The organism is Limnohabitans curvus, from assembly GCF_003063475.1.
In the GTDB taxonomy this organism is placed as follows: domain Bacteria; phylum Pseudomonadota; class Gammaproteobacteria; order Burkholderiales; family Burkholderiaceae_C; genus Limnohabitans; species Limnohabitans curvus.
Genome location: NZ_NESP01000001.1, coordinates 113,129 through 169,739, shown reverse-complemented (window position 1 = coordinate 169,739; position 56,611 = coordinate 113,129). Strand labels below are relative to the sequence as shown.

Sequence of the window (56,611 nt, the reverse complement as noted above, 5' to 3'; positions counted from 1 at the left end):
CGGCGCATCTCAGGTAACGGGTTTGCATGTGGCGGGCGTAGGCTCTGTGGTCGTGTCTGCTGAACCCGCATTGACCATGACCAGTTTCAGTCAAGACGATGAGCCAGAGTCTGCGGCTGTGGGCGTCGAGACCTCGTATGCACGCCAAGCCGCGTTAGACGTGGAAGAACAGCCGCAAAGCGTGTTGATCCTCACTGTGTTTGTCATGGCTGCGCTCATTCAGCGCGTCGTGTCTTTCTTGCTCACGCCAGACACGCAACGTGCTGGCCGTCCTTCTTTTCTTGCCGGCTTTCCGCCGTTGCCGCACGCGCCTCCCACGTCTCGCTTCTGATATTTAACGCGTGTGCACGGCTATGTGCATCGTCTATCGGTCAGTGATGTGTGGAGTTGGTGATGTTCACTTTTTTCAAGTTTTTTGTTCGTGGTGCTTTTGTGTGGGCGCTGTCTGCATGGGTGTTGGGTGCGTTGGCGCAGGTTGCACCGGCTCAATCTACGGCCAGTTCGCCTTTGTTGTTGTCTCTGAACGCCAAGCAACAAGCCAGCCTCGGTGTGCAAGTGGCAACGGTGCAGGCGTCTACAGGCGGGCAGTTGCTGGCCAGCGCCACGGTGGTCATGCCGCCAGGCAAAGAATTCACGGTGTCTGCGCCGTATGCCGGTCAAGTGTCTCGTTTGTTGGTGGGTGTGGGTGACACGGTCAAAGCCGGTGCTGCCTTGGCGCATTTCACCAGCCCCATGTTGGGGGACGCACGTCGCTTGTTGAATGAAGCCTCGTTGGATTACAAAAATGCCTCAGCTGCTGCGCAGCGCGACCAAGCCATGTTTGACGAAGGCATCATCCCTGCCGTGCGTTTGCAGTTGAGCCGCTCCAAACAAGAAGCGGCGCAAGCGCAGTTGCATGCGCGTGAGGCCGAGTTGACAGCCGCAGGCATGCGCTTTGATGCCAACACCGGTTACGCCACGGGCACGCTCAAAGCGCCGTTGTCGGGCACGGTATCCGAGGCCTTTGTCGCCGTGGGCCAACGTGTGGAGGCGGGCGCAATGTTGTTCAAACTCGCGGATAGCTCGCAGTTGCAGCTCGACGTGCAGCTCTCGTCCGACAAAGCCGCGCAGCTGCAAGTGGGCGACGAGGTGAGCATTGCTTCGCGCAATGCCAAAGCCAAAATTATTGGTGTGAGCCGCGCGGTGGATGCCAGTCAGTTGGCCCGCGCACGCGCCACAGTGACGAGTCGTGGCAGCTTGCAAGCGGGTGAGTTGGTGTCGGTCACCGTGCATGCCAAAGGCAAAGCCGGCTTCGCCAAGCCCGATACGCAATGGCTGGTGCCTGCACGTGCCGTCACGCAATGGCGTGGCAAGCCTTGGTTGTTTGTGGCGAATGACAAAGGCTTTGAAGCGCAAACGGTGAACGTGATTTCTTCCACCGATGACTTGTCGTTGGTGGAGGCCGCCTTGCCTGCGGGCAGCAAAGTGGCGGTCACAGGCATTGCCTCTCTGCGTGCCTTGTTGCAAAAGGACGAGTGATGTTTGAACACCTCATCCGTCTGAGTCTGCGTTTTCGCAGCCTCACGCTGGCGTGTGCTGGCGTGCTGTTCATCGCAGGCACATACGCCTGGCTCAATTTGCCGATTGACGCCTTTCCCGATATCTCGCCCACGCAGGCCAAGGTCATTCTCAAAATTCCGGGCATGACGCCCGAAGAGGTCGAGCAGCGCGTGGTCAAGCCCATCGAGCAAGAGCTGCTGAGCATTCCCAACAAACGCATCGTGCGTTCCATTTCCAAGTACGGCATTGCCGACATCACCATCGACTTTGACGAAGGTGTGGATTTGTATTGGGCGCGCCAACAAGTTTCTGAGCGTTTGGGCTCGGTCATGCGCGATTTGCCCGCCAGCGTGAGCGGTGGCTTGGCCCCCATCACCACGCCGCTGAGCGAGGTGTACATGTTCACACTTGAAGGTGACTTCGGCTTGGCTGAAAAACGCCGCGTGCTCGACTGGGTGATTCGCCCCGAGCTGCGCACCATCCCCGGTGTGGCCGAAGTCAACTCGCTCGGTGGTGAAGTGCAAACCTTTGAGGTCATTCCCAACACCGCCAAGATGGCGGCCATGGGTGTGAGCATGACCGACTTGCGACAAGCCTTGCTCGCCAACAACAGCAACGATGGCGCAGGCCGCTTGACGGCTGGCGAAGAGGCCTTGGTGGTGCGCGTAGAAGGCGCGGTCAAAACGCTGGACGATTTACGTGCTGTGCGTTTGGCCACCACGCGCAACACGAAGGTGCAGCTTGACGATGTGGCCACCGTCACGCACGGTGCACTCACACGCTACGGCGCAGTCACGCACGATGGCCAAGGCGAAGCGGTCGAAGGCTTGGTGTTGGGCATGCGCGGTGTGAATGCCCGCCAGTTGGTGAATGCGGTCGATGCCAAGTTGGCCGAGATGGCGCCGCGCTTGCCCAAAGGCATGACGGTGAAAACTTTTTACAACCGAGGTGAGTTGGTCACGCGAGCCGCAGACACGGTGATTCGCGCTTTGATTGAAGCGGCTGTCTTGGTGTGCATCACCTTGTATGTGTTCTTGGGCGGCATGCGTGCTGCGGTGGTGGTGGCTGTGGCATTGCCCTTGTCATTGCTGAGCACCTTCATGCTCATGCGCATGTTTGGTTTGACCGCCAACTTGATGAGCTTGGGCGGCTTGGCCATTGCGCTGGGCATGTTGGTGGACGCAGCGGTGGTGGTGGTGGAAAACATCGAAACCGCGTTTGCCTCGCACCCAAAGGGTCACGCCCTGTCGAAGACCGAAATTTTGCTGAGCGCGGTGCGTCAGGTGGTCAAACCCGTGGCGTCTGGCGTGCTGATTATTTGCGTGGTGTTCTTGCCATTGCTCAGCCTTGAAGGCTTGGAGGGCAAGCTGTTTGCGCCTGTGGCGGTGACCATCATCATGGCCTTGGCGTCTTCGCTGCTGTTGGCCTTCAGTGTGATTCCGGCCTTGGCCTCGATGGTGCTGAAAGAAGAGGGCGCGCACGAGCCGGTGGTGATGCAAAAAATCCATGCTGCGTATTTGCGTTTGCGTGAACGTGTGTGGGCCAAGCCGCAGTGGTTGTATGGCGTGTCTCTTGCCTCGTTGGTCGTGGCCGCCGTGCTGTACAGCTTCATTGGCAAAACCTTCATGCCTACTTTGGACGAAGGCGACATCTTGGTGCAGTTGCAAAAGCTGCCTTCGATTTCTCTGGAGGCTTCGCTAGAGATTGACACCCGCGTGCAGCAAGCCATTTTGGAAAATGTGCCCGAGGTCAAATCCATCGTCGCCCGTGCTGGCTCAGATGAATTAGGTCTGGACCCGATGGGCCTGAACGAGACCGACACCTTCTTGGTGCTCAAACCCAAAAGCGAATGGCGCGGCAACAAAGACGACATCGTCGATGCGCTGCGTGTGGTGCTGGATGGTTTTCCGGGCTTGGTCTACGGCTTCACGCAACCCATTGAAATGCGCGTGTCTGAAATGCTCACCGGCACACGCGGCGATGTGGCCATCAAAATTTTTGGCACAGACCTCGGCAGCTTGAACGACGCTGCCCATCAAATTGCCGATGCCGTGCGCACCATCCCTGGCGCAGCCGAGGTGATTGCGCCCAAGGCCGAAGGCTTGCAATACGTATCGGTCAATTTGAACCGCACGACCATGGGCCAAGCCGGGTTCAGTGTGGAGGCCTTGCAGCAAGCGTTCAAAAACCAAGTGGAAGGCGAGTCGCTTGGCTACGTGCTGCAAGACGGTGTGCGCATGCCGCTCACCTTGCGCGGCAACGAGGCCACGCGCCAAAGCCCCGAAGCGTTTAAAAACTTGCAGCTCGCCGCACCCGATGGTCGCGTGTGGGCCGCGAGTGCCTTGGCTGACATCCGCTTGGTCGATGGCCCCATTCGTGTGGACCACGAGCAAAGCGCGCGCTTCACCAGTATTCAGGTGTCGGTGGATGGTCGCGATTTGACGGGCTTTGTGGGCGATGCCCAAAAGGCAGTGGCCGCTTTGAAGCTACCCAGCGATGTGCGCATTGTGTGGGGCGGCCAGTTTGAAAATCAGCAACGTGCGGCGGCGCGTTTGGGTTTGGTCATTCCTGCGGCCATGGTGCTCATCTTCACCATCTTGGTGTTCACCTTTGGTTCGGCCATTCAAGCCGGCATCATCTTTTTGAATATCCCGTTTGCGTTGGTGGGCGGTGTGGTCGCACTCGCGGTCTCGGGCGAGTATTTGTCCGTGCCTGCATCGGTGGGCTTCATCGCGTTGTTGGGCATTGCCGTGCTCAATGGTGTGGTGATGGTCACGCACTTCAACGAACGTTTGCTCGATGGCGAGGCGATTGATGTGGTGGTACGCCTAGGCACCGAGCGCCGTTTGCGCCCTGTGTTGATGACAGCGGTCATTACTGCGTTGGGCATGATTCCGCTGTTGTTTGCCACTGGGCCTGGGTCAGAAATTCAACGGCCCTTGGCCATTGTGGTGACGGGCGGTTTGCTCAGCTCCACCTTGCTGACCTTGCTGTTGTTGCCCAAATTATTTGAACGCTTTGGTGGGCTAGAGAGCGTGCCGTGGCATGCGCTCACGCGCTTCTTGCCTTGGAGAAAATCATGAAACGTTTTGTGACATCTGATGTCGTGGCCTTTGCTGTGGCTTGCACTTGTGTTTTGACGCTTGGGGCAGCGCAGGCGCAGCAGCCTGCTGTTTCTGCAACAACAGCAGCATCTTCTGCTGCTTCATCAGCTTCAGCCTCGACGGTGACATCACCGCTCTTGCCTTATCTCCCCGCTGAAGCTGCGGTGAAAGACGCCTTGCTCAGCAGCCCCTTGATGCAAGCCGCTCGCTCTAAAAAAGAAGCAGGCACAGCACGCGCCAAAGGCATTGACTCAGGCACCGCCGAGTTCACCTTGCGCAGCACTTCGCAACGCCGCCGTGATGTGGCTGCAGGGACACAGCTGCACGAGTCAATGGTGAGCATCGAGCGCCCCGTGCGCTTTTGGGGCAAGCGCGGCATGGACGCCGACCTCGCCACACAAACCCAAGCCTTTGCCGACATCGAATACGCCGATGCCATGCACGAAGGCGCGCGCGAGTTGATGCGTTTTTGGTTTGCTTATTTGCGCGCATTGGCCGATCAAAAAAATGCAATGACCACCTTTGACTTGGCCGCCAAGATGCAGCGCCTCACGCAAAGCCAACTCAAGCAAGGTGAAATTTCCCAGCTCGACGCCGAGCTGGCCAATGCCGAGTTGGAGCGCATCACCGCCGCACGTTCGGTGGCCGATGCGCAGTTGGCCTCTAGTGCTTCGGCTTTCACGCGTCGCTATGCGGGCATGGTGTTGCCCACACACATGCCTGCTTCTTTGCGATTAGACGCATCGACCAGCTTGCCTGCCCTGACTGAAACCATGGCCGCCATGCGTCAAGAGTTTTTAGACAAAAACCACGAGCTCAACATGATGCGTGTGGACGCGCAACGCTTGCGCCTCGCCGCTGACCGTGCCTCGCGTGACCGATTGCCTGACCCCACATTGGGTGTGTTCAGCGGGCGCGAGCGGGCAGGGGCTGAAACCATTTCGGGGGTGATGTTCTCGATGCCATTCCCCAGTGCCTCTCGCTTTCATCATGCGACGGCGCTGGTGGCCGATGCGCAAACGGCCAGCGACAACGTGCGTCTGGCCGAGCAACAACTGGGCGCCATGTTTGACAGCATGTGGATTCAGTTTCAGCACAAACGCACAGCTGCTGACAACTTGAAATCTGCCGCCCAACGCCAAGCCTTGGCCGCAGAAAAATCGGTCAAGGCCTACACCTTGGGTGAGGGCAGTTTGTCGGATGTGTTACTGATTGCACGAATGGCCAGCGACAACCTCAATGCCGCTGAACGCATGCAGCTAGAGGTGGTGGAGTTGCTGGCGTTGATTCGTCTAGATCTGCATCAAATCTGGGACTTTGACGAGTAACGCCGTTCCTAAATCTTCCGCTTAGGCGAGCTCAGCAATCAACTCAATTTCCACGCAAGCACCCAAAGGCAATTGCGCCACGCCAAATGCGCTGCGTGCGTGCGCGCCCTTGTCGCCAAACACTTGGCCAATGAGTTCGCTGCAACCGTTGGTGACCAAGTGGTGCTCGGTGTAGTCGGGGCTGGAGTTGACCAAGCTCATCACTTTGACGATGCGCTTGACTTTGTTCAGGTCACCCACCGCGGCGTGGAGCGTGCCCAACAAATCCACTGCCACTGCGCGTGCGGCTTGTGCGCCTTCAGCGGTTTGCATGGTCTTGCCCAGTTGGCCGGTCCACACTTTGCCGTCTTGTTTGGCGATGTGGCCGCTCAAAAACACCAAGTTGCCTGTTTGCACAAATGGCACATAGGCCGCAGCGGGCACAGCCACGGGGGGCAGGGTGATGTTCAGGGCTTGGAGTTTGTCGTAAACGCTCATGTTGGATTCCTTGTTTGAATCCAGTGATTTTAAGAGCGCTCACAGCGCGTGACTGAGGTCAGCGTGCTTCGCTTTGGCTTTGTGATTGGCCTTGCGATGCCCCTTGGGACTGCGTCTGCGTTTGCCCTTGTGATTGCAACTGAGATTGCGATTGCGTTTGTCCAGATGTCACCATCAACTCAGAAGCCGGCTGCACAGTCACGGCCACTTCCAGGGTGTGGCTAGCCCCACCATGAATCACGCCGCGCACAGGCGATACATCCGCGTAGTCGCGGCCAATGGCCAAGGTCACGTAGTCGATACCGGGTGAGCTTAAGCCCCAGCGGTTGTTGGTGGGGTCAAGGTCAAACCATTGGCCGTGGGTGGCAAGTGCACCGGTCTTGGCGGTTTCAGCGGCATCGTCCAATACGTCTGGCACATAGACCGATACCCAGGCGTGTGAGGCGTCGCTGCCAATCAAACGCGTTTGGCCTTCTGGCACTTCGGTCACCAAATAGCCGCTCACATAACGTGCCGCCAAACCTTGTGTGCGCAAGCAACCGATGAGGATGTGCGCAAAGTCTTGGCACACACCTTTGCGGCTTTTGAGGGCTTCGAGGGCAGGCGTGTTGATGTCGGTGCTGGCCGTCTCGTAGGTGAACTCTTGGTGAATGCGCGTCATCAAATCGCACGCTGCCTCCAGCACGGGGCGGGCTGGGATGAAGCTGGCACGTGCGTATTCGGCAAAGTCGGGGTGTGGCTGCACATAGGGCGAGGCAAACACGTATTCGGTAGCCGCGTCCCACGCAGCACCTGAGTGATACACAAAGTGTTCGCGCACGTTTTCCCAAGCTGGCGTGGTCAGCGCTTGCTCGGGTGGGTAGGGGATGAAGTGGGTGTCGACCGTGCTCTTGGCCGTGATGCTGAGTGTGTCGTGCACCACGGGCAGCGAGAAGAAGGTGCGGTTGTTGCCAAACACATCCACATGCGTGCTGGTGGCTGCTGGTGTGGGTGTGATGTGCAGCTCGGCGTGTTGCACCGTTTGTGCAGCATCGCTGCGCGGCAACAAATGCGCCATGTGCTGCGCGGTGTTGACCTGCGGCACATAGTGGTAGGTGGTGGTGTGGGTGATGTACAGCAGCATGGCTCAGGCCCCCACGCTGTCGGCGTCGTCGGTGTGGCTGAAATAGTGCGCCGTGATGGCGTCAGATACTTGCCATGCGGCTTGCATGCAGTCGGTCAAGCAAGTGCGCAGGTTGGGGTGGTGGCCCACGTCGTTCGGCGTGCAGAGTTGTTCTAAATCGGTTTGCTTCAAGTCGGGCACCAAGCGCGCCAAGGCATCGGGCTCGCCCATGGGGGTGTCGGCCAGTTTGGACAAACGTCCACGCAGCGTGCGTGCCACCCATGCGAGTGAGCGCGGGTTGTCGTTGTCTTGCACCAGTAGCTCAATCAGCGGGGCCAGTTCGCGGCTTTGTTGGTACTGCGCTTGGAAGGTGATGGTGCTGTCAAACAGCGACAACAACGCGGCATAGTGCGAGCTGTTTTCATCTGCACTGTCAGCGTCATCGGCGGTGTGTTCAAACGCACCTACTTCGACAGCCAAGTCGAGTGCGGATGACAAAAATCCCAAACGTTCGACGTGGCGGCCAATGCTCAGCAGTTGCCAGCCGTCGTCACGCGTCATCCGATCAGTTTGCGCGCCGGTGATGGCGGCCAGTGCAGAGCTGGCCGCATCGAGGGCCTGCATGGCTTGCACGGCAGAGAACGCACGCGGTGAGCCCGCTTGTGCGCAATCGGCGCTGAACTGGTCCACGCAATGCACGATGGCGTTCCAGTGCTCGGGTGACAAGCGCTCGCGCAGCGATGACGCGGCTTGGTGCAAAGCGCGCAAGTTGTAGCCCACGCTGGTGCTGTGGTCGTCTTGGTCCAAGCAAGCAATGAGCGTGCGTTCAAACACGCGGCGGCGTGCGCCCATGCTGGGTGTGCTGGTGGCTTTGTCCTCGCCCGCAGCGGCGTGTGCGGATGGCACACCTGCAGGCACGAGGCCTTGGCGTTGGGTGAGCAACTGAAGCCATGCCCACAAGCTGCGTGAGGCGGGGTCTTCGCCGTTCAAGGCTTCGATGCACAGGCGTACCAAGCGCACCATGTTTTCGCTGCGCTCGGTGTAGCGGCCCAGCCAATACAAGTTTTCGGCGGCGCGGCTGGTGACCATGCGTTCGCGGTGTTTAAAGCCAGAGGTGGCGTTGTACTTGGGCAGCAAGCTGCTGCGGTCAATGTCGGCATGGGTTTGCACCCACACATCGGCGCTGCTGCCACCGCGTTGCATGGAGGCAATTTGTGCATCAGGTGCGGCAATGCGCGCCAAACCACCGGGCAAAACACGCCATGCATCTGGGCCATCGCCAGCGCCGTTGCGCAAGGCAAACACACGCAGCATGACTGAGCGTTGCACCACGCCTTCGGTGGTGTTTTTCCACGTGGGCATTTGCGACAGCGGTGAGTAGGCCTGCAAGGTGTAGCGGTCGGGCTGGCGGGTGATGCGGCCCACCCATTCGTCACGTTGTGCTTGGGTGAGTGTTCGACCTAAAACAGACTGAATGGTTGCATCAAACGTGCCGTGCGTGGCTGAGCCCGGGTAGGTGGGCTTGATGGCCATGTGTTCGAGTTGCGGCAACACCGAAGCCAAGGCCGCACGCTCGCCACACCACCAGGTGTCGAGGGCAGGCAGTTGCAGTTCTTCGCCCAACAGCTTTTCGCTCAAAGCCGGCAAGAAGCCCAACAAAGCGGGCGATTCTAAAAACGCCGAGCCCGGTGCGTTGGCCACCACCACATTGCCAGCGCGCACGGCTTGCAGCAAACCGGGAATGCCCAAGGTGGAGTCAGCGCGCAATTCAAGTGGGTCTAAGAACTCATCGTCCATGCGCTTGAGCAACACATGCACGGGCTCTAAGCCACGCAGGGTGCGCAGGTACACGCGTTCGTCGCGCACGGTTAGGTCATGGCCCTCGACCAGTGTGAGCCCTAAATAGCGGGCGAGGTAGGCGTGTTCAAAATAGGTTTCGTTGTAAGGCCCGGGCGTGAGCAAGGCCACGTGGGCATTGGCACCTTCGGGGCTGTGCGCCTTGAGAGACTCGACCCACACACGGTAGGTGGCCGCCAAGCGCTGAATGTTCATGGCCTCAAACGCTTGCGGAAATTGGCGCGAAATCAGCAAACGGTTTTCTAGCAAATAACCCAAGCCCGAAGGCGCTTGCGTGCGCTGCGACACCACGGCCCAGTGGCCATCGGGGCCGCGTGCTAAGTCAAACGCAGCGATGTGCAAATGCGTGCCACCCACAGGTGCCACGCCATGCATAGCGCGCAAGTAGCCGGGGTGGCCTTGCACCAAGGCGGGCGGAATCATGGCTTCGCGAATCAATTGCTGCGGGCCATACACATCGGCCATCATGCGCTCGAGCAAACGTGCGCGTTGTTTCACGCCCACTTCAATGTGCTGCCAGCTCTCAGGTGTGACGATGAGTGGGAACAGGTCCAAAGCCCAAGGCCGCTGTGGGCCGCCTTGGCTGGCGTACACGTTGTAGGTGATGCCGTTGTCGCGCACTTGGCGCGCGAGGGTTTGGGTGCGACGGTCTAGGTCGTCGAGGCCGGTGTTGCCGAGCTGTTCAAAAAATGTGCGCCACGGCGAAGACAAGTTTTGCGCTTGAGCAGCTTGCGCCAGGGCTTTGGCCGTGGCTGAAGCCGTCGGCGCGCACTGGCCTTGCAGCTCATCAAAGTGCCCGCTGTCGGCGGGATGTGCCAGGCCCTTCACCACGTCAACCAAACGCGGCGAGGCAACAGACGCTGAAGGGGGCGAGGATGGCTTTTGCACAGTGGCTGCATTGTCTCACCGCCTTCGGGGTTGGCCATCGGTTGAATGGGGTGTTTAGACGCGTCGCAAATCCAACGTGAAGGGGAACTCTTTGCTGGCAGGCACCCCCACGGTGGCTTGCGGTACATCCAGTTTTCCCGGTGTGTGGCCGAGCGGGAAGAAGCGTGACAAGCGTCGGCTTTCAGCCTCGTACGCGTTGACGGGAAAGCTGTCGTAGTTGCGCCCACCGGGGTGCGCCACGTGGTACTGGCAGCCCCCCACAGAGCGCTTCATCCACGTGTCCACAATGTCAAAGGTCAGCGGCACATGCACGCCAATGGTGGGGTGCAAAGCCGATGACGGCGCCCATGCGCGGTAACGCACACCGGCCACGTATTCGCCCACCGTGCCTGTCGGTTGCAACGGCAGCGGCGTGCCATTGACCGTGATGGTGTGGCGGCTGGGGTTGAGGCCAGCCACATGCACCTCGATGCGTTCCAGCGACGAATCCACATAGCGCACCGTGCCGCCACTCGACCCTTCTTCGCCCATGACGTGCCAAGGCTCCAAGGCGTTGCGCAGCGTGAGGTTGATGCCCAGTGTTTGCAAATCGCCCACGCGTGGGAAGCGGAATTCAAAGTGTGGGGCAAACCATGCGGGGTCGAACTGAAAGCCGCAGTCGCCCAACTCAGTCAGCACATCGTCAAAGTCTGCTTTGACGAAATGCGGCAACAAGAAGCGGTCGTGTAGCTCGGTGCCCCAGCGTGTCGCAGGCGCTTGGTAAGGTGTTTCCCAGAAACGTGCGACCAAGGCACGCAGCAAGAGCTGCTGCACGATGCTCATGCGTTCATGCGGCGGCATCTCAAAGGCGCGCAATTCGAGCAAGCCCAAACGTCCGGTGGATGAATCAGGCGAGTAGAGCTTGTCGATACAAAACTCGCTGCGGTGCGTGTTGCCTGTGACGTCAATCAGCAAGTTGCGCAGCGTGCGGTCCACGATCCATGGCGGCATGAATGTGTCGCCCCCACGTTCCCCCACTGCGTGTGGGTCACTGCCCCCCGAGGGGGCTTTCGCAGCTTGGCACGGCCCGGAGCTGCTCAGACCAAATTTCTCGCTGTGTCGACGGATCTCTGCCAGCGCAATTTCCAGCTCATAAATTTGGTCATTGCGCGCTTCGTCCACGCGCGGTGCTTGGCTGGTTGGGCCAATGAACATCCCGCTGAACAAATAGCTGAGCGACGGATGGTTGTGCCAATACAAGATGAGTGAAGCCAACAGCTCGGGCTTGCGCAAAAACGGACTGTCCGCAGGCGTGGCACCGCCCATGACGATGTGGTTGCCGCCGCCCGTGCCGGTGTGGCGTCCGTCGGTCATGAACTTTTCGGCAGACAGGCGCGATTCAAACGCGGCCTTGTACAAGAACTCGGTGTGGTCCACGATTTCCAGCCAGTTGTGGGCGGGGTGGATGTTGACCTCAATCACGCCGGGGTCAGGCGTGACTTGCAGCACTTTGAGGCGCACATCGCGTGGGGGCGGATAGCCTTCCAACACAAGGCGCACGCCCAACTCTTCTGCCGTGGCTTCAATCGCGCTGAGGAGTTCTAGGTAGTCTTCCAAGTCGCCCAGTGGCGGCATGAAAACGTAGATCAAACCTTGTGGGTTTTCCATCGCCTTCAACTCAACGGCGGGGCCGTTGGCACGCGATGGGTCGCGCACTTCCACGCAAATCGCGGTGCGGGTGATCCAATGTGCCGATTGGTCTTTGGCCGGCACAGGGTGCGCGGTGCTGGGCACAAAGCCGTCTTGCCCCATGCCCGTTTGCAGGCCCACCGTGCCGCCTTGGGCTATGCCGCCGCCCGCCACATGCGTGTTGATGTGGTGGTCGTAATGTGTGTGGCGTGCGTGGTGCGAGTACTGCGCACGCAAGGCCGCCGCGTGGGGCAGGGGCTTGCGCTCAGCAAAGTGGTCTTGCTCAATCGCGTAGGGGTAGTCGGCTTGGCTGACCCACGGTAGTGAGTCGAGTGGCAAGCGCAGGCCCATGGGCGAGTCGCCGGGGACGAGGTACATGCGCTCGTCGCGCAAGAACCAAGGGCCGGTGCTCCAACGCGGGCCGCCTGCCACTTCGCCAGCTTTGAGAGGCAACACATAGCCCACGGTTTTGTCTAAGCCTTGGTCAAACACGCGGCGCAGGCGCACGCGTTCCATCTCGTCGTCGAGCTTGGCATCAAATGGGTCGACGTTGACAGGCAAGCGTCGCTCGCGCCACAGGTAGTACCACGTGTCTTCATAACCGGGGGTGATGTATTGGTCGTCCAGCCCCAGTTTGTGTGCGAGGGTTTGGGTGAAGCGTTGTGCGTCTTCGGTGGTGTAGCTGCTGGGCACGCGTTCGTCGGCAAACAAATCGGGGTTGTGCCAGCAAGGGTGGCCGTCGGTGCGCCAGTAAATGCCAAGCGCCCAGCGCGGCAGCTGCTCGCCCGGGTACCACTTGCCTTGGCCGAAATGCAAGAAGCCGCCATCGCCATATTCGGCACGCAGCTTGTGCACCAATTCGGTGGCAAAGCCGCGTTTGGTCGGGCCCAGTGCATCGGTGTTCCATTCTGGTGCGTCGCGGTCGTGTACGGTGACGAAGGTGGGTTCACCGCCCATGGTCAGTCGCACATCGCCTTCTGTCAGTCGGCGGTCCACCTCGTCGCCCAAGGCCAGCACCTCCATCCATTCGCCTTCGGTGTAGGGCTTGGTCACGCGTGGTGATTCAAGCACGCGGGTGACTTTCATCTCGTGGCCAAATTCCACCTCGGCTTCGTCCACCAAGCCTTCAATCGGTGCGGCGCTCGATGGCTGCGGTGTGCACGCCAGCGGAATGTGGCCTTCGCCAGCCAACAGGCCCGACGTGGGGTCAAGACCAATCCAGCCTGCGCCGGGCAGGTACACCTCGCACCAAGCGTGCAAGTCGGTGAAGTCCACCTCCGTGCCGCTGGGGCCGTCGAGTGACTTCACATCGGGGGCGAGTTGAATCAAATAACCAGACGCAAAGCGGGCGGCCAAGCCGCAGTGGCGCAGCAAATTCACCAGCAACCATGCGGTGTCGCGGCACGAACCACTGCGCAGGGTGAGCGTTTCTTCGGGCGTTTGCACGCCGGGCTCCATGCGGATGGTGTACGCGATGTCTTCGTGCAGCTTGCGGTTGATTTCCACCAAAAAGTCGATGGTGCGAATGGGTTCACGCTTGAGCGCCTTGAAGTCGATGCTCTTGAAGTAGTGCTTGAAATTGGGCGTGAAGCGGTTGGTCACCAAGTAGGGAGCCAGCTCTTGGGCCGAGGTGACGCCATAGGCGAAGGGGAACTTTTCGGCGTGGGGCTCGAGGAAAAAGTCGAACGGGTTGTACACCGCCATCTCCACCACCAAGTCCACCGTGACTTTGAACTCGGTGGTCTTCTCGTGAAACACCAAACGCGCTTGGTAGTTCGCAAACGGGTCTTGCTGCCAGTTGATGAAGTGCTCGGGCTCGACCTTGAGTGAGTACGAAATCACGTTGCTGCGGCAGTGGGGAGCAGGGCGAAGGCGGATGACCTGCGGGCCTAACTCAACCAAGCGGTCGTAGCTGTAGTGGGTGACGTGGTGGAGTGCAGCATGGATAGACATGTCTTTTCTCTAGCAAGACACGCGCCAAGCCTTATGCGCCAAAGAAGTGCGCTTTTTTGCTCAAGTTTTTTGCAGCCCCGCCGATACCCTAGGCAAGTCAGTTTTATCTTTGAGACCCACCATGCGTTCACGCCACTTCTCTGTTGTTGCTTTTGTGTTGACCAGCCTACTGGCCTGGGCTGCGCCTGCTTCGGCTGAGTGGAGCGAGCTGGTGAAGGAAGATGAAGCCACGTATTACTTCGACAAAGAAGCGGTCATGCCCGTCCACGTGTCGCGCTACGCATGGGTGTTGACCGATTTGCCCAAAGGCGAAAAAACGCCAACTGGTGAAAACTACAAGTCGATGATGCTGCGCGTGCGCATGTACTGCAAAAACGACACGGTGGTACGCCTGTCAGTGAGCTACTTTGACAAGCAAATGGGCAAGGGCAAAGAAGTGGCCTCGGACGATGTGCACGAGTGGCGTCCACGCGAATCTGCCATTCGTCCCAATACTTACTTGGCAGCTTTGAAGAAAGAAGTGTGCGGGTCTAAGGCCGCTGCTGGCTGAACCCAACCTGTCCCTTGGATAGAAGAAGCCCCTGCCGAATGGTCGGGGCTTTTTAACTTGTGAGTGGGCATCGCCCACGTGCCGCCATGTTGCGCTGAATATGTGGCCATGTTTTCTGTCATCACACCTTTGGCTTTGGGCTGGATAGCGGGCACGGCTTTGCAGTTGCAGCAGGCGCCGTTGTGGGCGGGTGAGGTGTATTGGGGTTTGAGTGCAGCAGCTTTAGCGATGGCTTTTGCCGTCGTGCGTTTCACGCGTGGGTTGGCTGGCGTTTGGTTGCAGGCCGCAGCTTGGTTTGCGCTGGCGGCTGTATTGGCTTTTGCCCAAGCAGGCGTGCGGGCCAGCCACTATGCGCAAAGCGCTTTGAACCCAGCGCTCGAAGGCCGCACCTTGCAAGTGGTGGGCATCGTGGCCAACTTGCCGCAGCGCGTGGAAGACAGTGCGCGGTTTCGCTTCGAGGTGGCGTCTGCGCGTGAGAGTGACGGCGCACTGGTGCAGCTGCCGCCGCAGTTGCTGATCGGTTGGTACGGCAACCGTTTGAATGGCAGCGACGACAAACTACAACCGCCGCCCGTTGATTTGCGCCCCGGCGACCGCTGGCAACTAGCCGTGCGCCTCAAAGCGCCGCATGGCCACATCAACCCACACGGGTTTGATTACGAGCTGTGGCTGTGGGAGCAGGGCTTGCAAGCCACAGGCTATGTGCGCAACGGCGCCAAAGACACGCCGCCGCAATGGCTAGGCAGCACATGGACACACCCCGTGGAGCGGCTGCGTCAGCGCGTGCGCAGCGCCATTGATGCACACGTAGCCGACCGTGCCGTGGCGGGCATTGTGGCGGCCTTGTTGGTGGGCGACCAAGCGGCGATTGAGCGTGCGGACTGGGATGTGTTTCGTGCGACCGGCGTGGCACACCTCATGGCCATTTCAGGTTTGCACATCACGGGCTTGGCATGGCTAGCGGCCTTATGTGTGGGCTGGTTGTGGCGGCGCAGTGATGTGTGGTCGCCTCGCCAACCTTGGAGCTTGTGGTTGCCCGCGCCCATTGCCGCGAGCGCGTGTGCTGCAGGTGTGGCGCTGGCGTATGCGGTGTTCACCGGCTGGGGTGTGCCTGCGCAGCGCACCGTGTGGATGTTGGGCATGGTCACGCTGCTGCGTGTGTATGGTTTGCGTTGGCCTTTGATGCAGGTGTGGCTGACCGTGTGCGCGGTGGTGCTGGCGTTAGACCCGTGGGCGCTGATGCAAGCGGGGTTTTGGCTCAGCTTTGTGGCGGTGGGTGTGTTGTTTACATCGGGCTCGCATGCGCCTGCCAACACAGTGTGGGCTTCCGCCCAGCGCATGTGGCGCGAACAGTGGTTGATGAGTGTGTGCTTGGCCCCGCTGACTTTGCTGCTGTTTCACCAAGTCTCTGTCGTGGGTTTGTTTGCCAACTTGCTGGCGGTGCCGTGGGTGACTTTAGTGGTCACGCCCCTCTGTTTGTTGGGGTTGGTGTTGCCATTCGCATGGAGCATGGCGGCTGAGGCTTTGCAGTGGTTGGTGTGGCTGCTCAAGGCATGTGCGGGTGTGTCTTGGGCACAATGGTCTGCACCTGCTGCGCCTTTGTGGGTGGGAGCTGCAGCGTTGGTGGGCATGGGGGTGTGGGCCCTGCGCGTGCCCATGTGGCTGCGTTGGTTTGGCGTGGCCTTGGTGCTGCCGGTGCTCAGTTGGCAAACACCACGCCCTGCACACGGCACGTTTGAGCTGGTGGCTGCCGACATGGGGCAGGGCCATGCGGTGTTGGTGCGCACGGCCACGCACAGCTTGCTGTACGACACAGGGCCACGCTATTCGGCTGAGACCGATGCGGGCCAGCGCGTGTTGGTGCCCTTGCTGCGTGCGTGGGGTGAGCGGCTAGACCGCATCGTCATCAGCCACCAAGACAGCGACCACAGCGGCGGCGCACCTGCGGTGATGGCCATGCAGCCGCAGGCGGGTGTGTTGACGTCGATTGCGACAGAGCATCCGCTGCAACAGTTGGGCGCGATGCAGCGCTGCGAACGCGGGCAATTGTGGACGTGGGATGGTGTGCAGTTTGAGGTGTTGCACCCGAGTGCAAGTGACTATGAGCGCAAGCTCAAACCCAATGCACTGAGTTGTGTGCTGCGCGTGAGTGCGCACAACACATCCGCCTTGCTCGCGGGCGACATCGAAGCTGCGCAAGAGCAAGACCTGCTGCAAAGCGACCAAGCCCTGCAAGCCGATTGGCTGCTGGTGCCGCATCACGGCAGCGCCACATCGTCCACGCCAGCCTTTCTGGAGGCTGTACAGCCTAGCGTCGCCATCGTGCAAGCGGGCTACCGCAATCGCTTTGGTCATCCCAGGCCTGATGTGTTGCGGCGTTACAGCGATTTAGGGGTGCTTGTGGTGCAGACACCCCGTTGTGGTGCGTCGACATGGCACAGTGAGCAGCCCAAGTTGGTGCAATGTGAGCGAAATCAAAGACAACGCTATTGGCAACACGTATTCTGAGAGCTGGCATCCAACTTGCGTAAGAGGTGCTAGGAGTTCCTAAGATGCACAAGTTTGATGAAATGTACGCCCAGCTGCCGTTTATCGACAGCGCGGTGCGCCCCCACTACCGGAACTACTTGGACTGGCTCAAGCGCCAAGACCCACAGACCATGCGCGACAGGCGCGAAGAGGCCGAGATGATTTTTCGTCGCGTCGGCATCACCTTCGCGGTGTACGGCGACAAGGATGAAGACGGGGCAGGCACCGAGCGCTTGATTCCGTTTGATTTGATTCCCCGCATCATTCCCGCCCACGAGTGGACGAGCATGCAGCAAGGCTTGGTGCAGCGCGTGAATGCGTTGAACATGTTCATCCACGACGTGTACCACGAGCAGAACATTCTTAAAGCGGGCCTCATTCCGAGTGAGCAGATTTTGAACAACGCGCAGTACCGCCCCGAGATGCATGGTGTGGATGTGCCCAACCAGGTGTATTCGCAAATCAGCGGCATCGACATCGTGCGTGCGCCTGATGCCCAAGGCAAAGGTGAGTACTACGTGCTCGAAGACAACTTGCGTGTGCCCAGCGGCGTGAGCTACATGCTGGAAGACCGCAAGATGATGATGCGCCTCTTCCCCGAGTTGTTCAGCCAACACCGCGTGGCCCCGGTGGCGCATTACCCAGACTTGCTGTTAGAAACTTTGCGGGCCAGCAGCCCGTCCACCACCGATAACCCCACTGTGGTGGTGCTCACCCCCGGCATGTACAACAGCGCCTACTTTGAGCACGCCTTCTTGGCGCAACAAATGGGTGTGGAGTTGGTCGAAGGCCAAGACCTGTTTGTGAAAGACAACTTCGTCTACATGCGCACCACACGCGGCCCCAAGCGCGTGGACGTGATTTACCGCCGTGTGGACGATGACTTCTTGGACCCCAACGTGTTCCGCTCAACATCGACGTTGGGTTGCGCCGGTTTGATGGAGGTTTACAAAGCAGGCCATGTGAACATTTGCAACGCGGTGGGCACCGGCATTGCCGATGACAAGTCCATCTACCCCTATGTGCCGCAAATGATTGAGTTCTATTTGGGTGAGAAGCCCATCCTCAACAACGTGCCGACCTTCCAATGCCGCAAGAAAGACGACTTGGCGTACACGCTGGCCAACCTCGACAAGCTGGTGGTGAAAGAAGTGCACGGCGCAGGTGGCTACGGCATGTTGGTTGGGCCTGCCGCGACCAAGGCCGAGATTGAAGAGTTCCGCCAAGTGTTGCTGGCCAAGCCTGATGGCTATATCTCGCAACCGACGCTGAGCTTGTCGAGCTGCCCCACGTATGTGGAGAGCGGCATAGCCCCGCGCCACATTGATTTGCGCCCCTTCGTGTTGAGCGGCAAGACCGTGCAAATGGTGCCCGGCGGTTTGACCCGCGTGGCGCTGAAAGAAGGCTCACTGGTGGTGAACTCGTCCCAAGGCGGCGGCACCAAAGACACATGGATTCTTGAGGTTTAACAATGCTGAGCCGTACCGCTGACCACCTGTTTTGGATGTCCCGCTATACCGAGCGGGCCGAAAACACCGCACGCCTGCTGGACGTGAACTACCAAACCTCTTTGCTGCCTCAGTCTGCCGAAGTGGCGCTGCTGGGTTGGGAAGGCTTGCTGTCTATCAGCGAGTTGTTGCCAGCCTACCAAGCCCGTCATGGCGACATCACGCCACAACGTGTGATGGAATTCATGGTGAAGGATGAGAACAACCCGTCATCCATCATCTCGTGCTTGCGCGCTGCGCGTGAAAACGCGCGTGCTGTGCGTGGGAGCCTTACCACCGAAGTGTGGGAAACACAAAACCAAACGTGGTTGGAACTCAACCGCATCTTGAAGAGCGGTTTGCTCGAGAGCGACCCTGGTGAATTTTTTGAATGGGTCAAGTTCCGCTCGCACCTCTCACGCGGTGTGACCGTGGGCACCATGCTGATGGATGAGGCTTTGCACTTTATGCGCTTGGGCACATTCCTAGAGCGCGCTGACAACACCGCCCGTTTGGTGGATGTGAAGTTCCACGCCGTGCATGGCGACTTGTTTGCCGATGGCACAGAGAAAACCGAGCAGCACGACTTCTACCACTGGAGCGCGATTTTGCGTAGCGTGTCGGGTTTTGAGATTTACCGCAAGGTCTACCGCGATGTGATTCACCCCGAGCGCGTGGCAGAGCTTTTAATTCTGCGTGCCGACATGCCGCGCTCGCTGCATGCGTGCTTGAACGAAGTGGTCAACAACATCTCGATGGTGTCGGACGACCGTTCGTTAGAAAGCTATCGCCGTGCGGGCAAGTTGTGCGCCGAGATGGAGTTCAGCCGCATTGAAGAAATCTTGGCCAATGGGCTGCACGCCTACCTCACACAGTTCTTGGATCGTGTGAACGAGATTGGCGCGAGCATCAGTCGGGAGTTTTTGGTCCCGAATTGATTTGGGAATTAACCGCCGCGACGCATCATGTCGAAGAACTCGACGTTGGACTTGGTCGCCTTCATGCTCTTCAAAACCATTTCCATGGATTCGATTTCGTCCATGTTGTACATGAACTGACGCAGGATGCGGGTCTTTGACAAGATTTCGGGTGGCAACAACAGCTCTTCACGGCGTGTGCCGCTGCGGTTGAGTTGAATGGCGGGGAACACACGCTTTTCGTACAAGCGGCGGTCGAGGTGAATTTCGCAGTTACCCGTGCCTTTGAATTCTTCAAAGATCACTTCGTCCATGCGGCTGCCGGTGTCGACCAAGGCGGTGGCGATGATGGTGAGTGAGCCACCTTCTTCCACTTTGCGGGCCGCACCAAAGAAGCGCTTGGGGCGTTGCAAGGCGTTGGAGTCCACACCGCCAGACAGCACTTTGCCGGATGAAGGAACCACGTTGTTGTAAGCGCGAGCGAGGCGGGTGATGGAGTCGAGCAAGATGACCACATCTTTTTTCAATTCCACCAAACGTTTGGCGCGTTCGATCACCATTTCGGCCACGTGCACGTGACGTGCCGCGGGTTCGTCGAAGGTGGAGGCAATCACTTCGGCTTTGACCGAGCGCTGCATTTCTGTCACTTCTTCTGGGCGCTCGTCCACCAACAACACCATCATGTGGGCGTCGGGGTAGTTGGCCGCGATGGCGTGGGCAATGTGCTGCATCATCACGGTCTTACCGCTCTTGGGCGGGGCCACGACCAAGGCGCGCTGGCCTTTGCCGATGGGTGCAATGATGTCGATGATGCGGCCGGTGATGTTTTCTTCACCTTTGATTTCGCGTTCCAGCTTCATCTGTTCGCGGGGGAACAGCGGGGTCAAGTTCTCGAACATGACCTTGTGCTTGTTGTTCTCAGGCAGGTCGTCGTTGACCTTGTCGAGTTTGGTCAGAGCAAAGTAACGCTCGCCGTCTTTGGGGATGCGCACTTCGCCTTCAATCATGTCGCCGGTGTGCAGGTTGAAACGACGCACTTGGCTGGGGCTGATGTAGATGTCGTCAGTCGAAGCGGTGTAGCTGGTGTCTGGGCTGCGCAAGAAGCCAAAGCCGTCGGGCAAGATTTCGAGCACACCATCTGCAAACACCTGTTCGCCAGCGCGAGCGCGTTTTTTGATGATGGCAAACATCAGCTCTTGCTTGCGCATGCGGCCTGTGTTTTCGATTTCGAGTTCTTCGGCTTGTTTCAGCACTTCAGACACATGCAGTGCCTTGAGTTCGTTCAGATGCATCTTGGGACTCCAGTAAGGGAGTTCGTTAAAAAAATAGGGGGGGAGGTCGGAGCGAGGTGAGACATACCTCTGGACCGGAATTCAAGCCCTGATTGGGAGCCGAGTAGCCTCATGGGCCGCAAGGTGAATTCGGATTTAATTATGACAGGAAAAAAGCCCGCAGACCAAATAATCTGCGGGCTTTCTGGATTGACGTTTTTGGCAGTTTTTAAGCCAATTGTTGGTCAATGAAGGCGGTCAACTGGGCTTTGCTCATGGCGCCCACTTTGGTGGCAGCCAGTTGGCCACCTTTGAACACCATCAAGGTGGGGATGCCACGGATGCCCAGCTTACCTGGGATATCGCGGTTTTCGTCCACATTCATCTTGGCGATTTGCAGCTTGCCTTCGTAGGCGGTCGCTACTTCATCCAAGATGGGGGCAATCATTTTGCAAGGACCGCACCATTCGGCCCAATAGTCCACCAACACGGGTTTGTCAGCTTGCAGAACGTCTGCTTCAAAGCTGCTGTCGGTGATGTGTTTGATCAAATCGCTGGCCATGGTTTATTTCCTCTTTCAATTGGCGATAGAGCTACAGTTGGGGCATTGTGGCAGAAACCAAGTACCCCCATGAAAACTCTCACCATTGATGTTGTCTCCGATGTTGTCTGTCCCTGGTGCTATGTGGGAAAACGACGTTTAGAACGTGCTTTGGCACTTTTGGCGGTTCAGCATCCCGATGTGGACCCCGAAGTGCGCTGGCATACCTTTCAGCTCAATCCAGAGATGGCCCCCGAAGGCATGGCCCGCGTGGACTATGTGCGCAACAAGTTTGGCGACGAAGGCAGTGCCATTTACGAACGTGTGGCTGGCGTGGGCAAAGAAGTGGGTATTCCATTTGCGTTTGATCGCATTGTTCGACAGCCCAACACGGTCGTGGCGCACAGCCTGATTGCCGTGTCAGAGCCCGGCATGGTGCAAGACGCGATGGTGGAAGCCTTTTTCAAGGCTTATTTTCTGGACGGCCTGGACCTGACCCAAGCCTCGGTGTTGCTAGACATTGCCGAGTCAGCGGGGATGGACCGTGCGGTGGCCGAGCAGCATTTGCAAAACTCGGCGCTGCACAGTCAAACCATCGACAGCGACAAAGCTGCGCGTGAGATGGGGATCACAGGCGTGCCGTTTTTTATCTTCAACCGCCAAGTGGGTCTGTCTGGTGCCCACGAGAGCGAGACCTTGTTGCAGGGCATGGTTGAAGCGATGAACGCCACCGCCACAGACGATTAATCTTTTTCGATCAACGGGGTTTGAAGGGGCTGAGCCGCTGCCGCTACGCGGTAGATGAGGTGGTAAACCAAACCCACAAACACACTGCCGCCCACGAGGTTGCCCAAAATCACGGGCACCAAGTTGCCAAACATGCCGGCGACGCTCAAGGCGTTGCCCGCCACGCCAAGGGCGTTACTCGCTGTGACTGGCTCAAAGTGTTGAATGATGAGCGCAAGCTGCATGACATACATATTGGCAATGCTGTGCTCAAACCCCGCAGCCACAAAGGCGGTGATAGGAAAGACGATGGCAATCACCTTGTCCACCACACTGCGGCCTGCCATGGCCATCCACACGGCCATGCACACCAGCACGTTGCACAGCACGCCTCTGAAAAACGCTTCATGCCAGACCAAGTTTTGTTTGGCCAGTGCAATTTTTAAAACGGTTGTGCCAATGGCTCCGCCATTCATGTGCGTGTGACCGCTCAGGTACACCAGCAGTGCCAAGCCAGTGGTACCCACAAAGTTGGCCGCGCACACCCAGAGCCAGTTGCGCAGCACTTCGCGCGTGGTGATTTGCCCATCCGCCCACGCCATGGCCAGCAAGTTGTTGCCTGTGAACAGCTCAGCCCCTGCAATCACCACCAAGATCAAGCCTAAGCAAAACACAAAGCCGCCCAGCAGCTGGCTCACTGCAAAGCTGAGGCTGGCATCGGACTTGACGATGATGAAAAGCAAGCCGCCCAAGCCAATAAATGCGCCCGCCAACAAGCCCAGCATGACCAAAGGTAGGGTGGCCATGTGCGCTTTGGCGACGCCCACGGTTTCTACTTTGGCGGCGATTTCTTTGGGGGCATAGGCATCAGAGCCAAACAGTTCGGGCATAAGCGTTGTGGCGAGTGTTGATTTGCTGAATTTACTACTTCAACTGGCAGAATTGATGCACTCTTTGTTTTTTCGGAGCCTATGTATGTCTCAGTCATCTTCCAACATGGTTCGCGCCTTGGTGTTGCGCGAGTTAGAAGCAGGCAAACGTGACGATGGGCTGTGGCTGCAAGCCATGTCTGAATCGAAGATGGACTCAACCAAAGCACAGGTGCGCTACTTAGAGTTGCGCACGCAAGCCATGCAAGGTGATGTGAAGGGGCTGCTGATCAAGCAAATTCGTGGTGCAGTGGCCCAAGACACTGGCGTGCGTCTAAGCAACGCCAGCTTGGCGGATTACCTGTCGGCCAAAACACTCAACAAATAACGTTGCGCAGTTTGGGCGGCATGTCTATCGCGGGGTAACGCTTGGCCGGCTTGACTTGCGTGCGTTGGAGCGACAGCATGAGTTCTGTGTACGCCGAAGGGTCTGGCAACTTGAATTCATGTCCCATACCAATGTGTGTCGCAGCGGCTTTGCGTTGCAACAACTGAGAAACCATCATGTGGATGTAGGCGTCTTTGGCGCTGTCTGACCAGGTTTCCCACTCTTCGCGGAAGGTCTTGATGTGGGCGCGCAAAAATTTGCCCAACTCAGCACTTTCGACCTCGTGCTGGATGGTTTCGTGGGCCTTGTCGATGAAAGGCTGAATGGCATCGGGCGCTTCAGGTGCGCTCGGTACAGGATCTTGGGTTGCTTCGGTGATTTCTTCGGCCATCCCACCGTATCGGCACGGGTTGAGCTTTTCTTTAGCGGATAAAGAAAAAATATAGGTGACGGGCCCGACCCTCAGCACTGGCTCCACAGTTAGGGCTGCTCGGTTCCCCGCCTGACCCAGTTGGCCGCTTCACCATGTGAGGAGGCCCGTCAAACTCAATTGTAGGACACAAGCGAGTTTTTCAAGCCCGCCGCATCAAGCTTCTTGCTTTTTTGGGGTCTTGGCTTCTTTGATGAGGTGGTGGTTCGACGCGGCGCTCCACGACTGGTTCGCCAACTCAGCCGTGCGCTTAGACGCCGCTTGTGCGGAGTCAATCACATGGTTGCTCATTTCCAAAGCCGATTTGAAGGCGGTCAGCATCAAAGCCGAGCTGGCCAAGGAGCCATTGGGAAGGTGGTCAATGGACGAGCTCAGCGATTCGCTGCTTTCAATCAACTGTTTTTGAAGCGCATTCATGAAGGCCAGATGCTCTTGGTAACCCATTGAGTTTGTTTTCAACGCAAACTCAATCCAATCGTTGGCGGTGGCCGCCATGTGCTCGGAGGTCATTTGCATGGCCGCTGTGGAGTTTTTGGTTTGGAAAATATCGAGACATCGCGCTTGCGCTTTTTCCATCATTTTGGTGTTTTCTTTGACCGCCAGCTCCATGAATTTCTTCATGTAGTTGGACAAAGAGTTTGAGTAAAGCGAGCTTGATTGCGTCAGTAAATTGAGATGAGGCATGGATTGATCTTTCATATAGCTACCCTGTTGGTGAAGTCGGCAAACCGATGGTGTGGATGGAATGAGTCATACGTTGACTCATTCACAGTGTCTGGTTTAGGCGCGAAAAAATGCGTTCGCTAAGCCACATACCTCGGCTTGCTCAGTCGTCGTATCGCACGAAGACATATGAGCCGGGTGCTTGTGTGATGGGGTCAAGTGCCTCGCGCTGATGCGCAGGGATTGACCCGCTGCTGTGCGTCACAAGCCACGCATGCCACGCTGGCCACCAAGAACCGTTCACAGACTTGGCTGTTTGTTGCCAAGTTTGTGGAGACTCGATGCGTGAATTCAAAGGCATGGTGTGTTGTTGGTAGCTGCGGTCCGTTGCGCCTACAGGCGAGAGAATGCCTGCGTTATGCCCACCACTTGCCAAGACGAACGTCACTTCCGATTGGGTAAGTCGGCTCACCTCATAAGCCGATTGCCAAGGTGTCACATGGTCTTTCACAGTGCCTACGGCAAACACGGGCACACGTATGTCTGACAACGAAACCGGCACGTCATCTACTTCGTATTGACCCAGTGCAAGTGCATTGTGCAGATAGAACTTGTGCAGGTATTCGCTGTGCATGGATGCAGGCATGCGGGTGACGTCTGCATTCCAGAACATCAAGTCGTTCATCACATCGGGCTGCCCCAACCAGTATTCACGGATACGTGCGGACCAAAATAAATCGCGTGCTTTCAAGAATTGAAAACACGCGGCCATTTGCCGACCGCTTAAGAACCCTTGCTCGGCCATGATGTCTTCAAGCAAAGAAACTTGAGGCTCGTCTATGAAGACGCCCAACTCACCAGGGTTGCTGAAATCTAACTGTGATGCCAGCAACGTCATGGACGCCACAGGAGCAATCTTTTCTGCCCCTTGGATTGCACCCGGTCTTGACAGTGCGGCAACCGCCAACCCCAACAACGTGCCGCCCAAACAATAACCCACCGTATGAATCGGTGCGCCTTGGGTGCGCTCGGTGACGACCGCCAAATTGTTGAACACGCCAAGCTCTAAGTAATCCCGCATGTCGAGTAGCGCATCGGAGGCATCGGGATTGCGCCAAGACAACATGAACACCGTGTGACCTTGATCGACCAAATACCGCACCATTGAATTCATGGGCGAGAGGTCAAGGATGTAGTACTTCATGATCCAAGAGGGGACGATGAAGATGGGCTCACGTTGGACCTGTTGGGTGCTGGGCGTGTACTGAATCAATTCAGCCAAGTGGTTGCGATGGATCACTTGACCGGGTGTGCAGGCCACATCTGTGCCAATGCGAAATTGCGTTTCTTTTTTCAAACGCGGCAAACCCTGGCTGTCACGCCAGTCATCCATGGCATGAGCCATGCCGTGAGCCACACTTGCACCGCGTGTGTCGAACATGGTTTTTAAGATCGTTGGGTTGAGTGCAGGTGAATTGCTAGGCGACAGCATGTCGAGCCATTGCCGGATGAAAAAGTGCATCACATCTTGGTGGTGATGCTCCATCCCACGCAGCTGGGTCACTTTGCTCCACCAAGACTCCACCATGTGGTGCATGTCTTTGGCGCCAGAGAAAGGCCACGTTTGCCAGTTGGCATCGGCATAGCGTGGGTCGTCGGCGGTGAGGTCTTTCTGAGCGGCATGGGCCTCGGTGGTTTGACGCCATGTGTCTAAGGTGTGACACATCAAGAGGCTGGGTGATGTGGCCATGTGGTAAGCCCAATCCGTGCTCGCCAGTGCCAGTGAAATGGGGGAGAGACCACCGGTCAGCGCTGCCAGCGAGACCTCAATCTGACGGTCAAGTGCGAAGGCCAAATCTGATGCAGAGGGATCGGCTGAGTCACAAATTTTGGGTCGGTTGATCACATGTGCATTTCATGAATAAAAGAGTCAGAAAAGTCTAACGAGAGAGTTCCCAACGCATCTGTGCGATGCGTCACCCATCAGGCGATCACGTTTATCACTTTTACGTGTGATGGCGCACAGTGGGATTGACGCACCCTTCGTACATTGAATCCGTATCAGTTTTATGTGATTCAGTATGAGCAAAACATTTGATCCCTCCATTCAACAATTGCCGACGTGTCGCAACTGTCACAACCTGTTGGCGTCTGACAGTTCACAAACTGGATTTCGGTGCGGACTGGTTTATTTCAGTCTTCCTCCGAGGGAGCGAAAGCCAATCCAATACCGGAACTATCCCGAAGTGGTGGCCGAGTCTATTTGCCCTGCGTGGCGCGTGAAGGCCTGACGATTGGGTGTGGCGAATCGCTTTGACTTTGTCATCGTGGGCGGTGGCTTGGCTGGTGTCACGGCGGCTGAGACGCTGAGGAATGAAGGCGCCCAAGGGCGAATTCTTTTGCTCACGCAAGAGGCGTATTTGCCGTACCAACGACCGCCGCTGTCCAAGAAGTTACTGCTGCGCGACGAACCCCCTCAGCCTAGTCTGATCTTGTCGGCATCCAAGTACCAAGAGCTGTCGATTGACGTGCGTTTGGGGGCGTTGGTGACGTCGGTGCAACCCATGCATCAAACGTTGCGAACGCTCACACATGAGGTGATTCATTACAAAAAACTACTCATCGCCACAGGCGTGAAGCCGAGTCGCTTGGCCATTCCAGGTGAGTATTTGCAAGGGGTGCACCACTTACGCACCTTGCTGGATGCGCAAGCCATTTGGCGCAGCATGCAACAAGCGCGGCGCGCTGTGGTGATTGGCGGCAGCCTGATGGGCTTAGAGGTCGCGGCCACGCTGCGCCAAAAAGGGCTAGAGGTAACCTTGATTGAACGCGACAGTGTTTTAGAAAAACTCAGCACTCCCGAAATTTCAGTTCATTTCCAACACAAACTAGAGGCGCAAGGCGTTCAAGTTTTGATTGGCGATATGCCGGCGTCATTTCAAGGCAGAACCGCGGTCGAGTCGGTGACCACCGCGGCAGGACGAACCATCGCCTGCGACTTGGTTGTGGTGGGCGCAGGGGTAGAGCCGGACATCCAGTTCTTGAAAACCAGTGGCCTCAAGTTGGACAACGGCATCTGTGTGGATCGTTTTCTTTGCACCAACAATCCCCATATTTTTGCTGCCGGCGATGTGGCTAACTTTCACGATGAGGTGTTGAATTGCCAACACCGTGTTGAGCATTGGGACAACGCCGTCAAGCAAGGGCGTGTGGCGGCACGCAACATGCTTGGAAAGAATTTGCCCTATGCCGAGGTGAGCTATTTTTACAGCCATGTGTTTGACCAGAGTTTCACCTTGTTGGGTGTGGTGAATCAACATGCTGAAAAAATTGAGAGAGGTTCATTGGCTCAAGGGTCGTACGCCTCGTTTTTTTTGAAAAACGACATTCCCCGAGGTCTCTTTGCATTGGGGCGACCGACGGACGAAGTCAAGGTGACGGAAACGCTGATCAAACACCGTGTCAACCTTCATGCGCTCAAGCATGACCTGTCTAACCCTGACTTTCGTTTGAACCACATTCCCAACCAGACCATTTTCATTTTGCAAGGTGGCGGTGCGTTGGGTGCCTTTGAGTGTGGTGCCGTCAGCGCCTTAGATGCCGCGGGCATACGGCCCGATATCGTGGCGGGTATTTCTATTGGTGCGTTCAATGGCGCCATCATCGCTGGCAATCCAGATGACCCTGCTTCCGCGTTAAAAGCGTTTTGGCGAGACCTCGCTTTGGTATTGCCTGAGGTGCCAGAAGAGAATTTGCGGCGTTTTTTTGCTTCTCAACACGCGGTGTGGTTTGGTGTGCCAAATTTTTTCAAACCACGCTGGCTCATGTCGACGCTCAAGTCTGAGAACACATCCGCCCGGTGGCCAAGTTTCTACGACTTGACGCCAGCCAAAGCGTTGCTCACACGATACGTTGATTTCAGCCAACTCAAACGCAGTCCCATTCGTTTGCTGATTCAAGCCGTGGATGTGCAGACGGGTGAGCTGGCGATGTTTGACAGCTACATCGATGACCTCAAGCCTGAGCACGTGCTGGCCAGCGGCAGCTTGCCCCCCGCGTTTGCTTGGACATCAATCGGCGGCAAACGATATTGGGATGCTGGCATTGTCAGCAACTCCCCGTTAGAAGATGTGTTGGCTCGCTGTGGCTCTGCAGGCAAACGCGTGTTCATCATCGATTTGTTTCCCGGCAAACGTAGCTTGTTGCCGCAAAACTTATTGGATGTGATGGGACGACGCGATGAAATTGTGTATGCCGAGCGTATTCATACAGATTTACGGATGAGCAATTTGGTGCGTGACTACCAACGCTTGGTCGAAGAAATCGTTCACGAGTTGCCAGCAGATGCGGCTAAGCGCATTCAGCATCAACCACGATTCATTCAGATGATGGGGGGCGAAGCCCCCATGGCGATTACCCGTATCGTGCGCGAGCACAGTGGCCACGTGCCGTTTGCCAAGAGTTATGACTTTTCTCTCAAAACGGTTGAGCAATTAATTCACGCCGGTTACCGCATGGCTAAGAAAGCCATCGGCTTGTGATTTAACTTTCTGTCGCCTCGGGGTTACGGATCATCAGCACCGGAACGGGGGCCAGTCGTGTGACTTGCTCGGCGCCACTACCTAGTAAAAATCTGCCAATCCCACGGCGTCCGTGTGTGCCCAACACAATCAAATCGGCACCCCAAGACAGGGCTTCGTCTGCAACGGTATCGCCGAGTCGTGCACCGGCAAAGTCAATCAGCTTGGTGTCGCCTTCAACGCCCATGGACTTCATGCACTCGAGGCCTTCAGCCAAAATTTTGCTGCCGTATTGGCGTGCGTAATCCACCATTTCTCCTGAATATTCATAACCCGATACATAGGCTAATTCATCGACGGCGTGAATCAAGCGGACTTGGCTCTTTCTTTCGAGCGCGAACTCAAGCGCAGTCGCAACCGCTTTTTTCGAGGTGTCGCTGCCGTCTGTCGGGACTAAGATTTTTTTAAACATGGTCATGGTGATCTCCAAGTGTGAGTCGATGGCATCTAACTGCCATGCGGTGCATGTCGATGGTTGAGGAACTTCTGGCGTTTGGGGCACTGGTGGTTCGTTGACCAGCGGTTCACCGGTCAGGAGTTGGACTTGGGTTGGCATGGGCAGTGCGCATTCAGCGTCATCCGGGCGTGGCCGCCGTGGGTTTCCAGAGCTTGGGCAGCAAGTCATACAGCGGCGTTGGTTCGCGGTGCAACAACTGAACGGCCGATTGACTGTTGAAGTGTGGTGTTTTGCCTGTGACATCCGCATTGGCCAATTGCCGCATCCAAACCATGTCGATTTGCCCATCGGGTTGTGTGCGTGCAAAGATCAAATTCAACATGCGCTTGGCCTCTAGGCTTCCCAAACGCTCTGCCATTTTGTAGAGCCGAACAGCTTCGTTGTAATTGGCAGGAATGCCTTCGCCGCGATGGTATTTCTGTGCTTGTTTGAACAATGTCTGAGCATCCGCACGCGTGGCTGGCTTGGACTTTTTGGCTTGCTCTGCCGCGCGTTGCTGTGTTTGCCGGTCTCGGATGAGCTTGGCGTTATCAGCTGCGATTTGCGAGTGCACAGCGGCACGATCAAAGTAGACCAGTGCTTTGTCTGTGCGGTTCAGCGAGGCGCTTTCGATGCCCAATTCGATGAGCGCATGCACATCCCCTGAATTCGCAGCCGACACCAGCAAATGCCGATTCGACAACATGCCGTTTTTGCCGTTGATGGGCGAGAGTTGTAGTTTTGAAACCCACGTCAAATAGTGGGCCCGTGGCGCATCAATTTTTTCCAGCACGCGAATCCACTTTTCCGCCTGACTTGGATCTGGGAAATGCCCACAACCCTGCAGCTCACACCACGCCAGACCGGCGCTGGCCATGGGTTCACCTCTGTCGTAGCTGATGTCAAACCAATGCCGCGCTTGCGCTGCATCGGCGCGGACGCCTGTGCCATGCAAATACAGCAAGCCCAAAATCCAAGCTGCACGGGCAGCCACTGGATCCTCATGCGCGGCGGTGTGCGTGGTTTGCGCCGCCATGCTTTGCAGTTGTTCCAACTCTTTGGCTTGTGCGGGCGAGAGGGGCTTGAGGTAGCGCGTTTGTAGCTCAGGTGTGCCCGTCTCTTGTTTGGGTTCTAGCAGCGGTGCCACGTCTGGCAAGGACTGACTCAGCAGTTGTGTTTTCTTGTCCGGCGACTGCGCTTGACCCGTCGCCGTCACCAAGAGCGCACTCAGCAGAAAGTACAGACGGGTTTTCATGCCGCGTTATCCACGCTTGCCAGGTTCAGCGATACGTCGAGGGGCTACGCGCCACTCCATCGTGCTTGATGTGAACTGACCTTTAGGCAGTACTTCGGTGTAATGCTTGGCCACGTCTTTCAAGCCTTGGATGCCGGGCATCGGAGTGAACGCTTCGGTGCGCATGGCTTCAGGCAAGCGTTGGGTCACGTCATCGTCGGTGGCGACGCACAGCACGCCTTCTGTGCCCGGTGACGCGGTTTCAATCATGTAGCCAGGGTTGGGGCTCATCCAATCGGGCAGACGAATGGCCTGGTTGGCACTGACTTGTGATTGATTCGACATGGGGTTAGGTATCAAACGAATCACGCCGCCCGTCGCGTTAGACAAATAACAAGCCAAGTGCGAGGCCCGTGACACGGTGGCTGAGACAAACACTTGCTCACCCACTTCAAACTGTGAGCGCCCCATCATCACGTTTTCAATTTGCAGGTTGATGCTGCGCGGCCCTTCATTCTTGCCATACGACTTGCCCGAACTTGCCGCCACTTGTTTGCTGTTGCGCATGTCCACAGGATCGGAGGCCGTGGGCGACCAGCCGTAGCGCATCAAGTTGCCGTCCATATCGAGCGAGACAAAATCGCGCAGCGCACGTTCGTAGGTGTTGAAGTCCACCACGCCCGTGACGACCATGCCGTTGTCCGATTGAAAGCGACCCAGTGCGGCGCGGAATGCCGACACATTGTTTGTCTCCAACATCGATGCTTCGCTCATATAGCCTTTGGAAATCAAGGAGCGTTTGACCAAACTTTGGTGAACGCCCATGGTGCCTTCGTCATACCAATCGCGAAGTTGACGCTGAAAGTTGGGGTGTGTTTGCTCCATCGTCAAACACTGCCAATACGGCACACGCGCCCATTTGCCGGTGAGTTCAATGACAGCCAGCTCTACCAAGGTACGAATCGCAGCGCCAGAGCCTTGCGCATAGTCTTTGCCGACGTTGAACTGCCAGCCGTATTCGCTGATGCGGCCTGCTAAGTCAAGACCTTGGCCGCCATTGCCAATGACCACTTCGTTGGCTGAGTCCATGCCGGGGATGAGTGTGCGGGTGCGAAAGTCACCCAAATGCAGCTCCAGACCGATCACGGTGGCGTTGCGGTTTTTGCTGTAACCCGTTTCCAGTCGTGAGCCCGATGTGCCCACATCCATGCGGTTGTTCAACACGTTTTGATCGACGAATGAGACGGCGCCTGACAGATAAAGCGATGGGCGCTGAAGTTGAATTTGGTTGTTGTTCAACAAGATGTTGGTCAGGTTTTGCACCGTGTCTTGGCGGACCAAGTCCACTTCATAGTCGACATATCTGAATGCATTACTCAGACGCGACATTTGCAGCAAAGCAGTCACCACCATTTCTTTGGCCGCCACAGGGGCACGTGTGGAATAGTCTGGAATTTGTTTGCTGGTGATCAACGTGGTTGGGACTTGTGCGTCCCTGAGCAATCTGTCCATGCACTGCAACGAGTCTGAAAAGCTTGACATCGAACGAACAGGACGAACCGTCGGCCTACTGGCTGCATTGCCGTAGCTTTGAAACGCGGCATCTTTGCGAACATCAGAGGGGGTGCTGCACGCCGTTAAGGACATGGCCAAGATGCAAAGCAGCGTTTTATGTAGGGGTTTGGCGTGAAAAATCATAAGATTTATGTGTCCAGGTTTTTAAAATTGATGCGCAAGATGTCAACGACAGATGTTCACGAGATCGCCTCGTAACACCACAATTTGGGGGTCAGTTCTAGGGCCGTAGCGTGCTGTGGCGGCGGCTTGGGCGGTGTTGCTTGCGAGTTCTTGTACGCAAACTTTTCGCAAGCCATCCGTGGCCACGGTATTCACGATGTTTTCATCGGTCTGGATGCCTGTTGTGTCTGCTGAAAAAGCTTTGGCGAGTAGTCGTGCCAGTTTGGCTTCCATCCACGAAGGCATTTCTTGGTTGTTGTTTTGAGCTGCGGATGGTGTTGCAGGATTGAGGGGCAGCATTTCACGCATGATTTTTTGGTTCAGCGTCACAGGGTCTTCGCCAGGAACTGGCTGCGCGCCAAGTTGCCAAGCAAGCAATGTCAGCGTGAACCCAATCACGTATTTGAAGATTTCAAATGTTTTCATGATCAACCTATTCCCCAAATCAAAAAATGCAAGGTGATGACCTTGTGGTGCAAACGACCCTCAGTCACCACCTTGCAGGTACTGGCTCAACTTATTGGCAAGTCAGGCAGTTGCTGTTGGAAGACAAGTTTTGCAACGCTTTGCCACCCCAGCTGGCTTTGTTGATGACCGCAGAGTCTTTGATGTAAGCCATTTGCACAGTGGCTGTGCGCAAACCGTCTTCACCCACGTTGGATGCAATGTTTTGGTTGGCTTGACCGCCAAAACCGCTGTTGGCGATCAAAGCGTTTTTAGTCATGACCAATTGGGTTTCGGTCGCATTGGATGCAAACGAACCGACGTTAGACGCCAAGTTTTGTTGTGCTTGACCGTTGAAACCGAAAGCTTTGTTGATCACGGCTGTGTTCACCAAGACAGTGGCTTGAAGCGTGGGGTTGCTTGGGGTTGGGTTGCCACCGTTGCCATTGCCGTTGCCATTACCGTTGTCAGCGAAAGCAAATACAGAAGCAGTGGTTGCAATGATGGCCAAGGCGATAGAAGAGATTTTTTTCATGATGATTTCCTTTGAAACAAAGTCGTAAAGTTTTGCCAAATATCTTTTGATACTGGCTGCTTAGACGAAACTTGAAAGTTGCCTTCTCGTTTTGTCTGCCGTGAGTTTCTAAAAATCAGCACATCCAAACAATCCACTTGATTGGGTATAACTTGCTGCATATAGACAGGCGCATCGTCTTGTGATTTGCACAATAAAAAAGGCACCCGACAGCGTCGGGTGCCTTGAAGGCGTTGTGAAACCCTGCGGTTCAGGGCGTGGGTTTATCGTCTCTCGCGGAGCGAGCGTACTCTGCCGCTTTGTTTGACATCAGCACGGCTTGTGCAGCGAAGGCTGCAGCTTTCTTTGAGGCGTCGGCTGCCACCGATGAGCCTTGCGCCGATGCGTCTTCTGCGTGGTTTGCAACGGCAAGCGCCGCCGCCGCGGCAGCAGAGGCGGCGCTTGCTGCACTTTGTATCGCTGACTCTGCGGCTGAGGTTGCGGCACGCGCTGCACCCTCGGCTGCTTCAAGCATCGGAACTGATGCGGCCCGTTTGGCAATGTCCAAACACTTCTCTGAGCAGATGGCTGAAAACTCTGCAGCTTTGGCTGCTTGTTCGGCCGACTCGGTGGCGTGCTGGGTGAGCCCACGCAGCATCAACAAGGTGTCTGCATAACGACGGTTGGTGTCTAGGTAACTTTGCTTGAGCTCTCGAAACTCGTCGCGCATAACAGCCACTTCTTTTCTCAAAATATCTATGGTTTCTGTCATGTAGGCATCCTCGCAATTTAGAGTTGATTTGATATGCATGCCATCCTAGCGTCTCAAGCGCTTGATGTGTATGCATTACTTCGTTGTCTCGGTGGCCGATTCTTTTTGGAGTGATTCTTTGTCTAAGACGTGCGTCACCCCTGCCATCAACAATTGCGACAACACGCTCAGCCAGATGTTTTTTTGCGCAAGCCATCGCCAAGGACGGCTTGCCGCAAATCCAGCACCGGCCAGCAGTGCCAGTCCAAGCATCCAACCTGGGTGCTTTCGTGTCGTTGCTTGCACTACGTTTTTTGCGTGATGCAGACTTGTGAGCGTGGATGTTTCTGTTGGCAGTTTGGCGGACCGCTTCAGTACGCGTTCTGCAATGGCGATCAAGAGCAGTCCGGCCAAAACATTGGGGCTTGTCGATGCCGCGGTGTTAGAGGTGTCAGCCGGTGGTGGCACGGGGTGCGCTTTGAGCCAGTTGGCAATGTCTTGTCGCGTGCGCGCGAGTTGCGCGCCAGGGTCTTCGGTTGGCTCAGTTGACATGGGTGTCGAGCAAGGCCATGTCTGCGGCAATTTGGCCCTGTAATTCGTCCCACCATGGATGTGGTGGCTGTTGGCGCAACGCAATCCATGTCAGGACAAATCCTGTGAAGGGGAGGGCTGGCACCAAGACAAAAATCCAAGCATGGATCAATTCTGTACTTGGCGTTGTGCCCCACATCATCAGAGCGATCCCTAAGAAGCCGAGAAACATCACGGCGCATACGACCAATGCCACCCACAAGCACAGACGGTAGCGCATGTAGGCCGCCGCAAGTTCTGCTTCGTTGCGCATCAGTGCGGCATAGCCCTGCATGTGTTGTGTAAACAACTGCGGTCGCGCGAGCAACAAGCCCCATACCGCAGCAATGAAATTGGTGGCATTCATGTTTGTTTTTGTCTCCTCCAGCGGTCCATAAAGATCAGCGCTTGTCGCGATGACCAATCCAGTTACCCAAAAACACCAATGCGGCACCAACGCCTGCTGCAATCAGCAAAGCCTTGGCGGGTTCGTGTTGTACATACCCCAAGGCTGATTCCCGTGCCTTGAGTGCTTGCGTGCGGATTTGTTCGGACTGTTGATGCAAGGCTTGCGAGCTGCGTTGTAAGAGGTTTGCCGCTTCTGTTTTTAATTCATCCACGGTCTTGGCCATCTTTTGTGCATATTCTTCCGAGTGGCACGATGGCGCGTGCGATGGTTGGCTGGTCGCGCTGGATTTCGCAGTGTTATCGCCAAGTGCGAGAGGAGTTGGGGAGGACATCAATAATTTCCTTTTCTAAGATGGATTGAACTTGGGGTACAGAAGATCACCCAAGGGCAATTATTCTTATGGGTTTGACGCAATATATTTGTTCGTTCTCGCACATATACATTTGTCCATCGCTTACCGGTTCCCCGTTATCCAAATAATGGTTTAAGGGGATTACTTTGAATGCCTTACTTCTTTATCTTCTCTCCCCCCTTTGTTTGATTACCTTGAGTTGTTCAAGGCATTGACAGAGATGGAAAGGTATCGAAAAGTGGCCATTGACCTTGTTCTTGCTGATCCTCACCCAGTGGTTTTAGATGGGTTGCTTCATATATTTCAAAATATGGATGGTTTTTCTGTCAAATCCTGCGCAACCGATGCGGAGTCAGCCCTAAAGGCGGTGATGGAATTCAAGCCAGACGTATTAATTACAGAGCTTATTTTGCAAAATAAGACAGGTTTGGTATTGATTGAAGAAATACAAAAAAAAGCCTTGAAAACACATGCGGTTGTCTTTACAGGGGCTTGCATACGCGATGTTTGTAAAGCCATTGATTTGGGCGTGCAAGGCATGGTGTCCAAGGACAAACCGAAACATGTGCTGGCTCAATGCATTCAAAGCGTTTATGCCGGGAAAAAATGGCTGGACAAAGACTTGACCCTCCATACGCTGACGCACTTGTTGGATAAAAAAACCATCCATGCGTCCTTGCCAGAGGTGTTGACTGCCCGTGAAATGGTGGTTGCCAAAATGGTCAGTGAAGGGCTGCCTAATAAAAAAATTGCACAAAACCTTTACATCACTGAAGGCACGACAAAATTACACTTGCATCATATTTACCAAAAACTCAACTGCCCAGGACGAGTGGCGCTGGCATTGCACATTCAAAGTAATGGGTTAAATTAACCTATCGATATACCTCCTTTTGTGTGTTGTCGCTCGGTGTGTATTGATATATGTGCCTATATTCACTTCTTTAAATGCTGTGTTTTCAGCGCGGTTTGAGATGAAGGGGATATATATATGCCAATTCGTGTTTTCGTTGCATACAACCAAAAGGTAATTGCAGAAGGTGTTGCTGCCATGCTGAGAACGAACTCAGACATTGAGGTGGTGGGTGTGTGCGATAGCCACAATTTTGATTTGTCTCAACTGGAAACATTGATGCCAGATGTGACGGTGATTGGCAGCAGTGCGGTGGATAAAGACGGTAACGGCTTATATGCACTGATTGCATCGCACGCTTTAACCAATCATTTTGTTGTTATTTCCAGTGGCATTTCGCGCTTATCCATTAGCGATGCATTGAAGGCAGGGGCAAAAGCTCATATTTCAATGAATAGCGAGGTGACAGATTTGATGGCCGCCATTCGATTGGCTGCGGTTGGGTCATGTTATTTGTGTGAAAAGTCTATGCATGAACTCACCCGTGATGTGGAGGCACCGATGTCGCAAGCGATTGCTGTCAGGCGAGAGCTGGGCCACCGTGAGACACAGGTGCTGCGGCTGGTTGCTGTCGGGCGAAGTTCGAAAGAAATTGCACGTAATTTAGACATTTCTCCCAGCACAGTGGAGGTGCATCGCCGCAACATCATGCGTAAATTGGGCTTGCACAAAGTGGCTGACCTCACGCGCTTTGCCATTCGTCACCAAATGGTGGTTGTTTGAACGGGGACGCCAGCATGACACGACTTCGCCCACAACCACCGCATTTGACAGCTTCTGTCGTTTTGCAAAAAAATGAGCGCATGGATAAAGTTGCCTTAGACGCACGGGTCAACGAAGGCTTGACTGTATTGGCAAAGGCCATTGGCATATTTACCAGTCACTATGCTTTAGATGTCTCCTACGATGTAGAGATCTTGGTTCAAGATCATTCGATCATCTTAAAAGGACGTGTCGTGCCAGCGCCTTCCTCAGCGCCCAAGATGCACTTAAGCGCTGAGGAAATGCAAGCCTTATTTGAAATGAATAATTAGACTGCTATAAAAGGGCTAGCTGACGAGTCTGGATAATAACGGTGATGGAATAAGCTTTTCATATTCATCTTTCACGATGCCATAACATTCGCAGGCGTGACGGGTCAGATTCTCACGGTTTAGTATAGATATGTGACCACGTGTATATTTAATAAGCCCGTCATTTTGAAGTTTCTTCGCGGCATGGCTAATGCCCTCTCGGCGTACGCCCAATGTTTTGGCAATCAACTCATGTGTAAAAGTCAATTCATTGCCTGGAATTCTGTCTAAGTTTTGAAGAATTGTTTTGCACAGTTGTTGATCAATTGAATGGCGGCGGTTGCAAACGGCGGTTTGAGAGGCATAGCTCATCATGGCTTGCATGTACCGCAGTATCAACCGCCTAAAAGCACTTGAGTTGTTGAACTCCTCGAGTAGAAAGTCAGTTTTGATTCGGTAAGCCGACCCGCATCCAATGACCACGGCTTTGCTGTTGGTCGACTGCGTGCCCATGAAGGTGCAAACGCCACATAAGCCTTCATTGCCTATTTGCGCAAACTCAGCGGAGGCGCCATCTTGAAAGTCATACTGCAGTGAAATAATACAATTAACCGGAAAGTAAATATGCTGTATGTTGCATCCAGTTTCGTAAATAATTTGGTCAATTTTTAAATTAACCATTTCAAACTTAGGTTGCCATCTTTCCCATTCTGCGGAAGGTAAGGCTGCAAGCAGCCGGTTGCTGGCTTTAATTGGATACATGATGCGAGAGTTCACAAATACCGCCTTTTCAATTTATCCGTGTTGAACCGAACTGAAAAAATTGTATGCCCTCAAAAAGATAAGTATTGTGCGTTTGCGAACACTACTTGCATATTACTTATTCTTACGAAATATTTTCTCCGAATAAAGTGAATACATTTTAAATACATCGTGTCGCACTTGTAATTAAATCGGACAGATTTCAATCTAAATATTTATGGAAGATGCCATAAAAATACTCATCGGTGATGTATTTATATTTGTGTGGATTCGCACATAAAAGATTTGCGAAAAGATATTTATTTATCAAATTATTGATTCTGTGCTTAATCGAACAGATTGAGATTTGTATTTATTTTTAAATTCCTGACGTTGGTTTTTTATTTGTAAATCCACCTAAGTGGGGAAGGGCGAATTTCATGTCTTCAAAAAATGTGTATCTCAATTACTTGGTTCAAAGCAAAGCAGAGCCGATGGATGCCATGCTTTCGTATGTATCCCCTGCCTGTGTCCAGTTGCTGAGCGCCATTGCGGTCGCCGATTTTCAAGGTCAGCCCCTGACTATTTCTCAAATCATGGCGATGATTCACTTCGCAAGCCCTGGGACGATTCACCGTCGCGTTGAATCGCTGCGCCAAAAGGGTTTGATTGATTTGATTTACAAAGATGGCAATCGGCGTACCAAATACATTGTTCCGACCGAGGCTGCCAACGCTTACTTTGAAAAAATGGGCGATTTGTTGGTTAAAACTTTGTCGATCGAATCCCCGCGCCATGCGTTTTATGTAGATACCAATACGCTAGCTTGCGCAGCATAGGTAAGGACCGACTGCTGAAGCTTGGGTGGTGCAGGCTGATCGGTTGGTCTGTTTCTTGAGAGGGCGTGCGCTCGCTTTAGAATCAGTCGCTTATGTCCTACCTCGTGCTCGCCCGTAAGTACCGCCCAAAAACCTTCACAGAGATGGTGGGGCAAGAGCACGTCGTGCAGGCGCTGACCAATGCCCTGACCACCCAACGTTTGCACCATGCCTATTTGTTCACCGGCACACGCGGGGTGGGCAAGACCACGGTGTCGCGCGTGTTGGCCAAATCGCTCAACTGTCAGGGTGCGGACGGCACGGGAGGCATCACCGCCAACCCCTGCGGTGTGTGCCAAGCCTGTACCGACATCGATGCCGGTCGCTTTGTGGACTACACCGAGTTGGACGCGGCTTCCAACCGCGGCGTGGACGAAGTGCAAAGCTTGCTGGAGCAAGCTGTTTACAAGCCTGTGCAGGGCCGCTTCAAGGTCTTCATGATTGACGAGGTGCACATGCTCACCAACACCGCGTTCAACGCGATGTTGAAGACGCTGGAAGAGCCGCCTGAATATTTGAAGTTCGTACTTGCCACGACCGACCCACAAAAAGTCCCGGTCACCGTGCTGTCGCGCTGCTTGCAGTTCAACCTGCGCCCCATGGCCCCCGAAACCGTGCTGGAGCATTTGGGCCATGTGTTGGGCCAAGAAAACATTGCTTCCGAACCCCAAGCCTTGCGCTTGTTGGCTCGTGCTGCACGCGGTTCTATGCGCGATGCGCTGAGCTTGACCGACCAAGCCATTGCCTACGGCGGCGGCCAGTTGCAAGAAGCCGCTGTGCGCCAAATGTTGGGCAGTGCCGACCGCTCGCATGTGTTCCGTTTGATTGAGGCTTTGGCCCATGGCGATGGCAAATCGGTGGTCGAAACCTCAGAAGCTTTGCGTTTGAATGGCCTGAGCGCTGCCGCGACGCTCGAAGACATGTCGATGGTCTTGCAACGCATGGCCGTGCTGCAAGCCGTGCCCGACATGGCAGAAGCCGATGCCTCAGACCCTGAAGCGGCCGAGATGGCACGCTTGGCGGGTGTGATGCCACCCGACGAAACCCAGTTGCTTTACAGCCTGAGTTTGCATGGCCGTCAAGAGCTGGGCTTGGCCCCAGACGAATACGCCGCACTGACGATGGTGCTGCTGCGCTTGCTGGCGTTCAAACCACAAGCCTCGCATGCAGCTTCGGCCTCGGCTGAAAAAAAAACTCTAATTAATCCGCAGCGCGCTGCTTCGCCACCTGCCGCGGCTGCACCCGTGCAACCCGCAGCTCAGCCATCGCCTCCTGTTGCGCCACGCCCCGCCGAGCCGCCGCAACCCTCAGCCTCCGTGCAAGCCTTGCCGGTGCGGGACATGCAACCACGCGAAGTGGCACCTTGGGAGGATGACCCCAGCTACGACCCCGATGGCACCGACTGTCCCAGCTATGACCACGATTCAGACGCCGCTGTGGTGGCCATGCCCGTGCGCCAGCAAGCCGAGCCCAGTGCTGCGCTTGAGCCGCAAATGCCCACCACCGACGTGCCGCACATCGAGGCCACACCCGAAGGCGAGTTTTGGCACAAATTGGTGATGGACATGTCTGCTGCTGAAACCATCAACGCCTTGGTGCGCGAGCTGGGTTTGCAGTCGCAACTGGTCGCGCGCGACACCGACACCTGGATGCTGCGCGTCGAGCGCGAGTCGCTCAACAGCACCACCAGCCGCGAACGTTTGCAAAAAGCACTCGAAACCGCGGGCTACCCTGTGCGCCTGACCGTCGAAGTGGGCCGTGTGCAAGACAGCCCTGCCAAGCGCAATGCCGCTGCCGCCGCGCAGCGCCAAGCGGGGGCAGAGGCCATCATCCTCAACGACCCCTATGTTCAAAGTTTGATGCGTGACTACGGCGCCAAAATCGTGCCGGGTAGCATCAAGCCGCTATAAATCAGACCGTTTTAGTTTTATTAGTTTGTAAAAGGGAAAAATCATGTTCAACAAAGGACAACTCTCGGGCCTGATGAAGCAAGCCCAAGCCATGCAAGAAAACCTGAAAAAGGCACAAGAAGAGCTGGCCTTCGTCGAAGTGACCGGCGAATCAGGTTCTGGCTTGGTCAAGGTTTTGATGACCTGCAAGCACGATGTCAAACGCATCACCATCGACCCCAGCTTGCTGGCCGATGACAAAGACATGCTGGAAGACTTGGTGGCTGCCGCCTTCAACGACGCGGTACGCAAAGCTGCTGAAACCAGCGAAGCCAAAATGAGCAAGCTCACCGCTGGTTTGCCACCTGGCCTGAAACTGCCGTTCTAAATGAGCGACACGTCCGTGCTGGAAGGCCTGATTCAGGCCCTGCGCCGTTTGCCCGGCGTGGGGGTGAAATCGGCCTCGCGCATGGCGTACCACTTGCTGCAACATGACCGCGAAGGGGCGGAGTTAATTTCTCAGGCCTTGCACCAAGCAGCGAGTCAGGTGCAGCACTGCGAGCGCTGCCACACCTTCACCACCCAGACGGTCTGCGACACCTGCTTGGACGATGGCCGCGACACCACCCGTTTGTGTGTGGTGGAAACGCCCGCCGACCAATCGGCGGTGGAGCGCACAGCCGCCTACAAAGGGCTGTACTTTGTGTTGATGGGGCGCATCAGTCCGCTGGACGGTTTTGGCCCCAAAGACATTGGCCTGGAAAAGCTGATGGCGCGCGCCAGCGATGGCATGGTGAAAGAAGTGATCTTGGCCACCAATTTCACCGCCGAGGGTGAAGCGACGGCGCATGTGTTGAGCGAGGGCCTGAAGAAGCGCGGCGTCCAAGTGACGCGCCTAGCCCGTGGCGTGCCTGTGGGCAGCGAGCTCGAATATGTGGACTTGGGCACGATTGCCCACGCGTTGGTGGACAGGCGCGACGCTTAACGCATGGAAGGCGCAAAGCCTTCCGTTTTGCGCAGCATTATTTCTTGGCGACCTTGGTGTCGCCTTTTTTATCGCCTTTGCTGGCGACTTGTTTCTTGCCAGAGCCTTTGCTTTCTTTGGCAGACGCCAGCTTTGTGCCTTTGGCGTTCTTGCCACCTTTGGCCGCAGCTTTGCGCTTGGCCACGGCTTCGGGGGACAAATCGAGTTTGCCGTTGTCAGCCACTTGTGCGGTCACATCACCCAATACGTTGGCATGGCGGGGCACCAGCAGGGCTGAGCCTGCTTTGATGAGCATGCGCGGCGGGATGTTGTTGATGGCGCGAAAGTCCGCCTCGCTCATGTTCACCTGTTTGGCTGCATCGGCCACTTTCATGGTGGAAGGCGCAATCCAGGCTGTCCATGTGGCCATGCGACCCAAGGTGGAGGCTTCGTAGTTGCGTTGGAACACCTCGGCATTGTCCCAAGGCAGCAAGATGTTGGGCGAGCCAGCCGCCAGCAGCACGGGGCGGTGGGCAGAGGGGTTCAAGGCTTTGAAGTCTTGTTCCGAGATGTCGGCCAGCTTGGCCGCCACCGTCACGTCCATGTCGCGTGGCAGGGGTACGCTTTGAAAATAAGGGTGGTTCGGGATGCTGGGCAACACCACGCCGTATTGGGGCGGATTGCCCACAATGTTCTTCATGGCCTGCAGCTTGGGCACGTACATCCGTGTTTCCATCGGCATGTTCAAGTCGGTGTAGCCCGTGGGCAAGCCCGCGCGTTTGTTGCGTGCAATGGCTTTGCCCACATTGCCTTCGCCCCAGTTGTAGGCGGCCAAGGCCAAGTGCCAGTCACCAAACATTTTGTGCAGGCGCTCGAGGTAGTCGAGTGCTGCGCGGGTGGAGGCTTGCACATCGCGGCGGTCGTCGCGGAAGACGTTTTGTTTCAGGTCAAAGCTTTTGCCTGTGGCGGGCATGAACTGCCACATGCCGCTGGCACGTGCGCTAGACACGGCTTGTGGGTTGAACGCGCTCTCGATGAAAGGCAGCAAGGCCAACTCGGTGGGCATCTTGCGCGCTTCAAGTTCTTCAACGATGTGGAACAGGTATTTGCTGGAGCGCTCGCTCATGCGTTGCAGGTAGTCGGGCTTGTTGGCGTACCACTGGGTGCGGTCGTTGACCAGGTCGCTTTCCAGGTCGGGCATTTGGTAGTTTTTACGGATGCGCTCCCACAAGTCGTTGGGCAAGTTCAGTTGCGCCACACCATCGCGTTTGGCGTTGCCTTTGGTAATCGGGCTCAAGCCGCCGGGGCTGGTCGCGCCTTGTTCGGCCAAGTTGGCGCAACCCGTGAGCAGGGCGAGGCTAAGGCTAAATACAGCGAGTAAAAATCTCATTTGAAATCGTTCTTCCATTCACGAAGGGCTGCAAAGACAGCCACGTCGTCGGTTTGTTCGAGCGCTGAGAGTCCAGCGTGCTGTGCAACAGCGTGTCGCACACGGGGATGTCGAGCCCTTAAAAACGGGTTGATTTGCAATTCGGTGCCCAGCTGGGCGGGCAGGGTGGGGGTTCCCTGGGCTCTGAGCTGCTGGCACTGCGCCATGTAGGTCTGCAAATCTGTGTTGCTAGGTTCTACGGCGAGGGCGAATCGCAAGTTGGAAAGAGTGTACTCGTGGGCGCAGCACACCCGCGTTGTTGGGGGTAATGCCGCCAAGCTGTCCAGCGAAGCCAGCATTTGTGCGGGCGTGCCCTCAAAAATGCGCCCGCAGCCGCCAGAAAACAAGGTGTCGCCGCAAAACAGCACGGGGCTGTGAGGGGCGTTTGGCAGAAAGTACGCCACATGGCCCGCCGTGTGGCCTGGTACATCCAAGACCGCCACCGTTTGGCCCAGCAATTCAAGATGGTCGCCGTGCACGACGGGGGTGAAAGGGGCCGGCACCTCTTCGCGGGCGGGGCCAAACACTTGGGCGCCTGTGGCGAGGTGGAGTTCGCGCACGCCGCCCACGTGGTCAGCGTGGTGGTGGGTGACTAGAATCGCGGCCAATGTCAGACCGTGGTCGGCCAGCGCTTGCAACACAGGCGCAGCGTCACCGGGGTCGACCACCACGGCCAGTTGGTCTTGTTGCCACAACCACAGGTAGTTGTCAGAGAACGCGGGCAGTGCAATCAGCTTCATGTCATCCACACCTTTAAAAAACGATAGTTTGCCTGACTGGCTGGCGTCTCCCGCCGGGCAGTACCTGCGTGCGTGGGAACAAACCTATTTAGACCGCGCCGTGGCCGATGTGTTTGGCTTTCATGCCTTGCAACTGGGCTTTCCAGCGCTGGACGCCTTGCAAGCCAATCGCATGCCGCACCGCTGGCTGGGCTGCGACACGCACCCCGAGCCTTGGCCCTTGGGCCGTGATGTGCTGCTGACCAACTACGAAGCCTTGCCTTTTCCCAGCGCCAGCTTGGACTTGCTGGTGTTGCCCCACACGCTTGAGCTGAGCTACGACCCACATGCCACGCTGCGTGAGGTCGAGCGCGTCTTGGTGCCCGAGGGGCGGGTGGTGATTTGTGGCTTCAACCCCAACAGCCTATGGGGCCTGAGCAAGAGCTGCAAACGTGGCTTTTCGGAGGTGGGCGAGTTCATTGGCCAACGCCGCTTGCGCGATTGGTTACAGCTGTTGAGTTTTGAGGTGGAGTCCACCAGTTTTGGTTGCTACCGCCCGGCAGTCAAAACAGAGCGCTGGTTGAAGCGCTGGGATTGGATGGATGAGGCGGGCGTACGCTGGTGGCCTATTTTGGGCGCGGTGTATGGCATGGTGGCCGTTAAGCGCGTGCATGGCATGCGACTGATGTCGCCCGCATGGAAAAAAGCTGTGCCTCGCGCTGCCACGGTGGTGACGACGGCCTCGAACACCGCATCAAAAGGAATGGAATGAACACGGTAGAGATTTACACAGACGGGGCCTGCAAAGGCAACCCCGGCCCAGGTGGCTGGGGCGCGCTGCTGCGCTCGCCCTCGGGCCAAGAAAAAGAGTTGTTTGGTGGCGAGTTAGACACCACCAACAACCGCATGGAATTGATGGCCGTGATTGAGGCTTTGCGCGCCTTAAAGCGCCCGTGCGTGGTGGCTTTGTACCTAGACAGCGAATACGTGCGCAAAGGCATCACCGAGTGGATTCATGGCTGGAAAGCCCGCAGCTGGGTTACGGCGGCCAAGCAGCCCGTGAAGAATGCCGATTTGTGGCAGCAACTTGATGCCTTGACCCACCAAGGTGACCACGACATCGTGTGGCACTGGGTCAAGGGCCATGCCGGCCATGTGGACAACGAGCGGGCCGATGGCTTGGCTAACCGAGGTGTGGAGTTGGCCTTGTCGGGTAGGTGACAGATTTTGTGAAGCTTAGGTAAATTTGTCATTTTCGAAACCAGCCGCTGGTACATTGCTTGGCTAGTTTGTCTATTACTTAAAAGAATTGCACTCATGGCCTCCAAAAAGATGTATTCCGTTGTGGCGGTCGTTGGCATTGTGGTTGCCTCGACCTTGGCTTGGTGGCTGCAAACACCCAAGTCCGATACCGGAGCCGCCGCGGGCGTACGTCCAAGTGGCGTTGAAATCACCCAAGTCAAAAAACAAACCTTGCGTGACGATGCCGAGGCCGTGGGCACGTTGCGCTCTTCACAAAACGTGATGCTGCGTCCTGAAATAGCCGGTCGTGTCTTGTCGTTGGGCTTTGCCGATGGTGCGCGTGTGCGTGCTGGCCAAGTGCTGGTGCAAATGGACGACACCCTGCAACGCGCCGAAGTGCAGCAGTCGCTCGCTCAAATGTCGGTTGCCCGTGCCAACCACAAGCGCAACCAAGAGCTGGTGGCCCAAAGTTTCATCGCCCAACGTTCTTTGGACGAGAGTGCTGCTGCGTTGCAAGTGGCCGACGCCCAACTGGGTTTGTCGTGCGCGCGTTTGGAGCGCATGCGCTTGATCGCGCCGTTCAATGGCGTGGTCGGTATTCGCAGCGTCAACGTGGGCGACTATGTGAAGGACGGCGCTGATCTGATCAACCTCGAAAACATTGGCAGCTTGTATGTGGACTACCGCTTGCCCGAGCGCTACCAAACCAAGGTGATGCCAGGCCAAACGATTGAGGTGAAGCTCGATGCGTTCAGTGGCCGCTTGTTCAAAGCCAAAGTGGAAGCGGTCGATCCTTTGATTGATGCCAATGGCCGATCCATCGGTGTGCGTGCGGTGCTGGCCAATACGGCGGGCGAGCCGATCGCTGTGGGTGGTGGCAAAGGCCCAGCCCCCCAAGCCGCGAGTGCGCCTACTGCTTCAGCTTCAGCGCCCACGGTGGCCGCCAAGCCTGCTGCATCCGCACCTATGGTTGCATCCGCTGCAAACCGTGGTGCTGCTTTGCCTTCGCCCCAGAGCTTAGGCTGCCCCCCCAATATGTTTGACCGCACGCGCACCAGCGCAGGTGGCGAGCAAAACGGCCCCTTGCGTCCGGGCATGTTTGCCCGCGTCACGGCGGTATTTGCGGTCAAACCCAACGCCTTGGTGGTGCCTGAAGAGGCCATCGTGCCGCAGGGTGGCAAGCAGTTTGTCATCAAGGCGGTGGCACCGTCTGAGTTGCCTGCACCTGTTGCCAGCGCTGCGGCAAGCGCACCTGTGCTGCCACCTGATACCAAGCTGGTGTCTCAGCGCGTGGAAGTCAAGCTGGGCATCCGCCGTGGAGGCCAAGTGGAGATCACCGATGGCTTGGCAGAAGGCGACACCATCGTGGTGGCGGGCCAGCAGCGTTTACAAAAAGATGGCTCGCCTTTGCGTGTGGTCGAGTTGGGCCGTGGCCCAGCCAACCCGGCATCAGCGCCTGCATCAGGTTCCGCTTCTGTCGCATCGGGGGCTGATGCCGCCAATGCCGCCTCTCAAGCCGCCAGCCGCTAACCCGAACGCAAAGAGCTCACATGCAGTTGCCTGAGATATCCATTCGCCGCCCGGTGTTCGCCACCGTGCTGTCGCTGCTCATCGTGTTGGTGGGCGTGGTGTCGTTCACCCGCTTGAACGTGCGTGAGTACCCCAAGATTGACAACCCCGTGGTGACGGTGGAGACCAAATACACCGGTGCCTCCAGCGCGGTGGTGGAGTCGCAAGTGACCAAGGTGTTGGAGGATTCTCTTTCTGGTATCGAGGGTGTGGACGTCATCACTTCGTTGAGCCGCCAAGAGCAAAGCCAAATCACCATCAACTTTGTGTTGTCGCGTGATGCCGATTCAGCCGCTGCCGATGTGCGCGACAAAGTCAGCCGTGTGCGCCAGCGTTTGCCGCAAGGCATTGACGAGCCCGTGATTGCCAAGGTCGAGGCCGATGCCTTCCCCGTCATTTGGTTGTCGTTCAGCGCTGACACGTTGAACGTGTTGCAGCTCACCGACTACGCCAACCGCATTGCCAAGCCCATGCTGCAAACCGCGCCGGGCGCGTCTGACGTGCGTGTGTATGGCGAGCGCAAATACGCCATGCGCATTTGGTTAGACCCAGATCGTTTGGCTGCCTACAAGCTCACCACGCAAGACGTGGAAGACGCGCTGCGCCGCTCCAACGTGGAAGTGCCTGCTGGTCGTATTGAAAGCAAGCTGCGCGAGTTCAACGTCACAGCCTCCACGGATTTGCAAACCCCAAGCGAATTCAGCAATGTGGTGGTGAAGTCCGTCAACGGCATTCAAGTGCGCATTGGCGATGTGGCGCGTGTCGAACAAGGACCGCAGGCCGAGCGCACGGCGACCCGTTTGAACGGCAAAGAAGCCATCACCTTGGGCGTGATCCGCAACGCCACGGCCAACCCGCTCGATCTGAGCGCGGCTGTGCGCAACATGATTCCAAAGATCAAAGAAAACTTGCCCCCAGGCGTTGAAATTGAAATCGCCAACGACAACTCGGTGTTCATTGACCGCTCCATCAAAGCGGTGTACCAAACTATTTTGGAAGCGGCCATTTTGGTGGCTTTGGTGATCTTTGTGTTCTTGCGCACTTTGCGTGCGTCCATCATTCCGTTGGTCACCATTCCTGTGTGTTTGATCGGTACGTTTGCATTGATGGCCATGTTTGGCTTCACCGTGAACACGCTCACCATGCTGGCCTTGGTGTTGGCGATTGGCTTGGTGGTGGATGACGCCATCGTGGTGCTAGAAAACATTTACCGGCACATTGAAGAAGGCATGTCACCGTTTCATGCCGCCATCAAAGGTGCCAAAGAAGTGGGCTTTGCGGTGGTGGCCATGACCATGACCTTGGCTGCGGTGTACGCGCCATTGGCCTTCACGCCGGGGCGCACGGGCAAGTTGTTCACCGAGTTTGCGCTGGCCTTGGCGGGTTCGGTGGTGGTGTCGGGCTTTGTGGCGTTGACGCTCACACCCATGATGTGTTCCATCATGCTCAAGCACAACCACAACCCCAGTTGGTTTGACCGCACGATGGAGCGTCAACTGCAACGCCTCTCCAACGGGTATGGCCGCCTCTTGCAATGGACCTTGTCGCGCGGTGTGGTGTTTGGCCGTGAGATGTCGCGTCGTTGGCTGGTGGTGGGGGTGATGGTGCTGGCGGGGATTGGCACTTGGACTTTGCTGAAAACCACCAAGAGTGAATTGGCCCCCATGGAAGACCGTGGCGTCATTTTGACCGTCATCAACGGACCTGATGGCGCGACGATGGACTACACCACGCGCTACACCATGGCTCTTGAAAAGATGGCCGACAAATACACCGAGTTCGACCGCATCTTCACCGTGGTGGGTAACCCCACCGTGGCGCAAGGCAACGTGTTTTACCGCGCCAAGCCTTGGGAAGATCGCAAGAAAACCACACTGGAAATTGCACGCGACATGACGCCCGCTGTGGCTGGGTTACCCGGTGTGACCGCGTTCCCCATCACGCCGCCATCGCTGGGGCAGCCGTTTCGTGAGCGTCCTTTGAACTTCGTGATCTTGACGTCGGACAGTTACCAAAACCTCGCACAAGTGGTGCGTAGTTTCCAAGAAGAAATTGCCAAGAACCCAGGCATCGTCAGCGTGGACACCGATCTGCGTTTGAACAAGCCCGAAATCAGCATGGAAGTGGATCGCGAACGTGCCGCTGACATGGGCGTGCCCGTGGACCAAATTGCCCGCGCGGTGGAAACCATGATGGGTGGCCGACAAGTCACGCGCTACAAGCGCGAGGGCGACCAATACGACGTGATTGTGCAAACCGCGCCCACAGGCCGTGACACGCCTGACGACATCGAACGCGTGTTTGTGCGCGGTAAGGGTGATGCCATGATTCCGCTCTCTGCTTTGGTGAAAACCAAAGAGGTGGTGGTGCCGCGTGAGCTGAACCACTTCAGCCAGCGTCGCAGTGCATCTATCAGTGCCAACTTGGCACCGACGTACTCCTTGGGTGAGGCGATCACCTTCATGAATGCCACGGCGCAAAAGGTGCTCAAGCCCGGTTACTCCACCGACCTCAACGGCACCTCGCGTGAGTTCGTCAAATCATCGGGCTCGTTGGTGATTGTGTTTGTGCTGGCCTTGCTGTTCATCTTCTTGGTGTTGGCCGCGCAGTTTGAAAGCTTTGTGGATCCATTGGTCATCATGCTGTCGGTGCCGCTGTCGATGGTGGGTGCGTTGCTGGCACTCCAGTTCAGTGGCGGTACCTTGAACGTGTTCAGTCAAATTGGTTTGATCACCTTGGTGGGCCTCATTACCAAACACGGCATTTTGATTGTGGAGTTTGCCAATCAGTTGCGCGAAGAAGGCATGGAGCTGTTTGCCGCTGTCACGCAATCCGCCACCTTGCGTTTGCGTCCGATTTTGATGACCACCGGGGCGATGGTGTTGGGCGCGATTCCATTGGCTTTGGCCAGTGGCGCAGGTGCTGAAAGCCGCAAGCAAATTGGTTGGGTCATTGTGGGTGGCATGAGCTTGGGCACCTTGCTCACCATCTTTGTGGTGCCCACCATGTACACCTTGTTGGCGCGCAACAAAGTGCCGGGCGCCATCACCATTCGCCATGAAGATGAGGACGTGGGTGCTTGACCCCACCTTCTTATAGGCGCTTAAATAGCGCCCTCAAACATCATCACATCGACCTCGTCGCCCACGGCCACGTTGCCTTGGTCGTGGTGCAGCACGATGAGGCCATTGCCTTGCACCATGGAGCTCAGCACGCCTGAGCCTTGGTTGCCGGTGGTACGCACTTGCAGCGTGCCATCTGCGGCGCTGCTGACAAAGCCACGTTGGTACTCGGTACGGCCTGCTTTTTTGCGCAGAGGCTCCAAGCTTTTAGCGCGCAGCAGCGGCGCTGGCTGGGCGGTGCTGCCCATCATGCGCAAGAGTGCAGGGCGCACAAAGGCGAGGAAGGTGACCATCACTGCCACGGGGTTGCCGGGCAAGCCAAACAGCACCGATTTGCCAATGCGCCCCACGGCCATGGGGCGACCCGGGCGCATGGCGATTTTCCAAAAGGCCACATCGCCGAGTTTTTTCATCATGGCTTTGGTGAAGTCGGCTTCGCCCACGCTCACGCCACCGCTGGTGATGATGGCATCGGCTTCTTGCGCAGCTTTGGCGAACGCCGCTTCTAAAAGCGCCGGATCGTCGCGCACCACGCCCATGTCGATCACCTCACAGCCCAGACGTGTGAGCAAGCCAAAGATGGTGAAGCGGTTACTGTCGTACACCGCGCCTTCACGCGGTGATTCGCCCAAGCTCATCACTTCGTCACCGGTGGAGAAATAAGCCACGCGCAAATGGCGGTGTACCCGCACATCAGGCAGGCCTAAGCTGGCGATCAACCCAAGGGCGGCCGGTGTGAGGTGTTGTCCCGCTTTCAAGGCGGGTTGGCCTTGCATCAGGTCCTCGCCCGCTAAGCGGCGGTTGTCGCCGGCTTTCAAGAGCTTGGGAGGGAGGGTGACTGTGGTCACATCGTGTTCGGTCTTGATGTGGGCCAACTCTTGCGGCACCACGGTGTCGAGTCCATCGGGCAGGATGGCGCCGGTCATGATCTTCAGGCATTCGCCTGCGTTGACCTTGCCTTGCCAGGCTTTGCCCGCCAGTGCGGTGCCCACCACGCGCAGGGTGAGGGGCTGAGCGGCTTGTAGCTGAGCTGCATCAAACGCAAAGCCATCCATGGCCGAGTTGTTGTGCGCAGGCACGCTGATGGGGGAGATGACGTCTTGTGCCAGTACGCGGCCCAGTGCGTCAAACAAATACAGGTCTTGCGACTCGTCGGTAGACACGGGTTGCACGAGTTCATGCAAAAACGCGTTGACTTGGTCCACGCTCAAGGCTTGTGGGTCGTAGCCTTGCAGGGCAGCGGCGATGTCGTCGATGCTTTTCATGGCGCGGCGTTTTCGAGGGCTTGCAGTTCGTTCAAGGTGTTGACGTTGGCAAAGGCCAGCGGGTCGTCACCCGGGGCGTCAAAGGCCACGACCACGGTGTTGTGCTGTGCGGTCCATGCGTCAATCTTGCGGCCACCGGCGTGGGTGAACTTGACCAAGCTTTCGGAGAGCTCAATTTTCATCAAGCAAAACACAGGTTGCGTGCGAATTTGGGTTTGGCCTTGGTCATCGGTCTCGGGTGCTGCGGCCATGGCGATGTCGGCGTTTTCGCGCACCATGGCTGCGGCCAAGCGCTCGGCCAGGTCGAGTGGCAGGCGCGGTGTGTCGCACGGCACGGTCAGCACGTAGGGCGTTTCGGCGCGCTCTAGGCCCACCAAAAAACCCGACAGCGGCCCTGCAAAGTCAGCCGAGGCATCGGGCCAGACAGAGGCTCCAAACGACTCGTAGGCCGAGAGGTTGCGGTTGGCATTGACCATCACGGTTTCTACTTGGGGGCCTAGGCGCATGAGGGTGTGCAAGGCCAGCGGGATGCCGTTGAAGTTTTGCAAGCCTTTGTCCACGCCGCCCATGCGGCTGCCTCGGCCTCCGGCCAAGATGAGGCCGGTGATGTCTTGGGGTTCAATGCTGTGTGTCATGTGGGTGTGTTGGGTAGGGTTGCGCTTAGCCACCGATGTAGCTCATCTCGACGCGACGTGCCGCAGATGAACCGTCAGGTGAGCTGTCAGCGGGCAGGGAGGCGCGGAGTTCGGAATAGCGGTCGTCGCGGCCTTGCCAAATATGGCCGATGGCCGACGCAATATCGGCATCGCTGGCTTGCCCCCCTCGCATGAGGCTGCGCAAGTCATAGCCCTGTGTGGCAAACAAACAAAGGTAGAGCTTGCCTTCGGTGGAGAGGCGGGCGCGGTTGCAGTCGCGGCAAAACGCTTGGGTCACGCTGCTGATCACACCCACTTCGCCCAAGGCAGGATCGAACACGCCTGCGGCGTTGGCATAGCCCCAGCGTTGTGCGGTTTCGCCTTGTGCGCTGGCCTCTAAGGCCACGAGTGGGAATTCTTGTTGCAGGCGTTGAATCACGTCGGCAGAGGGCAACACATCGTCCATGCACCAGCCATTGGTTGCGCCCACATCCATGTATTCGATGAAGCGCAGCGTGATGCCGCTGCCGCGAAAGTGGCGGGCCATGGGCAAGATTTGGTCGACGTTGGTGCGCCGCTTGACCACCATGTTCACTTTGAGGCCGGTCAATTGGCCGTTGGCATCCAGCCCTAAGCCGGCGTCTTTGGCCGCGGCAATGCCGTCCAGTACATCAGACACGGGGAAGTCCACATCGTTCATGGCGCGGAACACGGCATCGTCCAAGCCGTCTAGGCTCACGGTCACGCGGTTCAGGCCCGCGTCTTTGAGTGACTTGGCTTTGCGGGCCAAGAGCGAGCCGTTGGTGGTGAGGGTGAGGTCTAGCGGCGTACCGTCAGGCGTTTGGATATTGGCCAGCTGGTCCACCAAGATTTCAAGGTTTTTGCGCAACAGAGGCTCGCCACCGGTGAGGCGAATTTTGAGCACGCCGTGGGACACAAACACTTTGGCAAGGCGGGTGATTTCTTCAAAGTTCAGCAAGTCACCATGAGGCAGGTAGGCGTAATCTTTGTTGAACACCTCTTTGGGCATGCAGTAGTTGCAGCGAAAGTTGCAACGGTCGGTCACGCTGATGCGCAAATCATGCAGTGGGCGACCCAAGCTGTCGCTGAGCAAACCATTGGCTGCAATGGGTTGCAAAGGGAGGGTGGCCGGTAAGGCAAGCAGCCGTTGATCGACCAAGGGAATCACGCGTTCAGACATGTTTTGATTTTGCCTGAGCCACGAATCCCCTAAGCCTTGATGTAGATCAGTGCGACAAGCGTTGAGACGGGGCAAAGTAGGGGCATTGCAATTGATAGGAGTAACCCCATGAAAGCTTGGATTGACCTTTTTTCGACCGACTACGGCCTGATGAGCGTGGCTGTGATTGTTTTTATCTTGGCCATGGCTGTGTACTTTTTGCGCGTTTTCCTAGGGTTGATGGACGAAACCGGTAAAAGCACCCACGAATAACAGTTTCAAAGACAACGCAGAGACGCAAGCCCCGTGAAAGTAAAATCGGGGCTAATCCTCTGTGTTTCTTTTTTAACTTTTATAACAAGACACCATGTCCCTGAATAAAGTCACCCCCGGTAGCAAAGTTCCTGAAGCCTTCAACGTGATCATCGAAATCCCGATGAACTCGGATCCTGTGAAGTACGAAGTCGACAAAGAGTCTGGCGCTCTGTTTGTGGACCGTTTCATGGGTACGGCTATGCATTACCCCACCAACTACGGCTACGTACCACAAACCATCGCGGGCGACGGCGACCCCGTGGACGTGTTGGTGATGACACCTTTCCCATTGCCACCTGGCGTGGTGGTGCCTTGCCGTGCGTTGGGCATCTTGTTGATGGAAGACGAAGGCGGCGTGGACGGCAAAGTGTTGGCTGTGCCTACTGAAAAAATCTTGGCCCGTTACAGCAACATCAAGTCTTTAGACGATATCCATGAGTTGCAGTTGCAACAAATTGCCCACTTCTTTGAACACTACAAAGACCTCGAAAAAGGCAAGTGGGTCAAGGTCAAGGGCTGGGAAGGCATTGAGTCTGCCCACAAAGAAATCTTGGACGGTATGGCCAACTACAAGAAGTAATTCTTCGTGGCGTCCATCGAAAGCCCGCTACCTAGCGGGCTTTTTTGTTTCTGCGGGCTTTTTATGCCTGCTTGACTATTGAGGCTCTTGGCGTTTAAAGGGGCTGCGCTCGGCCAAGTGGTCGAGGTAGTTGTCAACACCCGCTGACTCACGTTCAAGAAACCGTTCCACGGCATCTGCAAACGCGGGGTGGGCCAGCCAATGTGCGCTGTAGGTGGGCACGGGCATGAGGGCGCGGGCCATTTTGTGTTCGCCTTGGGCGCCGCCTTCAAAGCGTTGCACGCCGTTGGCGATGCACCAGTTCAAAGGTTGGTAGTAGCAGGCTTCAAAGTGCAGGCAGTCCACGCGCTCTAACGCGCCCCAGTAGCGGCCATAGGCAACGGCCTCTGCGCAGCCTAGCCCCTGCACAGCCACCAAGCTGCTGGCGATGGGGCGGTTGTCGCGCTCGGCCACAAACAGCACCCAGTTCTCAGGCATATCGCGCTGCATGTGTTCAAAGAAGGTGCGGCTCAGGTACGGCGCGTTGCCGTGTTCGAGGTAAGTGCGCTCGTAGCATTGGTAGAAAAAATCCCAGTCAGCTGTGCTGATGGCGGAGCCGACTGAGGTGCGAAACGTCACGCCTGCATCGGCCACGCGGCGGCGTTCTTGTTTGATTTTTTTGCGTTTCTCTTGGGATAGGCTTGCCAAGAAAGTATCGAAGCTCTCAAAGGGCGTGCCTTGCAGGTCGGCGTTGTGCCAATGGAATTGCACGGTTTGTCTCTGCATCAGGCCAAGGGCGTTGCAAGCAGCACGGTCGTCGGAGCTGGTAAACAACAAATGCAACGAGGACAGTTGGTGCTGTTGGGCTACCTCCAACATGGCTTTGAGCAAGGTTTGGCGAGCGGTGGCATCCACAGCCAGTAAGCGTGATCCAGGCACGGGCGTGAACGGCACGGCACACGTGGTTTTGGGGAAGTAGTTCAGGCCGTGGTCGGCATAGGCGTTGGCCCATGCCCAGTCGAACACGTATTCGCCGTAGGAGTGGTCTTTGAGGTAGAGCGCGCTTGCGGCGGCCAATGCCTCGCCTTGCCATAGCGTCACAAATTGCGGAGTCCAGCCCGTCTCGGGTGTGGCACTGCCGCTGGCGTGCAAGGCCGCCAGATAGGCGTGCTGCATGAAGGGCGAGGGCGCGTCTTGCTGAGCGAGCAGTGCATCCCACGCGGCTGCAGGGATATCGAGCGGGCTCGCGTGGACGCGGATGACATAATCCATTTGCTTTTTTAGACCTGTTTTACTTTGGACACGTGCCTGCTGCCATGACTCTCAAAATTTGTGTTGCTCAATTGAATTTCGTGGTGGGCGACATGGCGGGTAACGCCCAGAAGATCATCAATTGCGCCACGGAAGCGTATCAAGACGGCGCGCGCTTGGTGCTCACGCCCGAGCTGTCGCTTTGCGGCTACGCTGCCGAAGATTTATTCCTTCGCCCCTCATTCATTCAGGCTTGTGATGATGCCTTGAAAACAGTGTCCGCTGCCTTGAGCGGGTTAAAGGGCTTGCATGTGGTGGTCGGCCACCCTTCAGGTGGCGATGAGCGCACACGTTCGGTGTCTGTGCAACGCCGCTTCAACATGGCGAGTGTGGTGTGCGAGGGCCAAGTTGTTGCGTCTTACGCCAAGCGTGAGCTGCCCAATTACCAAGTGTTTGACGAGCGCCGCTATTTCGTGGCGGGCAACCAGCCTTGTGTGTTTGACGTGGCTGGCACGAAAGTGGGTCTGTTGATTTGTGAAGATGCTTGGTTCGATGCGCCTGCTGCGGACGCCAAAGCGGCAGGTGCCGAGCTGTTGGCCGTGATCAACGCGTCGCCATTTCATGTGGGTAAGGGCGACGAGCGCGAGCAAGCCATGCGTGGTCGTGTGCAAGCCACAGGTTTGCCGCTGATTTACGCGCATTTGGTGGGTGGTCAAGACGAGGTGGTCTTTGAAGGCCGCTCATTTGCACTCAATGCCGATGGCGCGTTGGCGGCACGTGCGTCGAGTTTTGAGGTGACTGCGTTCACGGTGGATGTGACGCGTGAGCAGGCGACACAGGCTGCGTCTAGCAGCGGCTCTGCGACGATGCATCTGTCAGGCGACGTGGCTGAAGATGGTTCGCTAGAAGCCGATCTGTGGCACGCCCTCGTGCTGGGCGTGCGTGACTACATTGGTAAAAATGGTTTCCCTGGCGCCTTGTTGGGTTTGTCGGGTGGGATTGATTCGGCCTTGGTGTTGGCCATTGCTGTGGATGCTTTGGGTGCAGACAAAGTGCGCACGGTGATGATGCCGTCGCCGTACACGGCCGAGATCAGCTGGGTCGATGCGCGTGACATGGCCAAACGCATGGGCGTGCGCTACGACGAGGTGTCCATCGTGCCGGAGTTTGAGGCGTTCTTGGGTTCGCTCAAAGCCAACTTTGAAGGCACGCAGCTCGACACCACCGAAGAAAACATCCAAGCCCGCATTCGCGGCACGTTGCTGATGGCCTTGTCTAACAAGTTTGGTTCCATCGTGTTGACCACGGGCAACAAGAGCGAAATGGCCACGGGCTATTGCACGCTCTACGGCGACATGGCGGGTGGATTTGCGGTGTTGAAAGACGTGGCCAAGACCTTGGTGTTCAAGTTGGCGCGTTGGCGCAATGCCCACGACCCCTACAGCACTGGAACCGATCCCATTCCTGAGCGCATCATCACGCGCCCGCCGAGTGCTGAGTTGCGCCCCGACCAAACTGACCAAGACAGCTTGCCGCCGTATGAGGTGTTGGACGAGATCATTGCGCGCTTCATGGAGAACGACCAAAGCTCGGACGACATCATGGCCGCAGGC

General features: G+C 56.6%; 51 protein-coding genes and 1 other RNA gene (2 of these 52 cut by a window edge). 25 read left to right on the top strand and 27 right to left on the bottom strand.

Translation table 11 applies throughout. The features are described from left to right. From B9Z44_RS00715 to B9Z44_RS00700, 4 genes are all read left to right on the top strand, one after another. Positions 1-331, top strand: partial view of a hypothetical protein gene (locus B9Z44_RS00715; protein WP_108401418.1) — the 3' portion only. It extends 98 nt beyond the left edge of the window; 331 of the gene's 429 nt are visible here — the last part of the coding sequence; its start codon lies off the left edge, out of view; its stop codon occupies positions 329-331. Positions 332-393: 62 nt separating this feature from the next. After that, positions 394-1,518, top strand: a complete 1,125-nt coding sequence (locus tag B9Z44_RS00710) for an efflux RND transporter periplasmic adaptor subunit (RefSeq protein WP_108401417.1) — start codon at positions 394-396, stop codon at positions 1,516-1,518. Then, complete coding sequence (locus B9Z44_RS00705) at positions 1,518-4,622, top strand: efflux RND transporter permease subunit (protein ID WP_108401416.1); 3,105 nt, start codon at positions 1,518-1,520, stop codon at positions 4,620-4,622. Before B9Z44_RS00710 ends, B9Z44_RS00705 begins: the two co-directional genes overlap by 1 nt. Next, positions 4,619-5,971, top strand: coding sequence for a TolC family protein (locus B9Z44_RS00700; protein WP_108401415.1), 1,353 nt, complete (start codon positions 4,619-4,621; stop codon positions 5,969-5,971). Before B9Z44_RS00705 ends, B9Z44_RS00700 begins: the two co-directional genes overlap by 4 nt. 21 nt (positions 5,972-5,992) lie before the next feature. Here the strand turns inward: B9Z44_RS00700 and B9Z44_RS00695 are convergent, their stop codons facing one another. From B9Z44_RS00695 to B9Z44_RS00680, 4 genes are read right to left on the bottom strand one after another with little or no spacing between them, the layout of a single operon-like run. Continuing rightward, a complete protein-coding gene (locus tag B9Z44_RS00695; protein WP_108401414.1) occupies positions 5,993-6,448 on the bottom strand; it encodes a RidA family protein in 456 nt (151 codons plus the stop codon). Between the two features lie 58 nt (positions 6,449-6,506). Further along, complete coding sequence (locus B9Z44_RS00690) at positions 6,507-7,571, bottom strand: transglutaminase family protein (RefSeq protein ID WP_108401413.1); 1,065 nt, start codon at positions 7,569-7,571, stop codon at positions 6,507-6,509. Between the two features lie 3 nt (positions 7,572-7,574). Further along, a complete protein-coding gene (locus B9Z44_RS00685) occupies positions 7,575-10,295 on the bottom strand; it encodes a circularly permuted type 2 ATP-grasp protein (RefSeq protein WP_108401412.1) in 2,721 nt (906 codons plus the stop codon). A 54-nt stretch (positions 10,296-10,349) separates the two neighbouring features. Beyond that, a complete protein-coding gene (locus tag B9Z44_RS00680) occupies positions 10,350-13,916 on the bottom strand; it encodes a transglutaminase family protein (protein ID WP_108401411.1) in 3,567 nt (1,188 codons plus the stop codon). A gap of 121 nt (positions 13,917-14,037) precedes the next feature. Here B9Z44_RS00680 and B9Z44_RS00675 point away from each other — a divergent pair, with 121 nt between their 5' ends. The 4 genes from B9Z44_RS00675 to B9Z44_RS00660 all read left to right on the top strand — a co-directional run bounded on the left by B9Z44_RS00675 (position 14,038) and on the right by B9Z44_RS00660 (position 19,420). Then, positions 14,038-14,466: a surface-adhesin E family protein gene (locus B9Z44_RS00675; protein WP_108358773.1), complete on the top strand. Its 429-nt coding sequence runs from the start codon at positions 14,038-14,040 to the stop codon at positions 14,464-14,466. Between the two features lie 108 nt (positions 14,467-14,574). Further along, positions 14,575-16,974: a DNA internalization-related competence protein ComEC/Rec2 gene (locus tag B9Z44_RS00670; RefSeq protein ID WP_108402748.1), complete on the top strand. Its 2,400-nt coding sequence runs from the start codon at positions 14,575-14,577 to the stop codon at positions 16,972-16,974. 44 nt (positions 16,975-17,018) lie between these two features. Beyond that, a complete protein-coding gene (locus tag B9Z44_RS00665; protein WP_108401410.1) occupies positions 17,019-18,464 on the top strand; it encodes a circularly permuted type 2 ATP-grasp protein in 1,446 nt (481 codons plus the stop codon). A 2-nt stretch (positions 18,465-18,466) separates the two neighbouring features. Next, positions 18,467-19,420, top strand: a complete 954-nt coding sequence (locus B9Z44_RS00660) for an alpha-E domain-containing protein (RefSeq protein WP_108401409.1) — start codon at positions 18,467-18,469, stop codon at positions 19,418-19,420. 8 nt (positions 19,421-19,428) lie between these two features. On the opposite strand, the gene rho is transcribed toward B9Z44_RS00660, so the two are convergent. Then, positions 19,429-20,691: a transcription termination factor Rho gene (gene rho, locus B9Z44_RS00655; RefSeq protein WP_108358770.1), complete on the bottom strand. Its 1,263-nt coding sequence runs from the start codon at positions 20,689-20,691 to the stop codon at positions 19,429-19,431. 208 nt (positions 20,692-20,899) lie between these two features. Beyond that, positions 20,900-21,232: a thioredoxin TrxA gene (gene trxA / locus B9Z44_RS00650; protein ID WP_108358769.1), complete on the bottom strand. Its 333-nt coding sequence runs from the start codon at positions 21,230-21,232 to the stop codon at positions 20,900-20,902. 69 nt (positions 21,233-21,301) lie between these two features. Between trxA and B9Z44_RS00645 the strand changes: the two genes are divergently transcribed. Beyond that, on the top strand, positions 21,302-21,958 hold the full coding sequence (locus B9Z44_RS00645) for a DsbA family oxidoreductase (RefSeq protein ID WP_108401408.1): 657 nt from the start codon (positions 21,302-21,304) through the stop codon (positions 21,956-21,958). Here the strand turns inward: B9Z44_RS00645 and B9Z44_RS00640 are convergent. After that, positions 21,955-22,827 (bottom strand): formate/nitrite transporter family protein, encoded by an 873-nt coding sequence (locus B9Z44_RS00640; protein WP_108401407.1) that lies wholly within the window; start codon positions 22,825-22,827, stop codon positions 21,955-21,957. The genes B9Z44_RS00645 and B9Z44_RS00640 overlap by 4 nt on opposite strands. 85 nt (positions 22,828-22,912) lie before the next feature. On the opposite strand from B9Z44_RS00640, the gene B9Z44_RS00635 reads away from it, so the two are divergent. Further along, a complete protein-coding gene (locus B9Z44_RS00635; RefSeq protein ID WP_146179022.1) occupies positions 22,913-23,194 on the top strand; it encodes a hypothetical protein in 282 nt (93 codons plus the stop codon). Here B9Z44_RS00635 and B9Z44_RS00630 read toward each other — a convergent pair. From B9Z44_RS00630 to B9Z44_RS00615, 4 genes are all read right to left on the bottom strand, one after another. Beyond that, positions 23,184-23,585, bottom strand: a complete 402-nt coding sequence (locus B9Z44_RS00630) for a hypothetical protein (RefSeq protein ID WP_108358765.1) — start codon at positions 23,583-23,585, stop codon at positions 23,184-23,186. The genes B9Z44_RS00635 and B9Z44_RS00630 overlap by 11 nt on opposite strands. A 54-nt stretch (positions 23,586-23,639) precedes the next feature. Beyond that, an RNA gene (ffs, locus tag B9Z44_RS00625) (signal recognition particle sRNA small type) lies at positions 23,640-23,736 on the bottom strand. A gap of 44 nt (positions 23,737-23,780) precedes the next feature. Further along, positions 23,781-24,245, bottom strand: a complete 465-nt coding sequence (locus B9Z44_RS00620) for a hypothetical protein (protein WP_108358764.1) — start codon at positions 24,243-24,245, stop codon at positions 23,781-23,783. Between the two features lie 205 nt (positions 24,246-24,450). After that, the gene (locus B9Z44_RS00615) at positions 24,451-26,193 is read right to left on the bottom strand and encodes a PHA/PHB synthase family protein (RefSeq protein ID WP_108358763.1); all 1,743 of its coding nucleotides are present in this window, start codon (positions 26,191-26,193) and stop codon (positions 24,451-24,453) included. A 394-nt stretch (positions 26,194-26,587) separates the two neighbouring features. Between B9Z44_RS00615 and B9Z44_RS00610 the strand changes: the two genes are divergently transcribed. Continuing rightward, entirely contained in the window at positions 26,588-28,828 is a 2,241-nt protein-coding gene (locus tag B9Z44_RS00610) for an FAD-dependent oxidoreductase (RefSeq protein ID WP_170108448.1), read from the top strand. 1 nt (position 28,829) lies between these two features. Here B9Z44_RS00610 and B9Z44_RS00605 read toward each other — a convergent pair whose 3' ends face one another. The 9 genes from B9Z44_RS00605 to B9Z44_RS00565 form a co-directional block, all read right to left on the bottom strand. Then, positions 28,830-29,423 carry a universal stress protein gene (locus B9Z44_RS00605; protein ID WP_245912732.1) on the bottom strand — a complete coding sequence of 198 codons (594 nt, stop codon included), beginning with the start codon at positions 29,421-29,423 and terminating at the stop codon, positions 28,830-28,832. A 19-nt stretch (positions 29,424-29,442) separates the two neighbouring features. Then, on the bottom strand, positions 29,443-30,558 hold the full coding sequence (locus B9Z44_RS00600; RefSeq protein WP_108401404.1) for a tetratricopeptide repeat protein: 1,116 nt from the start codon (positions 30,556-30,558) through the stop codon (positions 29,443-29,445). Positions 30,559-30,564: 6 nt separating this feature from the next. Beyond that, positions 30,565-32,049, bottom strand: coding sequence for a DUF4384 domain-containing protein (locus tag B9Z44_RS00595; protein WP_342748850.1), 1,485 nt, complete (start codon positions 32,047-32,049; stop codon positions 30,565-30,567). Between the two features lie 228 nt (positions 32,050-32,277). Beyond that, the gene (locus tag B9Z44_RS00590) at positions 32,278-32,700 is read right to left on the bottom strand and encodes a hypothetical protein (RefSeq protein WP_108358760.1); all 423 of its coding nucleotides are present in this window, start codon (positions 32,698-32,700) and stop codon (positions 32,278-32,280) included. Positions 32,701-32,791: 91 nt separating this feature from the next. Next, complete coding sequence (locus B9Z44_RS00585) at positions 32,792-33,253, bottom strand: hypothetical protein (RefSeq protein WP_108401403.1); 462 nt, start codon at positions 33,251-33,253, stop codon at positions 32,792-32,794. A 250-nt stretch (positions 33,254-33,503) separates the two neighbouring features. Next, a complete protein-coding gene (locus B9Z44_RS00580; protein WP_146180565.1) occupies positions 33,504-34,004 on the bottom strand; it encodes a hypothetical protein in 501 nt (166 codons plus the stop codon). A 75-nt stretch (positions 34,005-34,079) separates the two neighbouring features. Further along, a complete protein-coding gene (locus tag B9Z44_RS00575; RefSeq protein ID WP_108358757.1) occupies positions 34,080-34,535 on the bottom strand; it encodes a hypothetical protein in 456 nt (151 codons plus the stop codon). Then, positions 34,525-34,920: a hypothetical protein gene (locus tag B9Z44_RS00570; RefSeq protein ID WP_108401401.1), complete on the bottom strand. Its 396-nt coding sequence runs from the start codon at positions 34,918-34,920 to the stop codon at positions 34,525-34,527. Before B9Z44_RS00570 ends, B9Z44_RS00575 begins: the two co-directional genes overlap by 11 nt. A gap of 34 nt (positions 34,921-34,954) precedes the next feature. Next, on the bottom strand, positions 34,955-35,293 hold the full coding sequence (locus tag B9Z44_RS00565) for a hypothetical protein (protein ID WP_146179021.1): 339 nt from the start codon (positions 35,291-35,293) through the stop codon (positions 34,955-34,957). A gap of 202 nt (positions 35,294-35,495) precedes the next feature. On the opposite strand from B9Z44_RS00565, the gene B9Z44_RS00560 reads away from it, so the two are divergent. The 3 genes from B9Z44_RS00560 (at position 35,496) to B9Z44_RS00550 (ending at position 37,261) form a co-directional block, all read left to right on the top strand. After that, positions 35,496-36,188 carry a response regulator transcription factor gene (locus tag B9Z44_RS00560; protein WP_245912731.1) on the top strand — a complete coding sequence of 231 codons (693 nt, stop codon included), beginning with the start codon at positions 35,496-35,498 and terminating at the stop codon, positions 36,186-36,188. Positions 36,189-36,305: 117 nt separating this feature from the next. Continuing rightward, positions 36,306-36,950 (top strand): LuxR C-terminal-related transcriptional regulator, encoded by a 645-nt coding sequence (locus B9Z44_RS00555; RefSeq protein WP_108358754.1) that lies wholly within the window; start codon positions 36,306-36,308, stop codon positions 36,948-36,950. A gap of 14 nt (positions 36,951-36,964) precedes the next feature. After that, positions 36,965-37,261 carry a hypothetical protein gene (locus B9Z44_RS00550; RefSeq protein ID WP_146179020.1) on the top strand — a complete coding sequence of 99 codons (297 nt, stop codon included), beginning with the start codon at positions 36,965-36,967 and terminating at the stop codon, positions 37,259-37,261. Positions 37,262-37,276: 15 nt separating this feature from the next. On the opposite strand, the gene B9Z44_RS00545 is transcribed toward B9Z44_RS00550, so the two are convergent. Next, positions 37,277-38,017 (bottom strand): Crp/Fnr family transcriptional regulator, encoded by a 741-nt coding sequence (locus B9Z44_RS00545; RefSeq protein ID WP_233246860.1) that lies wholly within the window; start codon positions 38,015-38,017, stop codon positions 37,277-37,279. A gap of 404 nt (positions 38,018-38,421) precedes the next feature. Between B9Z44_RS00545 and B9Z44_RS00540 the strand changes: the two genes are divergently transcribed. The 4 genes from B9Z44_RS00540 to recR all read left to right on the top strand — a co-directional run bounded on the left by B9Z44_RS00540 (position 38,422) and on the right by recR (position 41,733). Continuing rightward, a complete protein-coding gene (locus B9Z44_RS00540; RefSeq protein ID WP_108358751.1) occupies positions 38,422-38,820 on the top strand; it encodes a LexA family protein in 399 nt (132 codons plus the stop codon). A 92-nt stretch (positions 38,821-38,912) separates the two neighbouring features. Continuing rightward, entirely contained in the window at positions 38,913-40,769 is a 1,857-nt protein-coding gene (gene dnaX, locus B9Z44_RS00535) for a DNA polymerase III subunit gamma/tau (protein ID WP_108401400.1), read from the top strand. A 43-nt stretch (positions 40,770-40,812) separates the two neighbouring features. Then, positions 40,813-41,136 (top strand): YbaB/EbfC family nucleoid-associated protein, encoded by a 324-nt coding sequence (locus B9Z44_RS00530; protein ID WP_108358749.1) that lies wholly within the window; start codon positions 40,813-40,815, stop codon positions 41,134-41,136. Next, positions 41,137-41,733, top strand: coding sequence for a recombination mediator RecR (recR, locus tag B9Z44_RS00525; RefSeq protein ID WP_108358748.1), 597 nt, complete (start codon positions 41,137-41,139; stop codon positions 41,731-41,733). 37 nt (positions 41,734-41,770) lie between these two features. On the opposite strand, the gene B9Z44_RS00520 is transcribed toward recR, so the two are convergent. Further along, positions 41,771-43,102: a transglycosylase SLT domain-containing protein gene (locus tag B9Z44_RS00520; protein WP_108358747.1), complete on the bottom strand. Its 1,332-nt coding sequence runs from the start codon at positions 43,100-43,102 to the stop codon at positions 41,771-41,773. Next, a complete protein-coding gene (gene gloB / locus B9Z44_RS00515; RefSeq protein ID WP_108401399.1) occupies positions 43,099-43,881 on the bottom strand; it encodes a hydroxyacylglutathione hydrolase in 783 nt (260 codons plus the stop codon). The genes B9Z44_RS00520 and gloB overlap by 4 nt, the downstream gene beginning before the upstream one ends. Here gloB and B9Z44_RS00510 point away from each other — a divergent pair. The 4 genes from B9Z44_RS00510 (at position 43,880) to B9Z44_RS00495 (ending at position 49,754) form a co-directional block, all read left to right on the top strand. Further along, a complete protein-coding gene (locus tag B9Z44_RS00510) occupies positions 43,880-44,632 on the top strand; it encodes a class I SAM-dependent methyltransferase (RefSeq protein ID WP_199220187.1) in 753 nt (250 codons plus the stop codon). The genes gloB and B9Z44_RS00510 overlap by 2 nt on opposite strands. After that, a complete protein-coding gene (rnhA, locus tag B9Z44_RS00505) occupies positions 44,629-45,081 on the top strand; it encodes a ribonuclease HI (RefSeq protein ID WP_108401398.1) in 453 nt (150 codons plus the stop codon). The genes B9Z44_RS00510 and rnhA overlap by 4 nt, the downstream gene beginning before the upstream one ends. Before the next feature lie 96 nt (positions 45,082-45,177). Beyond that, positions 45,178-46,632 (top strand): efflux RND transporter periplasmic adaptor subunit, encoded by a 1,455-nt coding sequence (locus B9Z44_RS15315; protein WP_233246859.1) that lies wholly within the window; start codon positions 45,178-45,180, stop codon positions 46,630-46,632. Between the two features lie 20 nt (positions 46,633-46,652). Further along, a complete protein-coding gene (locus B9Z44_RS00495) occupies positions 46,653-49,754 on the top strand; it encodes an efflux RND transporter permease subunit (protein WP_108358744.1) in 3,102 nt (1,033 codons plus the stop codon). Positions 49,755-49,774: 20 nt separating this feature from the next. Here B9Z44_RS00495 and moeA read toward each other — a convergent pair whose 3' ends face one another. Genes moeA through moaA form a run of 3 tightly spaced genes read right to left on the bottom strand, consistent with a single transcriptional unit; the run spans position 49,775 to position 52,894 of the window. Further along, positions 49,775-51,058: a molybdopterin molybdotransferase MoeA gene (moeA, locus tag B9Z44_RS00490; RefSeq protein WP_108401397.1), complete on the bottom strand. Its 1,284-nt coding sequence runs from the start codon at positions 51,056-51,058 to the stop codon at positions 49,775-49,777. Beyond that, positions 51,055-51,693, bottom strand: a complete 639-nt coding sequence (gene mobA, locus B9Z44_RS00485; RefSeq protein WP_108358897.1) for a molybdenum cofactor guanylyltransferase MobA — start codon at positions 51,691-51,693, stop codon at positions 51,055-51,057. Before mobA ends, moeA begins: the two co-directional genes overlap by 4 nt. Positions 51,694-51,718: 25 nt before the next feature. Further along, positions 51,719-52,894 carry a GTP 3',8-cyclase MoaA gene (gene moaA, locus B9Z44_RS00480; protein ID WP_108401396.1) on the bottom strand — a complete coding sequence of 392 codons (1,176 nt, stop codon included), beginning with the start codon at positions 52,892-52,894 and terminating at the stop codon, positions 51,719-51,721. Positions 52,895-53,002: 108 nt separating this feature from the next. Between moaA and B9Z44_RS00475 the strand changes: the two genes are divergently transcribed. Continuing rightward, positions 53,003-53,146, top strand: coding sequence for a DUF3149 domain-containing protein (locus B9Z44_RS00475; protein ID WP_104797323.1), 144 nt, complete (start codon positions 53,003-53,005; stop codon positions 53,144-53,146). 94 nt (positions 53,147-53,240) lie between these two features. Next, the gene (gene ppa / locus B9Z44_RS00470) at positions 53,241-53,768 is read left to right on the top strand and encodes an inorganic diphosphatase (RefSeq protein ID WP_104797324.1); all 528 of its coding nucleotides are present in this window, start codon (positions 53,241-53,243) and stop codon (positions 53,766-53,768) included. Positions 53,769-53,843: 75 nt separating this feature from the next. Here the strand turns inward: ppa and B9Z44_RS00465 are convergent, their stop codons facing one another. Then, entirely contained in the window at positions 53,844-55,019 is a 1,176-nt protein-coding gene (locus tag B9Z44_RS00465; protein ID WP_108401395.1) for a GNAT family N-acetyltransferase, read from the bottom strand. A 44-nt stretch (positions 55,020-55,063) separates the two neighbouring features. On the opposite strand from B9Z44_RS00465, the gene B9Z44_RS00460 reads away from it, so the two are divergent. Further along, positions 55,064-56,611, top strand: the 5' portion of a protein-coding gene (locus B9Z44_RS00460) for an NAD+ synthase (RefSeq protein ID WP_108401394.1). The gene runs 147 nt beyond the window's last position; only the first 1,548 of its 1,695 coding nucleotides appear in the window; its start codon is at positions 55,064-55,066; its stop codon lies beyond the right edge, outside the window.

Excerpts from the sequence above, each read along its gene's own strand:
- B9Z44_RS00710 (WP_108401417.1), top strand. The coding sequence starts at position 394 with ATGTTCACTTTTTTCAAGTTTTTTGTTCGTGGTGCTTTTGTGTGGGCG.
- B9Z44_RS00705 (WP_108401416.1), top strand. The coding sequence starts at position 1,518 with ATGTTTGAACACCTCATCCGTCTGAGTCTGCGTTTTCGCAGCCTCACG.
- B9Z44_RS00700 (WP_108401415.1), top strand. The coding sequence starts at position 4,619 with ATGAAACGTTTTGTGACATCTGATGTCGTGGCCTTTGCTGTGGCTTGC.
- B9Z44_RS00695 (WP_108401414.1), bottom strand. The coding sequence starts at position 6,448 with ATGAGCGTTTACGACAAACTCCAAGCCCTGAACATCACCCTGCCCCCC.
- B9Z44_RS00690 (WP_108401413.1), bottom strand. The coding sequence starts at position 7,571 with ATGCTGCTGTACATCACCCACACCACCACCTACCACTATGTGCCGCAG.
- B9Z44_RS00680 (WP_108401411.1), bottom strand. The coding sequence starts at position 13,916 with ATGTCTATCCATGCTGCACTCCACCACGTCACCCACTACAGCTACGAC.
- B9Z44_RS00675 (WP_108358773.1), top strand. The coding sequence starts at position 14,038 with ATGCGTTCACGCCACTTCTCTGTTGTTGCTTTTGTGTTGACCAGCCTA.
- B9Z44_RS00670 (WP_108402748.1), top strand. The coding sequence starts at position 14,575 with ATGTTTTCTGTCATCACACCTTTGGCTTTGGGCTGGATAGCGGGCACG.
- B9Z44_RS00665 (WP_108401410.1), top strand. The coding sequence starts at position 17,019 with ATGCACAAGTTTGATGAAATGTACGCCCAGCTGCCGTTTATCGACAGC.
- B9Z44_RS00660 (WP_108401409.1), top strand. The coding sequence starts at position 18,467 with ATGCTGAGCCGTACCGCTGACCACCTGTTTTGGATGTCCCGCTATACC.
- rho (WP_108358770.1), bottom strand. The coding sequence starts at position 20,691 with ATGCATCTGAACGAACTCAAGGCACTGCATGTGTCTGAAGTGCTGAAA.
- trxA (WP_108358769.1), bottom strand. The coding sequence starts at position 21,232 with ATGGCCAGCGATTTGATCAAACACATCACCGACAGCAGCTTTGAAGCA.
- B9Z44_RS00645 (WP_108401408.1), top strand. The coding sequence starts at position 21,302 with ATGAAAACTCTCACCATTGATGTTGTCTCCGATGTTGTCTGTCCCTGG.
- B9Z44_RS00640 (WP_108401407.1), bottom strand. The coding sequence starts at position 22,827 with ATGCCCGAACTGTTTGGCTCTGATGCCTATGCCCCCAAAGAAATCGCC.
- B9Z44_RS00635 (WP_146179022.1), top strand. The coding sequence starts at position 22,913 with ATGTCTCAGTCATCTTCCAACATGGTTCGCGCCTTGGTGTTGCGCGAG.
- B9Z44_RS00630 (WP_108358765.1), bottom strand. The coding sequence starts at position 23,585 with ATGGCCGAAGAAATCACCGAAGCAACCCAAGATCCTGTACCGAGCGCA.
- B9Z44_RS00620 (WP_108358764.1), bottom strand. The coding sequence starts at position 24,245 with ATGAAGAAATTCATGGAGCTGGCGGTCAAAGAAAACACCAAAATGATG.
- B9Z44_RS00605 (WP_245912732.1), bottom strand. The coding sequence starts at position 29,423 with ATGCCAACCCAAGTCCAACTCCTGACCGGTGAACCGCTGGTCAACGAA.
- B9Z44_RS00600 (WP_108401404.1), bottom strand. The coding sequence starts at position 30,558 with ATGAAAACCCGTCTGTACTTTCTGCTGAGTGCGCTCTTGGTGACGGCG.
- B9Z44_RS00595 (WP_342748850.1), bottom strand. The coding sequence starts at position 32,049 with ATGGACAGATTGCTCAGGGACGCACAAGTCCCAACCACGTTGATCACC.
- B9Z44_RS00590 (WP_108358760.1), bottom strand. The coding sequence starts at position 32,700 with ATGAAAACATTTGAAATCTTCAAATACGTGATTGGGTTCACGCTGACA.
- B9Z44_RS00585 (WP_108401403.1), bottom strand. The coding sequence starts at position 33,253 with ATGAAAAAAATCTCTTCTATCGCCTTGGCCATCATTGCAACCACTGCT.
- B9Z44_RS00580 (WP_146180565.1), bottom strand. The coding sequence starts at position 34,004 with ATGACAGAAACCATAGATATTTTGAGAAAAGAAGTGGCTGTTATGCGC.
- B9Z44_RS00575 (WP_108358757.1), bottom strand. The coding sequence starts at position 34,535 with ATGTCAACTGAGCCAACCGAAGACCCTGGCGCGCAACTCGCGCGCACG.
- B9Z44_RS00570 (WP_108401401.1), bottom strand. The coding sequence starts at position 34,920 with ATGAATGCCACCAATTTCATTGCTGCGGTATGGGGCTTGTTGCTCGCG.
- B9Z44_RS00565 (WP_146179021.1), bottom strand. The coding sequence starts at position 35,293 with ATGTCCTCCCCAACTCCTCTCGCACTTGGCGATAACACTGCGAAATCC.
- B9Z44_RS00555 (WP_108358754.1), top strand. The coding sequence starts at position 36,306 with ATGCCAATTCGTGTTTTCGTTGCATACAACCAAAAGGTAATTGCAGAA.
- B9Z44_RS00550 (WP_146179020.1), top strand. The coding sequence starts at position 36,965 with ATGACACGACTTCGCCCACAACCACCGCATTTGACAGCTTCTGTCGTT.
- B9Z44_RS00540 (WP_108358751.1), top strand. The coding sequence starts at position 38,422 with ATGTCTTCAAAAAATGTGTATCTCAATTACTTGGTTCAAAGCAAAGCA.
- dnaX (WP_108401400.1), top strand. The coding sequence starts at position 38,913 with ATGTCCTACCTCGTGCTCGCCCGTAAGTACCGCCCAAAAACCTTCACA.
- B9Z44_RS00530 (WP_108358749.1), top strand. The coding sequence starts at position 40,813 with ATGTTCAACAAAGGACAACTCTCGGGCCTGATGAAGCAAGCCCAAGCC.
- recR (WP_108358748.1), top strand. The coding sequence starts at position 41,137 with ATGAGCGACACGTCCGTGCTGGAAGGCCTGATTCAGGCCCTGCGCCGT.
- B9Z44_RS00520 (WP_108358747.1), bottom strand. The coding sequence starts at position 43,102 with ATGAGATTTTTACTCGCTGTATTTAGCCTTAGCCTCGCCCTGCTCACG.
- B9Z44_RS00510 (WP_199220187.1), top strand. The coding sequence starts at position 43,880 with ATGTCATCCACACCTTTAAAAAACGATAGTTTGCCTGACTGGCTGGCG.
- gloB (WP_108401399.1), bottom strand. The coding sequence starts at position 43,881 with ATGAAGCTGATTGCACTGCCCGCGTTCTCTGACAACTACCTGTGGTTG.
- rnhA (WP_108401398.1), top strand. The coding sequence starts at position 44,629 with ATGAACACGGTAGAGATTTACACAGACGGGGCCTGCAAAGGCAACCCC.
- B9Z44_RS15315 (WP_233246859.1), top strand. The coding sequence starts at position 45,178 with ATGGCCTCCAAAAAGATGTATTCCGTTGTGGCGGTCGTTGGCATTGTG.
- B9Z44_RS00495 (WP_108358744.1), top strand. The coding sequence starts at position 46,653 with ATGCAGTTGCCTGAGATATCCATTCGCCGCCCGGTGTTCGCCACCGTG.
- moeA (WP_108401397.1), bottom strand. The coding sequence starts at position 51,058 with ATGAAAAGCATCGACGACATCGCCGCTGCCCTGCAAGGCTACGACCCA.
- mobA (WP_108358897.1), bottom strand. The coding sequence starts at position 51,693 with ATGACACACAGCATTGAACCCCAAGACATCACCGGCCTCATCTTGGCC.
- moaA (WP_108401396.1), bottom strand. The coding sequence starts at position 52,894 with ATGTCTGAACGCGTGATTCCCTTGGTCGATCAACGGCTGCTTGCCTTA.
- B9Z44_RS00475 (WP_104797323.1), top strand. The coding sequence starts at position 53,003 with ATGAAAGCTTGGATTGACCTTTTTTCGACCGACTACGGCCTGATGAGC.
- ppa (WP_104797324.1), top strand. The coding sequence starts at position 53,241 with ATGTCCCTGAATAAAGTCACCCCCGGTAGCAAAGTTCCTGAAGCCTTC.
- B9Z44_RS00465 (WP_108401395.1), bottom strand. The coding sequence starts at position 55,019 with ATGGATTATGTCATCCGCGTCCACGCGAGCCCGCTCGATATCCCTGCA.